This window comes from Colwellia sp. BRX10-3 (assembly GCF_014077505.1).
GTDB lineage: Bacteria > Pseudomonadota > Gammaproteobacteria > Enterobacterales > Alteromonadaceae > Cognaticolwellia.
Genome location: NZ_JACGWA010000001.1, coordinates 634386 through 692056, shown reverse-complemented (window position 1 = coordinate 692056; position 57671 = coordinate 634386). Strand labels below are relative to the sequence as shown.

The following is a 57671-nucleotide window of genomic DNA, read 5'->3' as shown; positions in this document are numbered from 1 at the left end:
TAACCCCGCATCAGAAGACGCTAGCGGCAATATATTTAAAAAGGCAGGGGAGCAATTCAATACGACAATTACAGCCAAGCAATGGCAGCAATCTGATGATACGAATAACGATGGAATTGCTGACTTAAACGATGTGTTAAGTGATAACAATACGGCGTTTAATTTTATTTCTAATGTGATTTTAGAGCATAAAAAGGTCGCTCCAAGTAACGGCGAATTAGGAACGATAACTGGCGAAAGTTTTAGTCTACCATCGACCAGTACAGACACTAACTCTTTGAGTTGGTCAGAAGTAGGTATTATCAGTTTCACTGCTAAATTATCTGATACGAGTGGCAGTAATAATTATTTAGGAGCAGGGCCCTTAAGTAGTAATGTTCCATACGTTGGTCGCTTTACACCAGCCTACTTTAAACAATCAGTAAAAGAAAACCATCAGGGTAATTTTGATGCTTATCCATACATTGATGGGTTAGGTGTTTGTGCATTTTCTGATTGGACCTATACCGGTCAACGAACCAGTGAAGATAAAGGCGCTATTGCTTATAGTCTTTTACCAAAAATAACCATTACAGCATACAATGCTAACGACGGAGTCACCAAGAACTATACTTTGGGTGAGCCTGAAGGTTTTATGAAATTGTTGGCAACGGGTGTTGATATTAAGCTACCAACACATGACGAAACACAACAAATAGTCGGCAGCCTTGCTGATAACCCTGTTGCTTTAACTGCGGTTATGTTGGCCGGTAATTTAAGTGCAAGCCTTGATGTTAACGGCAACTTTATCGCGGGTGAGTGGCTTTATACCTTTTCAAGTGATGACCATTTTAGTTATAACAAAAATGAAACAAGTTTTTTAGTGCCTTTTAATGCGCAAATACCTTTTGTTACTAACCAAATAGAAGATAGTGATGGTGTATTACTCAGTAGTAGTATCGATGCGACAGAAAAGCTATTGACAGATGGCGTAGAAATTCGCTTTGCTCGTATGGTGTTAGAAAACTCATATGGCTCAGAGAATACCAAGTTACGCGCGCCGTTAAATGTGCAAGTTTATGACGGGGCAAACTTTACCATAAATACCGATGAATCCTGCTTATCCACATTGATAGGTGATAAAAAAGCGGGTGCTAAATATTCAGGCAACATGAATCTTTGGGATTATCGTTTAATCGATATTGATACTGATGCAATACAGGTTAGTGATACCATAGCTAGTGTTTCAGGTGTTTTTAACCTCGGTATTCAGGCGCAGTTGTCATTCAGTACTCCAGGAAAGCAAGGTACACTTGAATGGGAATATGAAGTACCCAGTTGGTTGAAGTTTAAATGGGATAACGTCGATACAGATAATGATGGTAATTTTTACGATGACAACCCAAGTGCGATACTAAGCTTTGGTATTTATCGCGGTAACGACCGAATTATCTCATGGCGAGAAATCGCGAATTAAGCCTTAACTTTTAGTCGTATTGAGCTAACTGGTGGCTTTTATGCAATTTAACCCTAGCTTGGCTTAGTGAATGTCAAAATATCGTAATATTTCATGATATTTTTGTCATTGAAATAACAAAAGTACTATAGTCTGCGGTATGATAGCGTGCTAATAGTACAAAATATCATTTGTAAGCTGATCTGTAGCTTGCAAATTCAGCACAATAATATTCCGGCAGCTTGTTGCCTAGGTGATGTTTAAAGGACATTTCGACAATATGTTTAAGAAATTACGCGGCATGTTTTCTAACGATTTATCAATTGACTTAGGAACCGCAAATACCCTGATTTACGTAAAAGACCAAGGCATTGTATTGAATGAGCCTTCAGTTGTAGCTATTCGACAAGACCGTTCTGGTGGCTCTAAAAGTGTTGCCGCGGTTGGTACTGCAGCGAAGCAAATGTTAGGTCGTACTCCGGGAAATATTGAAGCGATTCGTCCAATGAAAGATGGCGTTATTGCTAACTTTTTTGTTACCGAAAAAATGTTGCAGTACTTTATAAAACAAGTACACAGTAATAATTTTTTACGACCAAGCCCACGAGTTTTAGTTTGTGTTCCTTGCGGTTCTACCCAAGTAGAGCGACGTGCTATTCGTGAATCAGCTTTGGGCGCAGGCGCACGTGAAGTGTATTTGATTGATGAGCCTATGGCTGCAGCAATTGGTGCTGGTATGCCAGTATCAGAAGCAACGGGTTCAATGGTGGTTGATATAGGTGGTGGTACTACTGAAGTCGGCATAATTTCATTAAACGGTGTAGTTTATTCTTCTTCTGTGCGTATTGGTGGTGATAAATTTGACGATGCTATTATCAACTATGTTCGACGTAACTTTGGTAGTTTAATTGGTGAAGCAACGGCAGAGCGCATCAAGCATGAAATTGGCTCAGCTTATCCAGGTGAAGAAGTATTAGAAATTGAAGTACGTGGCCGTAATTTAGCTGAAGGTGTTCCACGCAGCTTTACTTTAAACAGTAATGAAATATTAGAAGCATTACAAGAACCCTTAACCGGCATTGTTAGCGCCATTATGGTTGCTTTAGAACAAGCGCCACCAGAGTTAGCGTCTGATATTTCAGAGCGCGGTATGATTTTAACCGGTGGTGGTGCATTACTTAAAGGCCTTGACCGTTTACTAATGGAAGAAACCGGTATTCCGGTAGTAGTAGCTGACGACCCATTAACTTGTGTAGCTCGCGGCGGTGGTAAAGCCATTGAAATGATTGATATGCATGGTGGCGATCTTTTCTCTTACGAATAAATACTAAATTAGCATTTATACAAGTTTAATTTATGAATCCTATCTTTAAGCATGGACCTGCCCCACAGCACCGACTTATATTGGTGCTGTTTTGCTCAGCAGCGTTAATATTTTTTGATCATAAAATGAATAGCTTCGAGTCCGCTCGAGGCTTTTTGCAATCTATGGTAAGCCCTTTACAATATTTAGCCACTGCACCTAAACAAATGATGAATTGGGCGGCAGAAAATATTGTTACCCGTCGCCAACTCATCGATGACAACGAACAATACAAAATCAACGAATTAGTCTTTCATGAACAGGCATTACAATTAGATATTGTTAAGCGTGAAAATGGACGATTACGAGCACTTCTTTCTTCACCTCTGCGCAGTGATGCTAAAAAAATGGTCGCTGAAATTCTTGCGGTTGATAGTGACCCCTATACTCATCAAGTGGTGATAAACCGTGGTGCGAACGATGGCGTTTATGAAGGCCAAGCCGTTATTGATGATGAAGGTATTGTTGGTCAGATTTTACATGTAGGTACATCGACTAGCCGCGTATTGTTGATCACGGATGTTACGCACGCTGTGCCTGTGAGAATAAGCCGAAATGGTGTCCGTCTTATTGCTACCGGTTTAGGTGTTATTGATCGTTTAACGCATAATCATGTCCCTCATAGTCAGGATATTCGCGTTGGTGACTTATTAGTTACCTCAGGTTTGGGCAGTAAGTTTCCTGAGGGATATCCGGTTGCTAAAGTCACCGCTGTTATTCAAGATGAGTCACGCGCTTTTTCTCAAATTCAAAGTCAGCCGGTGGCTAAAATTGATCGCTTACGTTATGTATTATTACTCTGGCCAGAGCAGAACAAGGTTCAACAACCTGATGAGCCCCAAACATTGCCAGCTGAAAAGGCAGAAAGTCAATGACCCTCGCTAGTCGCTTAATTATTCTATTGACATTTTTAGTGGCACTAATGGCCAGTATAATGCCGTTGCCTTTAAGCGTTGATGCTTTTCGTCCTGACTGGGTATTAGTAGTTTTGCTTTACTGGTGTTTGGCATTACCGTCACGCGTTAATGTTATTTCAGCTTGGGTAATGGGCTTTATACTCGATGTGCTATTAGGCTCTACTTTGGGTGTGCATGCTGGCGCTATGGCAGTTGCCGTGTATATTGTTGCCAGTAATTTTAAAAAAATACGTAATTTTTCTATTTGGCAGCAAGCCCTAATTGTTGGTGTGTTGTCAGCGTTATATCACTTAATTGTTTTTTGGCTACAACGATTTTTAACCGATGCGGTGTTTTTACCTAGCTATTTATATCCTGTGGTTACCACCATTATACTTTGGCCCTGGGCTTTTTTACTGTTACGTAAAATAAGACGAAATTTTCGAATAAAATAACATGTCTATTACTTTGATTTTGGCGTCACAATCGCCACGCCGAAAAGAACTACTACAACAACTTGGTTACGACTTCATCTGTTTGCCTGCAGACATTGATGAAAGCGTATTACCGACAGAAACACCAGAGCAATATGTCGCTCGCTTAGCGTTAGAAAAAGCTCGCGCAATTGCTAAACAACATGGTGAAGATGTCGTGGTACTTGGCTCTGACACCAGTGTTGTATTTGGCCAACATATATTAGGTAAACCGGAATCACTTACCGATTGTCTTGCTACTCTTAAAATGTTGTCGGGTAATTCTCATCAGGTTATTACGGCTATTGCGGCAGTAAAAGGGGAACGTAGTTCTGTTGTTGTGGTCAGAACTGAAGTAGATTTTAAAGTACTTACCGAACAAGAAATAAAGCACTATTGGCAAACGGGCGAACCACAAGACAAAGCTGGTGCCTATGGTATTCAAGGTGTTGCAGGGCAATTTGTTAAACAAATTCGTGGTAGTTATTCTGCCGTTGTCGGGTTACCTTTATATGAAACAGCAGAGTTATTATCCGCATTTGGCGTAAAATCCTCAATGACACAAGCATAAACAGGAATCGATATGAGCGGTGAATTACTTATCAATGTTACGCCAAGTGAAACGCGAGTAGCATTAATCGAAAATGGTTCACTACAAGAAGTTCATGTTGAACGTGAAGCTCGTCGTGGCCTAGTCGGCAATATTTATCTTGGTAAAATTATTCGCGTATTACCCGGTATGCAAGCCGCTTTTGTTGATATTAATTTAGGCAAAGCGGCTTTTTTACATGCCTCTGATATTAACTCCAAACTTATCTTAAACGACGATAATAGCAGTGATCAGGTACCTGATATTCGTAACTTGGTGCATGAAGGACAGCATATTGTTGTACAAGTGGTTAAAGACCCTATGGGTACTAAAGGCGCACGGTTAACAACCGATATTACCATTGCAGCGCGTTATTTAGTGTTAATGCCTAACACGAGTCGCGCCGGCATATCACAGCGTATTGAAGAGCCTTCAGAGCGAAATCGCTTGAAATCAATTGTTACGCCTTATTGTGGTGAAGATCACGGTTTTATTGTTCGTACCGCAGCTGAGGGCGCAGGTATTGAAGAATTGCAACATGACGCTGAATTCCTGCGGCGTGTGTGGGCAAAAGTTATTGAGCGCAAAGAGCGCAAACAAACCAAAGACCCTATTTATCAAGATTTATCTTTAGCATTTCGTGTGTTACGCGATTTTGTTGGTGTTTCTCTTGAGCGTATTCGTGTTGATTCTAAATTGACTTATGAACAATTACTCGAGTTTACTACTGAGTTTGTACCCAATTTAGCGCCTGTTTTAGAATATTACCCGGGTGAACGGCCTATTTTTGATTTGTTTGATGTAGAAAACGAAATTCAACGCTCATTACATCGAAAAATCGAATTGAAATCGGGCGGGTCTCTGATCATAGATCAAACCGAAGCTATGACCACGATTGATATTAATACCGGTGCATTTGTTGGCCACCGTAATTTAGAAGAAACTATATTTAATACCAATATTGAGGCAACACAAGCCATTGCCCGCCAGCTAAGATTAAGAAACCTCGGCGGTATTATTATTGTCGATTTTATTGATATGAATGATAAAGAGCATCAACGCCGTGTGCTACATAGCTTAGATGTTGCAATGGCCAAAGATAATGTGAAATACAGTTTGTCAGGTTTTTCTGCACTTGGTCTGGTTGAAATGACCCGCAAGCGAACACGCGAAAGCTTAGAGCATATTCTATGTGGTGAGTGTGTGGTTTGTCATGGTCGTGGTTATGTAAAAACCGTTGAAACCGTTTGCTTTGAAATTCTTCGAGAAATTGTCCGTGTGAATCGAGCTTATGACGCGGATAAATTTATTGTTTATACATCATCATCGGTGAGTGAGTCATTAGAGAACGATGAGTATCATAACCTTGCTGAGCTGGAAGTATTCATCGGTAAGCAGATTAAAGTACAGACTGAAACCATGTATAATCAAGAGCAATTTGATGTTGTTATGATGTAGTTGTTGCTTGAATGTACGCAAAGTAATTAGGAAAATTTAAGGGTGAATAAAGGTTTGATTAAAACTTAATGAGTGTTTCCACGGTCTCAAATAGCTGGCTTAATCGCCTGTATAAACTATTAGCAATTTTGTTAGTAGCTTTTGCCGTGTTGATCAGTACATTGCGCTTATTTTTACCTTATGCCCATAATTATCGTCAAAATGTCGAAGATTATCTAAATACCAGCTATAACAGCAATATATCTATTGGCTCGTTAAGTATGGGCTGGCGCAAGTCTGGCCCAACATTGATCACGAAACAAGTTGAACTCCTCTCCAGTGATAACAGCAAAATATATATTGATAGCTTAGAAGTTGAATTAGATTTTTGGCGCAGTATTCGCTCTGGACAATTGGTGACTGAAGACTTTGTAATTTCAGGGGCAGAATTAGCGTTCGAGCAAGTTACGCTGGTTGACTCAGCAGAAGACATTGTCGATGAAACCGGTGATGATACTTTATTAGATTCACTCTCCTCGATATTACTTGAACAAATCTCTCGTTTTTCCATTCGTGACAGTCACGTGCTTTATCATACCGTTGCTGGGGTGCGAGCTTTTACCATTAATGAAATGTTTTGGGCAAACGAAAATAATCGCCATAGAGCGAACGGTACCGTAATGGTTGATGGCCTGAGTTCTAATAATTTAAAAGTATTATTAGACTTTCAAGGCCCGAGGTTTCATCAGTTAAGCGGCCAAGCTTACCTAGAAGCCAATGAAATAGATATTACCCCATGGCTAGGGCGCGCTTTAGCGATTAAAGACGCCAACACTCACTCAGCGATAAACTTTAATGCATGGCTGCAGTTGTCAGCTGGTAAGCCTGACTCTATTCAGTTTGCGTTGGGTGACAATGAAATTAGTTGGCAGCATCTTGATAAAACGCAAACATTTGAGATTGTTGGTGGTGATATTGAAGTAAAAATATTCGATGAATTAGTGTTTAATGTGGCGTCTTCGCCTTTAACCATAAAACGAAATGGCGCCGAAACGAATAAAATATCACTGCTGGCCAATGTTAACGGTACTAATATTAATGCTTATATTAATGCGATAGAGCTGGCCAGTTTTGAAGGTGTATCACCCTTATTATCTGACGATGTTGGCCTTGAAAAATTACTGCTAAATCTCGCTACGGTTGGCCGAGTTGAAGATATTCACTTTCGCAGTAATCCGGATGATTTCGCCTTAACGGCGACCTTTAATGATATTGATAGCCATTTCAGTCAAGGTATTCCTGGCATTGATAATGTTAGCGGTGAATTAGTCTATGCTAATAATCAGCTGCAAATATCCTTGAGTGCTATTGATGGCGCACTTAATTTTGATAAACATTTTAAATATTCTATTCCATATACGCGCTTGAGCAGCTTGATCAACGCAAAGTTTTTAGCAGATAGTTGGCAGCTTTCGGTTGAAAATATAGCGTTTAACTCGCCACAAATAAGTTTACATGCCGACCTTAAGGTTAATAGTATAGAAGGTAAGCCCGTTACTATGGCATTACTAGCCAGTGTGAGTGACGGCGATGCTAAATACGCTGAATATTTCTATCCTCATTTATTAATGGGCGACAATTTAGTCAACTACCTTAACGGCGCTATTGTTGATGGTGAGATTAATCAAGCATTAGTGTTATTTAATGGCCCGCTACAAAGTTTTCCATTTAATAACCATGAAGGCATTTTTGTTGTTGACGCAGAGCTATCTCAAAGCATATTTAAGTTTGACCCGCAGTGGCCAACAATAGAAAACTTTGCCGCAAATCTTAACTTTACTAATAATAGTATGCTAATTACGGGTCGAGAAGGGACATTAGCAGGCATTGACGTTACCGGCGTTGAAGCCGCAATTGCTGAACTAGCTGGCGAGGGAGTGTTGACGGTTGATGCAAGTTTTACAAAAACTCAGCCGCAATTAGTCACTCAATTAATGAACGCGAGTCCAATGCAAGATTCGGTTGGAATTACTCTAGAACAGGTCGTTGTTTCTGGCCCCATCAATGGTGATTTTTCGTTGATATTACCGTTAAATAACCCCGATGCAGTGATTGCTAAAGGCCATGTTGTTTTTAAAAATAATAACGTGGCTTTGCAAGCGCCAAGCATGGACTTTAAGCAAGTTAACGGTCGCTTAGATTATTATAATGACGTGATAACAGCTTCGAATATCAAGCTAGATTGGCGTGGTATGCCATTAACGCTAAATGTTGAAGCGAAAAAAAAACCTGAACTTTATAGCGTTAATATTGAAACACTTGGTCAGTGGAGTAATACTCAGTGGCAAACACAATTACCTAATGAATTAGTGAAATATGCCAATGGAAAATTAGCTTGGCAAGGGTTGCTGGCACTAGAGCTAATTGGCGATAAGTTTTTTTACGATTACAAAATAAATTCTGATTTAAATAACTTAGCTTTAGCCATACCAGCACCTTTTACTAAAGCGACGGAACAACAAATCGCGGTTAGTATTCATGCGTTTGGCGATGAGCTAAATAGCACCATAAAGGCCGAAATTGGCGATAATATTAACTTTTATGGTTTACTTGAACATCAACAAACGCGCTTTTCATTGGCGCATATAGTGTTAGGTAAGCCGCAGTCATGGTTACCAACTTCTGGGTTTCATATTACTGCGGACGTAGAAAAAGCCAATTACGCACAATGGCAGCCTTTAGTGTTAGATATTTTGGCCGCGGTTGAGTCAGCCCCACCTGAGTCAAATTTATCGACAAACCCATTAGACACTGAACAAGGTGAGCAAAGCTTATTATCAGCACCTGACAAAATACATGGCAAGGTGACCAACTTAATGGTTTATGGACAAAACTTTCAGCAAGTAAATTTTGACTTCACACCTAACTCCGATAGCTGGTTGCTCAATTTAAATGCAAAAGAGCTTAGAGGGTCAGCAAAATTTTATCCAAACTGGCACCAGCAAGGGATAGATATTAATGCCGACTTTGTCCACTTGAAAAGTGCTGAAAGTGAATTGGTGGCGCAAGCGGGTATTGAAACTGTTGTCGAAACTACACAAGTCACTGATGCAAAAAAATCTATCAGCGAAGAGCTAGCAAAACCAACCACAAATCTTGAAACTGATATAACTGCTAGCGAAGTAATCAAAACACAGCAAAGTAATGCTGCTGAACCTGAGTTAGTCAATGCGGCTGAGCAAAAGATACTACCGCTGATTGACCACGTCAGTAATGCCGAAATTTTTGCTGATATTCCGCCACTTAAAGTGACGTGTGCAAGTTGTAAATATGATAATTATGACTTTGGTGATGTAAACTTTACCATAACACGAGAGCATGAAAATTCGCTTCTACTGAAAAATTTCACCGCTAAACGTGGCAATAATAATGTCGCATTTGATGCTAAATGGCAATTAACCCATGATGGTTCAGATACCAGTGTAACTGGAACTTTAGCGACAGATAATGTTGCTCGTGAAGGAGAAAATATAGGTTTCGTCTCGGTGATAAAAGATAGTGGCGTTGAGATGGATTATGATATTACTTGGCAAGGCGGGCCACATGACTTTGCTATGGCGACCTTAAATGGTGAGTTATCAACAGCCTTTGATGATGGCTATTTGGCCGATATTGATGATAAAGGCGTACGTGTTTTTTCGTTTTTAAGTTTGCAGTCTTTAGTACGTAAATTAAGTTTCGATTTTCGAGATATTTTTAGTGACGGTATGTTTTATAGTGAATTAAAGGGCAGTTTTACCGTAAAAGATGGTGTGGCATATACTGATAATGTTCTAATGAAAGGCTCAGCAGGTGATTTAACCATAGTGGGTAATACCAATTTAAATAATGGTGAACTTGATTATCGCATGTCGTATAAACCCAATTTAACCTCTAGTTTACCGGTATTGGCTTGGATAGCGACACTAAACCCAGTAACATTTTTAGCCGGAGTGGCACTTGATGAAGTGATCACTTCTACGGTAATTGCTGAAATTAATTTTGAAGTAACGGGCAATTTAGACGAGCCGCAATTTAAGCAAGTGAGTAGAAAAAATCAAAACATTAGCGTTGGTCGCTCTTCACCACCGAAAATAATTGATAAAATGCCAGAAAATTCAGCAGATACTGATGCTTCGGAGCAACCTGGAAATCAACCTCTGTAGTGGTTAACTTAGATAGTTCATGAATATGACAAATAAAACGATGCAACTTTGTGCAATACAAATGTCTTCAAATACAAGCATTGAAGATAATATTGCTGATATTGAACAGCAATTAGCGACACTAGAAAAAAACCAGCAACAACTGGTTTTACTGCCTGAATGTTGTTTGTTTTTTGGCGGTAAAGATAAAGAACAATTGCTATTAGCACGTGCAAACGAAGCGCCCAATGAGCTAAAAACTCGGCTGGGTGAACTAGCGATAAAATATAATGTTTTCCTTGTGGCAGGTAGTATTCCTGTTCTATCAAATCAGCAGGAAAAATTTACCAATAGTTGTTTTGTATTCTCACCCCAGGGCAAAGAATTGGGTGATTATGATAAAATTCATCTGTTTGATGTTGCGGTACAAGATAGTGAAAAAAATTACTGTGAATCGCGTTATGCCAAAGCTGGTGATCGTGTTAGCGTGGTTAATGTGGCTGGGGTCAATGTTGGTTTATCTATTTGCTATGATCTACGTTTTCCAGAGTTATTTCGACAGTTGTGCCAGCAAGGTGCGAAAATTATTACTGTACCCAGTGCCTTTACGCGCGTAACAGGTGCAGCACATTGGCAAACATTATTGCAAGCACGTGCGATTGAAAATCAGGTTTATATTGTTGCCGCAGGGCAAGAAGGTGTGCATTTAAATGGTCGGGAAACTTGGGGCCACAGTATGATCATAAGTCCGTGGGGCGAAATACTGACTCAGCTTGATACCGGAAAAGGTATTATTTGTGCTGATTACCAAGAACAAGAATTAGACAAGGTGCGTAAAGCTATGCCTGTTGCTACTCATAATCGTTTTAAAAATAAGTTGATGTCGTATGAATAATGTTGAGAGAGAGCTCTTAGCCAATAGTGAAATTGATCAAAGCATGCTAATGGATACCTTGGATAATATTTTCCAACGCAAAGTCGATTTAGCTGATTTATATTTCCAATCTAGTAGCCATGAATCTTGGATGTTGGAAGACGGAATAGTCAAAGAAGGTTCTTACAACATTGAACGTGGTGTTGGCGTTCGAGCTATATCAGGTGAAAAAACGGGCTTTGCCTACTCTGATGATATTTCGCCAGTAGCGTTGAAGAAAGCGGCGGATGCGGCTAAAGGTATTGCTAATGCTGAAAAGTCTGCACGCGTGCAAGTTTTTGATGGCAAAGTAATGCAGCAAAACCCTGAGCAGTATCGGGCAATGGATCCGTTAGCAAGCTTGCCACAAGAGCAAAAAATTACTTTGTTACATGAAGTAGAAGCGCATGCTCGCAGTGTAGATAAACGTGTTAAACAAGTTATTGTTAACTTGTCAGGTGTTTATGAAAAAATATTAGTCGCTGCTAGTGACGGCACCTATGCCACAGACATACGCCCATTAGTACGCCTTAACTGTTCTGTTTTAGTAGAAGAAAACGGCAAGAGGGAACGTGCCAGTTCTGGTGGCGGCGCACGTACAGATTATAGTTACTTCTTTGAATTGGATAACAATAAGCCGCGCTATTTAGCTTATGCCGAAGAAGCGGTTCGCCAAGCGTTAGTTAACTTAGTTGCTATTGATTCACCTGCAGGATTATTACCGGTAGTGCTTGGTGCTGGTTGGCCGGGCGTATTATTGCATGAAGCTGTTGGACATGGCTTAGAAGGTGACTTTAACCGCAAAGGTTCTTCAGCATTTTCTGGCAAAGTGGGCCAAAAAGTTACGTCAGATTTATGTACTATTGTTGATGATGGCACCATGGCAAACCGCCGTGGTTCGGTCAGTATTGATGATGAAGGTACACCAGGTCAATATAACGTACTTATCGAAAAAGGCGTGCTAAAAGGTTACATGCAAGATAAGCACAATGCCGGTTTAATGGGCGTAAAGCCAACCGGTAATGGTCGACGCGAGTCTTATGCACATTTACCTATGCCGCGTATGACCAATACTTATATGTTAGCAGGTGAGCACAAACCTGAAGATATTATTAAGTCGGTAAAAAAAGGCATTTATGCACCGAACTTTGCCGGTGGACAAGTAGATATTACTTCGGGTAAATTTGTTTTCACTAGTTCAGAAGCCTATTTAATTGAAAATGGTGAAATTACTTCACCGATAAAAGGTGCTACCTTAATTGGCAGTGGTCCAGAGGCTATGCAGAACGTTAGTATGGTTGGAAATGACCTGAAACTTGATGCTGGTGTAGGTGTTTGTGGTAAAGACGGCCAAAGCTTACCTGTTGGGGTTGGTCAACCGACCTTGAAAATTGATGAAATGACGGTGGGTGGCACGCAATAAGACGGTTCTTAATGTTGTAAACACTTACAAATAAAAAAAGCCCGCAAGGGCTTTTTTTATAATACCAATTTGACTAATTCAGTGTGTTACTTTTCATGTGCAGATAACTAATCAACTTGCTATCTGCTAGTTGAAAATTTAAGATTCTTTTAAACGAATACCATTAGCTTCAATGGTGATTTTTCCGTTTTTCATTAAATTACCCACCGTTGCCTTAAAGGTTTTTTTACTCACGCCTAAAATGCGCTTTATCAATTCAGGATCACTTTTATCATGCAAAGGACTAAAACCGTCATGTTCTGCAATATGGGCTAATAATATATCACTGAAGTCGTTTACTTTACCTTCACCTGGGCGGGTTAGCGATAAATCTATACGGCCATCTTCACGCACTTGCTTGATATAACCAGTTATTTTTTTACCGGTACGTAGCGGCTTAAATATTTCATTGTCGTAAAGTAAACCCCAGTGCAGGTCATTAATAATAGCTTTAAAACCCAAGTCGGTTTTAGTGGCAATAGTTAATTCAACTTTATCCCATTTTTGATATTCGGCAGGCCAAATGTCAATAAACTTATCAAGCTTGCTTGAGGCGACTAAACGATCAGTTTTTAAATCGAGAAAAATTCTGACCAGATAATATTTACCGGCTTCCATTGGGCTATGTTGTTGGTTATAAGGCACCAGTAAATCTTTAGGTAAGCCCCAATCGAGGAATGCGCCCATTTTATTTACTTGGCTAACTTTCAACGAGGCAAATTGGTCAACTTCTGCTAATGGCTTTTCAGTAGTTGCTACAATTCGATCAGCAGTATCAGCATAGATAAAAACCTTAACTTCACTACCCACTTGGCAATTTTCAGGAACAAAGCGATTAGGTAATAATATTTCACCTAGCTCATTTGCATTTAAATATGCGCCATTATCAGTGATTGCTACTACAGGAAGGGTGTTGTATTTGCCGATGCTTGCCATGTGAATTCTTGAGGTCAGTTAACTTGCGGCTATAATAACCGATCTGGCGGCAAGTTAACTATAACTTTCAATGCGTGGAGTAATTTTTATTTAGTTGCACTTGCCTTTGATTGAATATTTAACTTAGTTTGAATATATTCGCTATGCCGTAAATTCAGTAAATCAGCAATTTTACGGATAATATGCTCTTCAATGCTCGCGAGTTCACCATCGGCATAAGCCACCTGCCATAAAAGTTCTAACATTTTTATACGTTGTTCAAGGCTGTAACTTTCATTGATTTTAGAGGTAAATTGATAAAAGTCAGTCGCGTTTTCACAAAGTTCGAGCGAGTGTTTTATTATCTCTGTTACTTCATCATTCGATAATCGAAACTGGCCAGAGATAATATCATTTAGTTTCTGTTGTTCAGCCTTATCAAGTTGGCCATCGGCAAGCATGACCTCACATAATAATACGCTGCAGGCAATTTCTAAGCTTAACTCGTTGGTTTGCTGCTGACCGGTTTCGCCTAACGATTGAAAAAATGCACTAATTTTTGATAACATAAATTACCTCCTACTATAGATGATGACTCATCTTAATGTATTTACCTTTTGGTTCAAACGCTTAAAAAATTAATTCAATAAAAAACTATAACGGTAAGTATGTAAATATTAACTCACATGCACTAACTGATACCTATTGAGCAATAGACAAGTGATTTATCAGGAGATAGCTGTGCTAATACATTCTGTTATTAGTGATCTAATTTTACTTTTTTGATGTATTAAATTAAACCATTATTGTTCTATTTTTTAGTTACAGCTTTAAATATCAGAGCTAATTACTTAGTGAACTTATGATTAAGTTAATGTAGAGCAATAAAAAATTAGACATGAGTTATATCGACTAAATACTTTTACAAAAGTTTAATTATTAGTGAAAAAAACCAACATGTTATTAAATTTACAATGATGTTAACAGTAGATTTATTTTAATAGATAAATTAACAACGTCCAACTTGTTGTTATATATGGTTATTTTATTATAATTTATGGGCTATTAAAAAACGGCGCGGATTTTGTAACAAGCATTTACAACTTTGTTAGTTTTTGTAGGCAGTATTTTCTGTATCCTGTAGGCAATTAAACTAATAACTACAAATATTTAGACTTTATGAGGACGTCACAGTGACACGGAAAAAACAAATAATTATACCTATTGTCATTCTAATTGCCGGTTTTTTAGTATTTTTTCTATTTTCAAGTATGAAAAAGCCACCGCAAGAAAAAGCAGAAGTTGATAATACCCCTATTGTTGCTGTCGAGGCGATTACGCTTGCACCAATGACCCTAAAAGTTGATTCCTATGGGGTGGTTAAACCAAAATATGAAACTGAACTAGTTGCACAGGTTAGCGGACAGATTGTCGAGTTATCAGCAGCATTTGTTCGTGGTGGTTTTGTAAAAGAAGGTCAACTACTGGCGCGCATAGACCCTAATGATTACGAAGCGGCACTTATTGAAGCTGAAGCACAAATGGCATCAGCACGTGCATCTTTAGAGACGGAACGAGCACAAGGGCAAGTTGCTGAGCAAGAATGGAAGCAAATTACCGATGCCTCACCTACACAATTAAGTTTACGTAAACCTCAACTGGCCCAAGAAATAGCGCGAGTAAAATCTGCACAAGCAACTATATTGCGCGCGAAACGTAATTTAGAGCGCACAGAAATTAGAGCGCCCTACGATGCGATGATCGACAGCAGAAATGTAGGTTTAGGTTCTTTTGTTGGCACCGGCAGTATGGTTGGGAAATTGCTAGGTACTGCAATTGCTGAAGTACGCTTACCTGTGGCGGATAATCAATTACAGTTTTTGATTGATCAAGGTAAAGACGCAACGGTTAATTTGACCGGTACATTTGCTGGCATTGAAACAATATGGACAGCGAAAATTGCTCGTGACGAAGGTGTTATCGATAGTAAAAGTCGTATGAGTTATTTGGTTGCTGTAATTTTTGACCCATATGCTTTATCAGATAACAATCAAAAAACACCACTACGTTTTGGCTCGTATGTTAAGGCAAAAGTTTTAGGGGTAGAAATAACACAAGCGGCAAGTATTCCTCGTTATTTAGTTGAAAATAGCCGTGTTGCGATTTTGGATAATGAATCAAGATTACATTATTCAACTGTGAAGATTGTCCGTCAAGATGGTGAAAACATCATTATTTCAAGCGGTTTAGGCGATGGTGATAAATTAATAGTTTCTGCACTTGATTATCCTATTGATGGGATGAAATTGGCTTTGATTAGTGATAAAAAACCACAAGTTAGTGATAAAGACCCAGACGAAAATACTAGCGAGTCGCAAGTTGCACAAAATGACAGTGGTTCAGGGGAATAATCATGACAACTGTCACGCCTAAAAAAACGCCAGAAATTGACCACAGTATTGATACTAATACCGGAATAATAGCTTGGTTTGCTCGCAATAGCGTTGCAGCCAACTTATTGATGATTTTCATTTTAGTGGGTGGTTTGTTAACCATTCAAACCATCAATAAACAAATGTTTCCGCAACTTCAGATTAATTGGATTTCTTATACTGCACCCTACCCTGGAGCCGCGCCACAAGAAGTTGAAGAAGGTATAACCATTAAAATCGAAGAGGCACTTGAAACGGTTCAAGGCCTTAAACGAGTGATTACTTATTCAAACCGAAACTTTTCTAACGGTTGGTTTGAAGTTGAGCTAGATTACGATCCTCAAGTTGTGCTTGAAGAAGTAAAATCTGCAATAGATTCAATTTCTAGCTTCCCAGATGGTATGGAACGGATAAAAGTAGAGCGTCAAAAGTTTCGTCAAGAAGTCATGTACCTTAGCTTATATGGTGATCTAACTAACGGTGAACTCAAAGAGCTTGGTCGTAAAATTCATAATGAAATTCAACAACTGCCAATGATCAATATATCTGATTTATTCAGCGGTTTAGACTATGAAATCTCTATTGAGGTGAGTAAAGATAAGCTGAGAGAATACGGCTTGAGTTTTAATGATATTGCTAAATCAGTACGCAGTTATTCTCGGAACATGTCAGCAGGGCAAATTCGTGCAGAAAATGGTTATATCAACCTTCGTGTAGAAAATCAGGCGTATCGAGGGCATGAATTCGAGCAAATTCCCGTAGTAACTTTAGCTGATGGTACTCGCATTGTGTTAGGCGAAATCGCCACCATTATTGATGGCTTTGAAGAAGGCCTGCAATACTCGAAATTTAATGGAGAAAACTCAGTAACCTTATTTATTGGTGCGGCTGATAATCAAAGTATTACCGATATTGCCGATGTAGTTAAAAAATATGTGGAAGAAAAGTCAGCGGTATTACCTCCAGGTGTTAAGTTAGAAACTTGGGTTGATATGACTTACTACCTCGAAGGTCGCTTAAACATGATGGTCGACAACATGAAAAGTGGCGCTGTGCTGGTATTTTTAATGTTGGCGCTATTTTTACGTGTTCGTTTAGCTTTTTGGGTAATGATGGGTCTACCGGTATGTTTCCTTGGAACATTACTGGTAATGCCACTTGAGTTTGTCAATGTCACCATTAATGTTATTAGCCTATTCGCCTTCATATTAGTGCTGGGTATCGTGGTTGATGACGCCATAGTGATGGGCGAAAGTGCCCATGATGAAATTGAAGAACACGGCCATAGCACCGAAAATGTTATTCGAGGCGTTAAACGTGTTGCCATGCCAGCTACCTTCGGTGTATTAACCACTATTGCGGTATTTCTCCCTTTCCTTTTTGGTGAGGGGCCGTCTTCAGCGTTTGGTAAAGCCATTGGCTCTGTGGTTATTCTTTGCTTAATTTTTTCTTTAGTTGAATCTAAACTTATTTTACCAGCACATTTGGTGAAAATGAAAATGAAAGCCTTTAACCCTAAAAATCCAATTGATAGGTTGCGTGCATGGATTGATAGAAAGTTGAAGGCCTTTATTGAAAACGTTTATAGCCCAGCTTTAGCGGTATTTATTCAATATCGTTATGCGGTATTAATGTTTTTTATTAGCTTAATGCTCATTAGTGCCGGTTTGTTCAGCGGTGGTTTTGTACGTTTTGTTGGTCAACCTAAAATTCCACATGATTTTCCTCGAGTTACGGTAGAAATGAATGTCGATGCTTCAGAAAAAGCCACGCTGGAAACCTTGTTAAATATTCAAGGAGTTATTAACCGTATTGATAAAGAAATTGAAGCTGAATATGGCAATTCAATGATCTCTGATATGCAGGTTGATTTACGCAGCAGAACAAGTGGCCAACTTATGGTCAAGCTTGTTATACCTGAATTACGTCCGATGAATACTTTTGAGCTTGCCGATTTATGGCGTGCAGCCATTCCTAATTATCCAGGTGTAAAATCATTCACCATTGGTGATAATTTATTTGGTGGTGGCCGCGATGACGGTGATATTGCCTTTAGATTAGAAAGTAAAAATGATGCAGAATTACTGGCAGCGGCAAGAGAATTAAAAGTTAAACTTAATTTACTTAAAGGGCTTGGTGATGTTAACGATAGTCGCCAAACAAGTGCTAAAGAAGTACAGTTTGAATTGAAGCCACTAGCTTACAGTTTGAACTTAACCCTAGCAGACATTGCCTCGCAAGTAAGTTATAGCTTCTACGGCTTAGAAGCCCAGCGTATTTTACGTGACAGTGAAGAAGTGAAAGTGATGGTGCGTTACCCGCTTGATCAACGAAGCTCTGTTGGCCATGTTGATGATGTGATGATACAAGCGCCTAATGGTGCCGAGCTGCCACTATCTGAACTTGCTGTGATTACTCTACAAGAAGGTGTAACACGTATTCGTCGTGAAAATGGTAATCGTACGATTAATGTTTGGGCGAGTGTCGATGCTGAACAGGTTGAACCTTTTAAAGTGGCTAATGATATTAGAGATAATTTTATTCCAGAGCTATTAAAAAAATACCCGCAAGTTAAAAGTGAAGTAACGGGAAGTATTCAAGAAGAAATGGATGGTGCTGACAGCCAGTTGCGCGATTTCGTTATCTCATCAATGATCATATTTTCATTGCTAGCGATACCGCTGAAGTCTTATTCACAGGCGATGATGATTATGGTGGTTATTCCTTTTGGTATTATTGGTGCTGTTCTTGGTCACTTTATTTTAGGTATGGATTTAAGTGCCTTGTCAGTGATGGGGATATTAGCCGCTGCTGGGGTGGTGGTGAATGACTCCTTGGTCATGGTTGATTATGTTAACAACGCAAGAAAACGCGGTATAAGACTAAAAGATGCGGTAATGCATGCCGGTAATAAACGTTTTAGAGCCATCATGTTAACGTCAATAACAACGTTTATTGGTTTAGTACCTATCATCTTCTTTGAAGTAAGTGCACAAGCACAAATTGTTATACCTATGGCAGTCTCACTAGCTTTTGGGGTGTTATTTGCCACCATTGTTACCTTGGTACTGATACCTTGCCTTTATCTTATAATTGAAGATCTTAAAGCATTGTTTAAGCGTAAGAAAAAAGTGCCACAAGCTGAGTCGCCTGCGTTAGACAGCCTTAAAGGTGAAACCTCATAGGGACAATATTTAAATAGTTACTATTTAAATTAAAAGTAAATATAAAGCAGTCCCGTCCATGTATGGGTCAAGCTAAAACTAAAAAGCCATCACAATGTGATGGCTTTTTTATTAACTAATTTAGTGGAATTACTTAACACCTAACTCTTTTAGCCTTTCCAATAAATAACTGGCATGGGTGTGTTTTTCTGACAAGACCACTTCGTTCCTAGGGTGTAAAAATAAGGGTAAAGAGATGCGTGATTTAGCGGCGTTTTCACCCGTTGGATTAATTACCCTATGACTTGTTGATGGGAAATACCCTTGCGAGGCTTCTTGTAGCATATCACCAATATTAACAATCAAATGACCAAAGTCAGCTGGAACATCTAGCCATTCGCCATCTTGTGCTTGCACTTGTAAACCTGGTTCGTTGGCAGCGGGTAAAATTGTTAGTAGATTAATATCTTCGTGAGCTGCTGCGCGAATAGCGCCAGGTTCTTCTGTACCTTTGAGTGGTGGGTAATGCAGTATTCTTAACAAGGTATTAGGTGTGTCCATTATCATATTAGACAAGGGCTCAGAATAAAGTTTTGTGACTTCTGGTGGGCTATACTTTTCTACCCAATCAAGCAATTCGCTGGCAAGATCTGAAGCCATTTTATAATAATTAAGAATATCTGTTTTCAGTTGTTCAGGAATGCGTCCCCAAGGATAAACATGATAGTATTCTTTAATATCTTTTTTGTTATGACCTTTGGCGGTTTCTGAAATTTCAGGAGCAAAATAACCGTCTTGTTTTTCAGGATCAAATGCAAACTCTTGCTTTTCTTCTTGTGTAAAAAACACATACCAATCGTGATATATTTTATCTACTAAAGCCTGTTGAATCGGGTGATTAGTTAACACCCCAAATCCAGTGTTGCGCAGACTTTCAACAAATTTTTGTGCGGCGTCATCAGCCCTATAATCAACAACTTGTACTTGCATACTTTTCCCCTAATACAATAATCTTAATGCTAAATCTTTATTTTTACGTATTATATACCAAACTAAAAGGAAGTGAATGAATTCAATCATCGTAGGTGATGAAGACAACAATAACTCACCTTACTGTATATGATATGACTTGATGGGTATTGAGTTTGTAGTGACTTTACCTCACACAATCATTTTCGTTTTAATATAGCCATAATAATATGATGAATGGTAACGGCCAAATTATGCTAACCCTTTCATTATCGGCTATTAAATAATTTTTTTTAAAATAAAAGAGAAGTAGCATGATAAAAAATCTGGTTATAGTCGTTTCCTCAGTAGTGTTTTTTTCAGCATGTAGTTCCAACAATAATACCTGTGAGGATGTAACGTTAGCTTCAGAGCAAGTGCAACAATGTCAGGCATTACATAAACAAATTATCAATACCAAAAATAAACCTATATTGCGCACAGAGTTAGAACGCAGATACCAACAAGATTGTATTGATATTCGTTACTATCGAGACGACAAGCAGACTGGCGTTTGTGGTAACAAAGCTGAAGTAGCGGAATCGAAAAAACTTAATAAATAAAACAATGGCTTAGGGTAGATAAGTCGCTTGTTTTTTGTTACTTTGGCTTGTGTTTTAAAGGATTGGGGGCAGATAACTGACTCCATCATAAAAATTAACCGTGTAATATGGTGAAAAAGTTGACAGATTCATTAGACCCATTAAAGCCATTAGCTAATTCAAATACAGATTTGGCAAAAGAATCTATTGTCTTGCTGAATAAGTATCAAAAGCTTCAAGATCGCTACACAGCTCTATTAAAGCTCAATCAATTATCGATTGATTGTGCCGACCTTAATGCTCTCTTTGAACAAGTTCATCAATCTATTGCTGCTGTAATGAGCGCCAATAATTTCTATATCGTGTTATATGATCAAACATTATCAACTTTAGAGTTGGTATACCATGTTGATGAGAAAGACGAATTAGAGCTGCGTGTTTATCCACTCCATCACTTTGAAGGTTCAATGACAAATTTCGTCATTGAAAGCGGAAAAGCTTTATTGGCAACACCAGAAGTTGTTGCGCAATTAGAGCAAGATAAAAAGATTAAATCTGTCGGCGCAGAGAGTATAGATTGGCTTGGTGTGCCTTTGATACATGATGGTTTTGTTATCGGACTTATGGCCGTACAAAGTTATTCGGCCGAAACTCGCTATCAAGAATCTGAGCTAGATTTACTGGAGTTTACCGCTCAACATATCGTCACAGCATTGATACGCTTACAGGACAGAGGACGATTAAAAGCCGCCGTAGACGCACGAACACGAGAATTAATGCAACAAATCCGCGATCGTGAGAAAGCCGAGCTATTACAAGAGTCGTTATACCGCATTTCAGAGTTAACCAATGATCCTGATTTAGATATCGACATCTTTTACAGTATGGTTCATAACATAGTTGGTCAGTTGATCAATGCTGAAAACTTTTATATTGCTAAATATAATGCGGTAGATGAAGAGTTGTTTTTTGCCTATTTTCTTGATCAAAAACTTAATACTAACGATGAGCATTATCAGCCGCGTAAACTGTCAAATCGCTTCACTGAATTAGTATTAAGAAGTGGCGAAACTGTGTTGCTTGATCAGCAAGCTATGCTAGCTTTACATCAACAAGGTAAAACCATTAAACCAGGCGCTAATGTAGTATCGTGGCTTGGCGTACCATTAATTCATTCAGGTGAAATGCTGGGTGCTATGGTTTTACAAAGTTATCAGCAATCAATAAATTTTTCTGAGCAAGACGCTGAGCTTTTACGTTTTGTATCACGGCATGTGGCATCAGCGATGAATCGCCGCACAATTGCCAACGATGAACGCAAAGCTCATGAACTTTTAGAATATCAAGTAAAACTGCGCACCGCCGCCTTAGAAGATGAGATAAAACAGCGGAAAATAGCCGAAGAAAAACTTCAACATGCTGCATCACACGACATTCTAACGGGCTTACCTAATCGAGCGGTATTTATAAACTTATTAAACCATGCCATAGCATGCAATAAACGCCGTCCCGAATTTAAATTTGCCGTTTTGTTTCTTGATTTAGACCGCTTTAAAGTGGTGAATGACAGTTTTGGACATCATGCCGGTGATAGTCTCCTTAAAGAAATTTCTACCGCGTTAATTGACGTAGTGCGAGACAAAGATACCGTAGCGCGTTTAGGTGGCGACGAATTTGTTATTTTGGTAGAAGATATCGAGAGCAATGAAGGTACATACGAAATAGCTCAACGAATAACAGCATTAATGTCTTTACCGTTTACTATTGAAAATCAGTCAGTTTTTATTGGCACCAGCATAGGTGTATTATTTAATAATGAGCGTTATAAAAGTGCAGATACCATGCTCAGAGATGCCGATATTGCAATGTATCACGCAAAAGATAAAGGTAAAGGGCGCTTTGAAGTATTTGATTCAAGCATGCATAAAAAAGTGCAAAATGCCATGCTACTGGAAAATGACATTAGAGAAGGCATTGATAATAAAGAGTTTATTCCGTACTTTCAACCGATAGTAGAAATGAGTGGTGGTAAAATAATTGGCTTTGAAGCCTTGGCGCGATGGCAGAGTGATAAACGTGGTTTTGTTTTCCCAAATGACTTTATTCCGTTAGCAGAAGAAACCAATTTAGTGATAGCGATTGATTTACAAATTTTAGAAAAATCATGCCAACAGCTTAAACTTTGGCAACAACGTTTAGGGTTAGACCACCTTTATGTTAGCTGTAATTTGTATTGTAATCACTTTTTCAGTTTAAGTTTACCGCAAGACATTCAAACTATAATTGATAAAACTGGCGTGCAATCGCATCAAGTTCGTGTCGAATTAACCGAGCGAGCGTTGTTAGAAAATAGTGATATTGTGCTCGACAATATGCGGGCATTGAAAAAAATGGGAGTGAAAATATTGCTCGATGACTTCGGTACCGGGTATTCAAGTTTAAGTTATTTACATCGTTTCCCTATGGATGTTTTAAAGATTGACCGCTCCTTTATTAATAATGTGCACGAAAGTGGGAATCATCAAGCGATAATTAAAACCATTATTGATTTAGCCGCTAATTTAAATATGTCAACGGTTGGAGAAGGTATTGAAAACGAAGCCGATGCTGAACTATTAAGAAACATGGGCTGTGTTTATGGTCAAGGGTATTATTATTATAAGCCTTTACCAGGCGATGAAATTGAAACTTTTTTACTCAATAAAAGTTAATCAACAGCTTTTACGATTTAATACCATAAAAACCCGCTAATAATTTTTTATTAGCGGGTTTTTTAGATCCCATTGAAAATAAAACCTTTTAAACGTGACTCATGTTTTCGCTGTGTTTCAAATGAACTAACAACAGAATGTGTTGGCGCTTTTACAATTTTTACGGTAATTTATTCTGTATATTAAGTTATTAACCATAAAATTGACTGATAATGACAAGTAGTAAGCCCAAAACCTTAGATCGTATTGATTTAACTATTTTAGATGCGTTACAAAAAAATGGTCGAATTTCAAATAGCACATTGGCACAACACGTAAATTTAAGTGCTAGTCCCTGCTTGGAGCGTGTAAAAAGATTAGAGCAAGAAGGCTATATCGAACGTTATGGTGCTTTTTTAAATGCCAGCAAATTAAACTGTGGTATGACTGCTTTTATCCAAGTGACGCTTGATCGCACCACCGCCGATATTTTTAATAAGTTTCGTGCACAAGTCATTGAGATTAAAGAAGTGGCAGAGTGTCATATGGTGGTAGGGGGCTTTGATTACCTACTTAAATTACGTTTTGAAAATATGGACGCCTATCGATTGTTATTAGGTAATATTGTGGAGTTGCCAGGAGTATCTCAAACACATACTTATGTGGTTATGGAGCATGTAAAAAGATACTCGGGCGTGCCCATTTTCGATTAACTATTACAATAATGCAAAGTTATATTAACACCCTCTGATTGTTGCACTGTCTGCTTTTCGTATGACGAACTAGTTTTTTAACATAACAGTCGATATAGTGTCTTGAGATGTTTTTATTAGCTGCTTTTAGTTATCTATATTTCTAAACAGACTGATATGTAATTATAAAAATAACCAAGCCAAACGGTTCTATTAATTGCCCAATTAGCGAGTAATTAACCAGAGTAATTGGTACAAGTTAATGAGAAACCATGAATATACTCCCATCAAAAACAATCAAAAAATTTAGTCTATTTACCTTTGCCACTATTGCCTTAATAGCCTGTAATAAGCAGCTACCTGCGCCCGAACAAATGGCGCTTGAAGAAGTGCCTAGCAAAGTGAATGCCGAAAATATTAAAGCGCATATTGAGTTTCTTGCTGATGACACCCTACAAGGGAGAGATACCGGCAGTAATGGTTATCAAATTGCGGCCAATTATGTAAAGTCATATTTTATGCAACTGGGTTTGACACCAAAAGGTACCAATATCGGTAGTGACGAGCGAGGATTTGAACAAGAAGTTCGTTTTCGTAAAAGCTACCTTATTGACGGCTCTGCCAGTGCCATAATTCATGGCTTAGCAGGCGATATTGAACTTGATTATGTAACCGAATTTTTAATGTCTGGTTCAAGCTTCCAAAATGAAACCGCTATTACCGCCCCTACAGTGTTTGTTGGTTACGGCGTAATATCTGAAGAGTTTGGTTATAACGACTATGAAAACATTGATGTTAAAGGCAAAGTTGTTGTTGCGTTATCGGGCAGACCAGACGATTTACCTTCTGAAGAAGGCGCGCATATTGGCTCAGGCGCAGAGAAAAGTCGACATGCAGCAGAGCATGGTGCTATTGGTTTTATTACTATTCATACCCCAAAACGTGAAAAAGTGCGAAGTTTTGAAAAGTCAGCACAATATGCAAATACTCCACGCTTAAGTTGGCTTACCAAAGACGATATTCCGTTCGGTAAACAACCTGAAATTATTGCTGGCGCTTATATTGCGCAAGATGCCGCGCAGGCTTTATTTGAGGGCGCAGCAATGACTTTAGCGGATGTTTTTACCGCTGATACTAATAATAACGCCATTAACAGCTTTGCCCTGCCTTATCAGGTAACCTTGAAAAATCGATCGCGTTATGAACAAATCACTAGCCCCAATATTATCGCAGCCGTTGCCGGTAGCGATGAGCAATTAAAAAATGAATATGTGGTATTTAGTGCCCACCTTGACCACATAGGCATAAGCTCTCATGGCGACGATGAAGACACTATCAATAATGGTGCATTAGATAATGCATCTGGTGTTGCCATTCTACTTGAAACAGCTCGTTTATTAGCACAAATGCCAATAAAACCAAAACGGTCAGTATTGTTTGTTGTTGTTACTGGTGAAGAAAAAGGTTTGCTAGGCTCAAGCTATTTTGCCAATAACCCAACGATACCTGTGACGCAATTAGTCGCCAATGTGAATTTGGATATGCCGTTAATTTTATATCCATTCGCCGATGTTATCGCTTTTGGCTCTACCCACTCAACTTTGGGACAAATTGTTACAACTGCGGCAAAGAAAATCGATATAGAACTGAGTGATGACCCTATGCCAGAACAGGCACTTTTTACCCGTAGCGACCATTACAGTTTTGTTAAAGCTGGCATACCATCGGTATTTTTGATGACAGGCTTTAAATCAACAGATGAAAATATTGATGGTGGCGCAGTATTCGGGGACTTTTTGAAAAATCATTATCACCAACACAGTGACGAAATAACGTTACCGATAAACTACCAAGCGGCGGCAAATTTTGCCTTGGTTAATATGATGATAGGTTTGGAAATTGCCAATCAAGCGGAGCGTCCAAAGTGGCATAGTGGTGACTTTTTTGGTTTAACCTTTGCGCAATAATGAATGCTAATAATTTTGACTAGGAATCGTTAATCCAGTAGTTAAGTACTTAAATAAGGAAGTATTAATTGATGAATGCTCTTGAATATGCCCAGCAGGCAAATGGTTCTTTTGCCTTACCCGACGCGTGTTTTAAAATAAAAGCTTTGATGGAAGACGATGACTCGACCATAGAAGACTTTGCCAATGTTATCAGTGTTGACCCTTCGATGACATCGCGATTATTACAAATTGCCAATAGCGCTATTTACAGTTTTCCCGGTGAAATAAGTACCATTTCACGTGCGATTACTATCATAGGTACGCAAGCCATTTATAACATGATGTTAGTTGATGTTGCGGCGACAGCTTTTAAGCACTTTTCAAATCAATCTATCGATTTAAAACGTTTTTGGCAGATGAGTGTTTTCTGTGGTTTAGCAACGAAAAACTTAGCCATTACCGCTGGCATACGAGATATAGAACGCTTATTTGTTGCGGGCTTACTCCAAAATTTTGGCGAGCTTATTGTTGCGAAAATTTCACCTGAATTAGCAAAGCAATGTGAAGCGTATAATGCAGATATATTGCCTTGGGAATTACAACAACAGTTATTGGGCTTTACCTACACTGAAGTTTCTGCTGAGTTATTAAAAATTTGGCAGATCCCAGAAAAAATAATCTTACCTATTCGCCACTATAATAATGCCCATAACATTCAAATCAATAAAGATGTCAAAGTACTCTACTTAGCATCAAGATTAGCCTTAGTAGAATGTCATCCTGAGGTCTTTAGTTATGATGATAGTATTGATGCCGCACTTTGTGAGACCTTGAAAGTATCAACAGGTGATCTAGAAAACGCCGCAAATTTCGCGAAAATAGAAACGGAAAATATTCTCAATATTATGAACGCAAAGTTTTATTGATAATACGACTTAACAGGTGCAATAAATATTATACACTTGGCTAACTATTGGCTGTCTGCTAAAACAAGACTTTACTAATAAAGCCTGCTAGCATCGGTCAGTTAATCGAACAAGTTACCTCAATAAAAACGGGCGCTATGTATATAATTATTAGCCCTAATAAATTACAAAGAAGGCACTTATGAGTACAGAAAGAGAGCATTTTAGTTCCCGCTTAGGGTTCATTTTAGCCGCTGCAGGTTCAGCAGTTGGTATTGGTAATTTGGTCGGCTTTCCTGTGAATGCGGCTAAAAATGGTGGCGGTGCATTTTTATTAATGTATGCACTTTTTGTTTTCTTTATTTGTTTACCCGTGATGGTTGCCGAAATGGCGGTTGGTCGGAAAACGGCAAAAGAACCTGTCGGGGCTTATAAAACCTTAAGTGGCGGTAGTAGAGCTTGGGGCGCTGCTGGTTTTCTTGGCGTGTTAACCCCCTTTATGATCGCTGTTTTTTATATGGTACTAACGGTATGGATTTTTGGGTATATCGTTTTAACATTAAGTGGTAATTTAGATTACTTAGCCAGCAGTAATGGTTTTGGTGAGTTTGTTAATAGTCCATATTTATTCGTGGGTATGGTGGTAGTCGCCGCCATTGTTAACTTTATACTGGTTGCCGGTGTTAAAGACGGTATCGAAAGGGCGTCAAAAATATTGATGCCCACCTTGTTTATTATGCTACTGATTATGGTGGGCTATGTTTTAACTTTAGATAACGCACTTTTAGGTGTTAAGTTCTTCTTAATTCCTGATGTATCTAAAATTACGCCTGCGGTGATTAATGGCGCGTTATCACAAGCGTTTTTCTCCTTGTCTTTAGGCATGGGTATACTTATTACTTATGGCTCTTATATTGACCGTAAAACCGATATTGTTGGTTCAGCAAAGCTTGTCGCTTTAACAGATACCGCGGTTGCATTCACTGCCGGTTTAATGATTTTACCAGCGGTATTTTCATTCAATCCTAATGTTAACCCAGCGGAATTGAGCGATAGTTCAGTATCGTTAATCTTTACCTTTTTACCAAAAATATTTTTAGCGTTGCAAACATCAATTGGCTATATCGGAGCAAGTTCGGTAGCGGCGTTCTTCTTTATTCTAGTGTTTTTTGCTGCTATTACCTCGTTAGTTTCTATTTTAGAGGTGCCAGTATCTTATTTAGTAACAGAGAAAAAACACAGTCGTAAGAAAGCCTTATCGATATTATTGATGACTGCCGGGGTATTAACTATTTTTGCAACGTTATCATTTGGTATGGTGTCATATTTTACAGAGTTTACCTCTTATGCTGGTGGAACTCGCTCATTTTTTGATGTGATTTATGATGTTTTCTACGATACTATTTTACCGTTAAATGGCTTTTTATTATGTGTGTTTGTTAGTTACCGCTGGAAAAGATTGCAGTTATCTGAAGAACTAGCGTTAGGCAATGCAAACTATAAAGGTTCATGGGTTGAGAAGTATATTAACTTCTCGTTAGGAACGTTTATTCCGGTGATAGTATTTGGTATTTTTATCAATACCGTTATGCAGAAATTCTTTGGTTATAGTATTTTTGGCTTTTAAATTGTTTTCTTAAAAGACCTACTTATAACCAATAAAGTAAGTTAATTGATACTTAAGGCCGGATAATTTGTTATTATCCGGCCTTATTTTTTTGTAGCTAGAGTTTCTTATAATGATTGAATTTATCCAGCCATGTGACTTCAGTGAAAGCCAGCGACTATTTCATGGTCGTGGTCATGCATACCCAGAACTGTCTCATGTTAATGTTGACTGGTTTGAACCCGTTATTTTGATCAGTTTATATCAGGAAGTTGAACCTAGCTGGCTAGCAGAGCAAGTTTCTCATTTACAGGATTTGACCGATAAATGCCAATCGATTCAGGTACAATATCGTTGTCGTAAGTTTGCCCCGTGCGAATTACTTTGGGGGCAAGAAGTCACCCATTTATCTGCTGTAGAGCATGGTTTAAAATACCATCTTAGTTTAGGTAAAGCGCAAAACTCTGGCTTGTTTTTGGATATGAGAAATGGTCGAGAGTGGGTTAAAAATCACAGTTTTAATAAGCGTGTATTAAACTTATTCTCATACACTTGTGCTTTTTCTGTCGCGGCATTAGCGGGTAATGCGAGTAAAGTGATTAATGTTGATATGAGCAAAAGCTCATTGGCTAAGGGACGAGAAAATCATCGATTAAACCAGCAAGATCTCAGTAAAGTGATCTTTGAAGGTGTCGATATTTTTAAGTCTTATGGCCGTTTGAAAAAACATGGGCCTTATCAACTGTTAGTTTCAGATCCGCCATCTTTTCAAAAAGGTAGCGTTGATATTGAAAGAGATTATAAGAAAATTATTCGTCGCCTGCCCGAACTTATGTCAGATAATGGTGATGTGTTGTTGTGTTTAAACTCTCCAGACCTTAATGTCGAATTTTTAATGGCAGAAGTCGCTAGAGAATGTCCTGAGTGCGTATTTCAATATCAATTGAATGCCCCTGAAGTGTTCAAAGAAGCTTATGAAGGTAAAGGTTTAAAGTGTTTATATTTTATATATAAACCAAGCTTATAATCGCTAATGTTCGCTTGAATTATTTTGTTATTCAAGCAAACAACATAACTATAATTTTTACTTGCAACTAATTCAGCACTACACGTGCGGCTAACAAAATCAAAAAGCACCCGGTAATTCTATCGACAATATGACTATTGCTTTTTAATTTTTCTAAAATCGGCCCACGTGACATGGTAAAAGCAATAATGACATACCACAGCATATCAATGATGCCGACGGTTGCTGTCATCACGCCTTTTTGTAGCCAACCTGCATCAGGTTCAACAAACTGACTGAATAAGGCTATAAAGAAAATGGCTAATTTAGGGTTTAAAAAAGCAATGAAAAAACCATCTCGCCAGCCATTTATACTTGGATCTAATGCGCCACCTTGCTGAGCAAATTGGATGTTTTGTTGTTTGCTCATTAACGCTTTAATACCTAGGTATAAAAGAAAAGCTGCGCCAGTATATTTTATGGACGCGAACAACATAGGTGATTGTACTATTAATATCCCAATACCGGTTGCGGTTATCGCTGCATATAATGTAACACCTAAGCCGTGACTGATGGCGGTGGCATAACCTTGGCGTGCACCACCATTTAAGGTGTTTTTAATCACTAAGGCGAGGCTAGGGCCGGGAGACAAGGCACCAAGAATACAAATAACAACCAGTGATAACCATAAATGAAATTCCATAATTTGATGTGCCTTAGACTGCTCTATCTATTAGTCTGCATGTTATCACTAATGTTGAGTTTTAATACGAAGAAAACTGGCAAATCTTGGCACACCTCGTTGTGTTTTACCAATGTATTTATAAGTTATTACGCTACCTACTTTAGGTGGGTACTGGCGCTGTTGATCAGAAAAACCAGTACCTATTTTAAAGATAATACCTTCAGGGGTTTGTACTTTAATTGCACCCAGTAAACCATGATATTTACCTTTTCCTGGCATATGCGCTATGACTAACGCTTCAGCGTCCTGATGTTTTTTTAGTTTTAACAAGTTCTTGCTACGACCACTTTGATAGTGAGCAGAAGTAAGGTGCAGCATTAAACCCTCGCCGTTATTATGGATAACGTTATCTAAGAGCGCATATAAATCAGCATTGTTTGTTAATTTTATTTGTTGAATCATCGTTAGGTGAGCAGAATTACTTTCTTGCATCAATTGCTTCATGGTGGTAATTCTCCTGGTAAAATTATCTGTTTGTTGAGGTAAGTCAAAGATCATCAGTTTAAGGTCTTTCCAACATTTACCGTCTGAATGCTTGCGCCGAACACAGGCGCTGATTTGTTCAAATTGCCCACGTCCACTCCATAGCTCACCTCCCATAGCAATTTTAGGCCAGTTTGCAACAAACCATGAGGGAGGTGATAACACATTACCGTTGCGTGTTAAAAGTTGTTGTCCGTTCCAGTATCCGCGAACACCGTCTAGCTTTTCACTTACCCAGTAATCTTCAACAGCAGCACCTTGATGATATTTAGTGGCAAGTTGTAATTGAGGCTTTTGCGGTTTTAATTGAGATGTGGTTGCTTGCTGGGCAAATGCGCATGGCAATAGGAAGAGTACAAAGCTAAAGCAAAAAAATTGTTGAGGTGTGGTTATTTGAAACATCCTTGTTCCTTTTCAGTGTTTAATCCCAAGCCATCTATAGGAGTATCTTGAGGTGGGTTGAATATAGTATAGAAGCATTTTAGCGAGACGAGTTATTCGTTTGGTTAGATGTTTAATACCTGTTGTTAGAAAAACGACTATTTAAAGTCGAAATTTTCTCAATGTTGACTACACTTTTGCATGAAATGGTATTCAATGGATGATGATAGATGAAACGGATAATTCTTTTTAGCCTCATGTTAATGACTTTATTATCTGCGTTTTTAGCGACAGCAGGTAAAAAACAATGCCAAGGCTATCGCAATAAACTCGATAATATTCAAGCACAGCAACGTCAAGCAAACTCACATAAACGTAGTAATAGCTTGGCAACTAAGGAAACTAAAGCACGCGATACATGGTGGCAATGTGAAACGGGTAAACTTAAGCCCAAGTCTAAGAAAAAGAAAAAATCAAAACCCAAAAAATCCCATAAGAAAAAACCAAAAAAAATTAGTAGTCCACCTAGTGATCACAAGCCATATAAAAAAATTAAACCCTTAGTACCTTTTGCCAGCAATAATCCTGTGGTAATGCGTTCAAAATATCAAGGTGAAAAATTACAGGCTTGGCTGACATTCTATCAACCAGCGAAAATGTGCGCTCGCCCTAAATCAACGCAACAGTTTGCCGCATGTGTTGAAGACAAACGTCTCCAGCAAACGGAATTTGACAAAAGCTATTAGCCTTGTGTTTGTAATAGTGGCTAATATGTTGTCTTTTACACTACTTTATTATCATGTTTTTAAAGTGAAGAAACTTTATCTCTTTGATAAATAGTTATAATTTTTTTGGAACGACTTTTGCTTTATCGTTAGCTAAACAGATAATTTAATAGCTTATAGGCTTTTATATGCAAAATAATATAGCAGAAAAAATAATGCGAACAGCACGCACTATGTTAGGTTTTTTATGTTTATTGATTGGCATGATATTTATATTATTGCCCGGTCCTGCAGTGCTATTTATACCGCTCGGGTTAGCCTTGTTAAGTTTGGAATACGATTGGGCAAAAGTGTGGCTAAAAAGAAGCCAACGTTATTTTCGTCAGGCGGCAGTCAAAGCTGATCAAGGTATACATTGGTTGGGAAGGAAATTACGCCGATAATCGCACAGCTTGCTGAAAGGTGCATTACTGACAATTTAAGTTACTAGTTTAAGTTCAAGTAACGATTTTAATGAGTAATTGGCTTTATCAGCATTACTCATTTTTATCACATCCCAGTAGCGGCTAATTTCGGGTTTAATTATTTTTGCGCGATATACTGCGCTTTAGAATTATTATAATGCGCAACAATATTATCTATTGTCTCTTGGCAATAGTCTCTTAAGCCACTTAGTAACATGAACTTTTTACCATGCCCAATCACCTTTTCTTCTGATACTAAATCAAATGCTAAACAGGCGTTACCGCGTTTGCCTTCGATGGCTAAAGTGGTTGATGATAAACGTAATGTGATGTCTTTAAAATCAAGATTATCAAGATGAATAGACATACTTTCATACATAACCATAGGGCGAGTTGGGTTGATCATAACCTTATTTTCTTTCATTAATTCGACAAGAATATGTGGAAAAGTATGGCCTGAAAATTCAACATAAGCACGGGTTAAAGCTTCAATTGATTGGCTGTTTTTGGTGCAATTACCAGCAACCGACATATTCAAATATTCTTTTTGCTTATCGTCGATAATACTCGCAGATGTTTTTATTTCTGTTGGAATATTTAACGCTGTTGAGTCTGTTACCATGCCAGAAAATTTAAAGCTCATTTCTTGGTGCAATCCTGCACGCTCTAATATCAATGAAAACAGCAAGTCACCAGGAACACAAAAACGTTTGGCGTCAATATCATGTAAGGGATTAAAATCATCAGCAATTTGTTTAGCAAAATCACTCGCCTGTTGACGTGTGAAACTAATTTTATCATCCGTAATTCGGCAATAATTCTCTAAAAACATGGATACTTGTCATCACTTTAAGCTATTAAAATCGGCGCTATTCTATCAGTTAGCCTTGCTGAAATCGAAGGTTATTAATATTTAAATCACTAAGCAGACCAGTAATAATAAGGCCTTTAGAGGAATATACGGTTAAATATCTGTTTTATTAGTTAATGAATAATTATTAACGAGTTGTTCCTTGTTTTGCTTGCTCAGTTGTTTAAGTTGATATTCTCGACGACTTGCTTGCTGGCGATTAATCTGAGATTCAGCATAAGCTAGAGATACTGGGCGGCGCATTCGGGTATATTTTGATCCCTTTTTGTTGCATTCGTTATGCTCAAGAACACGTCGCTCAAGCGAGGTGGTAATGCCAGCATAAAGGCTATTGTCGGCACAACGAAGAAAATAAACATACCACATAGTAATAAAGTCTGATCAAAGAGCTAATAAATCATTTTCGCAATTTTTTTGTCGATATTCGAGATAAAAATGAATTAATACTGGCTGCTAGTTAGCGATTTTTATACTATATAGGGTCTTAAGAAATAATAGGTTGAACTATGTTACAAACAGGAATAGGTGCGCTGCGTAAAATGCGTGCGGATTTAGCGGCAGATGGTACGGTAAATTATCGTATGGTGGTTGGCGAAGAAGAAGTTGAGCTAAATTCACTTATAGGCAAGCACCTGACACTGAATTTTAGTGGTCATATCGATTGTCAGCATTGTGGCAGAAAAGTTAAAAAAAGTTACTCTCAAGGCTATTGTTATCCTTGTATGCAAAAACTTGCGCAATGTGACATGTGTATTATGAAGCCAGAAACTTGCCATTTTGAGCAAGGTACCTGTCGAGAGCCAGAATGGGGCGAAAGCAATTGTATGATCCCTCATTATGTTTATCTCGCAAATACTTCGGGCTTAAAGGTTGGTATTACTCGACATACCCAAATTCCAACGCGCTGGATTGACCAAGGGGCCACCCAAGCATTGCCTATTTTTAAAGTGAGCACTCGCTTACAATCAGGGTTAGTAGAAATTGCCTTAGCTGAATTTATTGCCGATAAAACTAATTGGCGGGCGATGCTTAAAGGTAGCGCTGAAACACTAGATTTAAAAGCTGTTGCTGAAGAGTTGAAGCCTAAAATTGCAGAAAAATTGGCAAGTGTTAGTCTTAAATATGGTAGTGATGCTGTAACTGAATTGGATGAAGATGTTGTTGACCTGCATTTCCCTGTTAAGCAATATTTAACAAAAATTTCATCTTTTAACTTTGATAAAACGCCTGAGGTTTCAGGTGTTTTAATGGGTATAAAAGGGCAATATTTAATTTTTGAAACTGGGGTGATTAACTTACGTAAATTTACTTCGTATCATGTCAGTTTGCAGGTAAGTTAATTATTTTTAAAGGATAATTAATTTATATAGGCTAAACTGAATTTACTACACGAAGGTTTACTTTTAGCTGAGTTATTTATAGCGATAAAAGAGATTTTAGGATCATTATGATGAATGTGAACGACTATGCACAACAAGCCAGTGAAATATTTGTACTTTCAGATTCTTTTGTCCGCATAAAAGAGTTGATCGATAATGAAGATTCGACGATTGACGACATTGCCGATGTTATTATTCTGGACCCTGCATTAACTGTAACCATTTTAAAGCTCGCGAATAGCACATTTTTTAATTATCCTGGAAAAATTGATACCATTTCGAAAGCCGTACTCGTGCTAGGGATCACTGAAGTTTATAACTTAGTGATCGCTTTTTTTACTAGTCGTGCGTTTAAAGAGCTAAATGTAGCGCAAGACTACTTAGATGATTTTTGGTGTAAAAGTGTTGATTGTGCACTGATTGTTAAATATGTTGGGGTTTCACTTAAGATCCCAAATGCGGAACGTTTGTTTATAATAGGGTTACTTCATCACTTGGGCGAGCTTGTTGTTCAGCAACTGTCTCCAGAAAAAGCATCAGCCGCTAACAAATTTACATCCACCGAGTTACCCTGGGATAAGCAACGACAAACACTGGGTTTTTCTTATGGAGAATGCGCTGCAGAGCTTTTAAAGCAATGGCAATTACCTTATAGCATTATTGAACCTATTCGTAATCAAGATAATAGCGACTTTGCCTATAGCACAGATGAAACTAAACTACTGTATCTATCGAAACGCATTATGTTGAGCCAATTTGATTGTAGCTCGCATGCTATTGAGTTGCTATTAACCGAAGATGCTTTACAGCAGTTACCTATAGATGAAAATATTTTGCAAGGTGCCATTAATTTTTGTGATCTTGAGCGATTAAGTATTTTATCCGTTATCAATCCAGGTGCTGCGACAATTTTTTAATGTTGAGTCGTTAACCACTTTATACCACCTACATTAATTCAAATATTTATTGATACCGGATTAGTTTTAATCGCTAATCTATAAGTAAAGTGAACCTAAACACTTTGTTTTATTGGCACTTTTGATCCCGCTCATATTTAAGAACGTTTCTTTGTCACATTCTTATAGCATTCCTTGAAGTAGAGGATGTTAGATAAACATAGCTTTAATTCAGTGTGTTTAATCATTGAACACTGCTCTAGCCTATTGAAGTTACCCCTACATATCACACCACCTATATTGTAATCACTTTTTTGCTAAAAACATTGCACCAGTAGCTTACAAATCAATTTCATCTGCACTGCCATGGTGCGGTTGTACTACTTGTGAAATATTTATGTAATTGTTTTATAAGACATATTCAGCTTGGCATAAAGCTTGATATGTATTAGATAATAATAATTAGGGATATAAAACATGAAACTAGTAAGTGCAATCATAAAGCCATTCAAGCTTGATAATGTCAGAGAGGCAATTTCTGAAATAGGTATTGAAGGGCTAACAGTTAGTGAAGTAAAAGGCTTTGGTCGCCAGAAAGGACATACCGAGTTATATCGTGGTGCTGAATATCAAGTAGATTTTCTCCCGAAAGTCAAACTTGAAATTGCGGTAAACGATGAGGTTGTGCAACGGTTAGTTGATGCGATAGCAGAAGCTGCACATACCGGTAAAATTGGTGATGGCAAAATATTTGTTTATGACCTTGAGCATGCCGTACGAATTCGTACTGGTGAACAAGACGTAGAAGCGATATAGGAGCAAAATCATGGAACAAAATATTTTTCAACTTCAGTACGCAATGGACACCTTTTATTTTCTAATTTGTGGTGCGCTAGTAATGTGGATGGCCGCTGGCTTTTCAATGTTAGAAGCGGGTTTAGTTCGCGCTAAAAACACCACAGAAATTTTGACGAAAAACGTCGCACTCTATGCTATTTCTTGCATGATGTACTTATTTGTTGGTTACGACATTATGTATGGTGGCGGGATGTTTTTATCAGGAATAGAAACGGTTGACCCTGCTAAAGTTTTAGCTGACTTTACTACTCGTGAAGATGGTTTTACCGGTGCAGCCATTTATTCAGCGGCATCTGATTTCTTTTTCCAAGTGGTTTTTGTCGCAACTGCAATGTCAATTGTTTCTGGCGCAGTAGCTGAACGTATGAAATTATGGGCGTTTTTAGCCTTTGCCGTAGTGTTAACGGGTGTTATCTACCCGATGGAAGGAAGCTGGACTTGGGGCGGTAATGCTGTGTTTGGCATGTATACCTTATCTGAACTTGGTTTCTCTGACTTTGCTGGCTCAGGTATTGTACATATGGCTGGAGCAGCAGCGGCATTAGCAGGTGTTTTACTGTTAGGTGCACGTAAAGGTAAATACGGTAAAAATGGTCAAATAAATGCAATACCGGGTTCAAATCTACCTATGGCAACCTTAGGTACATTCATTCTATGGATGGGCTGGTTCGGCTTTAATGGTGGTTCAGTATTGAAACTTGGCGATATTGCTAGTTCACACTCAGTTGCTATGGTTTTCCTTAATACTAACGCCGCCGCAGCTGCAGGTGCAATAGGTGCTTTAGTGTTTGCTAAAATACTATTTAAAAAAGCAGATTTAACCATGGCGTTAAATGGTGCATTAGCTGGTTTAGTGGTTATTACTGCTGAACCTTCTACACCAACGCCTATTCAGGCAACTTTGTTCGGCGCTATTGCGGGTATCGTTGTTGTGTTGTCAATTATCAGCTTAGATAAAATAAAAATTGATGATCCCGTTGGTGCTATTTCAGTACACGGTGTAGTTGGTTTACTCGGCCTATTACTAGTACCTATTACCAACAGTGGTTCAAGTTTTAGTGGTCAGTTAATTGGTGCTGCAACAATTTTTGTTTGGGTGTTTGTTACGAGTTTTGTTGTCTGGTTCGTACTGAAAAAAGTAATGGGCATTAGAGTCAGCGAAGACGAAGAATATGAGGGTTGTGATCAAGCTGATTGTGGCATGGAAGCTTACCCTGAGTTTACCCGTGGCTAAATCATTTAAGTGAATTAAGTTGCTATAAAACTGTAAAACCTGTGTATTAACCTACACAGGTTTTTTATTTTTATCTGATTGATAGCTCCATAAGCGTGCTGGAAAATAGCGAAGGTTATAAATATTTTTCAAAGTTTACTGCCATTAGTCATAAACTGTGTAAAATTAAGCTATTAATCGATATATTTATTAGTGGATTGTTAGATGGCAAGAGAGCAGTTTGGCGTTTGTGCGGAGCCTAGTCTTCACGGTTATTATTTATTATTTAATGCTTTAGATGATAAAAATTTATTTTTACGTAAAGCGCTATCTCGTTTGCCGGCCTTATTTGATAAATATGCTGATCGTTTTTCAGAAGCTAATTTAGCGGGCGTTATTGCTATAGGTACCAACTTTTGGGATGAATTATACCCACAAGGCCGGCCAAAGCACTTACGACAATTTCCAGAAATGGCGGTTGAAGATCGTACCGCGCCAGCGAATAATTATGATCTTTATATTGAAATTCGTGGTGATCGAGCCGATGTAAATCACATTGTTGCGACAAAAGTGTGTCAACTATTGGCCGATAGCGTTGAATTGGTCGAGCAAGTACGAGCGTTTCGCTTTTTAGATGGTCGAGACTTAAGTGGCTTTGTTGATGGCACTGAAAACCCTCAAGGGCATCATCGTCGCCGTGTTGCACTGATTAATGCAGAACAAGATGCCGAGTTTGCTGCGGGCAGTTACTTACATATTCAGCGTTATCGTCATAATCTAAATTTGTGGAATTCATTGGAAGTAAAAGATCAAGAAGATGTTTTCTCACGGACTAAAGTTAATAATGATGAGTACTCAGAAGAGAATAAAGCGCCAACATCACATATTAAGCGAGTGAACCTAAAAGATAGTGAAGGCAATAGCATTGAAATATTACGACAAAGCATGCCTTATGGTGATATGAAACTACAGGGGTTGTTCTTTGTTGCCTATTGTCACTCACCTGAACCATTCGAATTAATGCTTAAAAGTATGATTGGTGGTGATGCTCATGGACATAGTGACCATCTGCTTAAATACACCCAAGCTGAAACCGGTGCAGCCTTTTTTGTGCCGAGCTTAAATGTTTTGGCGCAGCTTGGTGAGTAATGCCGCGCTTTAGTTTCAACGCTATAGTACTTAAAAGATAAACATTATAGCGTTGAGTAATACAAAATTTTCAAGCCAATGCTTACGTTAAATTTTTCAAAAATAACGCTTCAAGTCTAGAAATGGTTTGTTTAATGGTTTTGACATCAGTTGGGGCAATAAAAATAGTATCATCACCCGCAATCGTACCGAGTACACCATCACTTTTACTTAAGCTATCAAGCAAGCGGGCTATTAATTGAGCCGCTCCAGGACTAGTTCTAATAATGATCATCACGTCATTGTGCTCTATATCGAGTACAAGTTGTTTAAGTGGGCTTTTAGCGGTGGGCATACCTAGTTCTGCAGGCAAGCAATAAACCATTTCCTGGCGGGCATTACGCGTTCGTACTGCGCCAAACTTGCTTAACATGCGTGATACTTTAGATTGGCTAATATTCTCAAAACCTTGAGACTTTAAAGCTTCGGCAATATCACCTTGCGAACTAAATTGTTCCTGATTTAATAAATCTTTGAATGCTTGTACTAACGCTTCTTGTTTTTGTTGTCCGCTCATATAGGTCCATGAAGTAATAAATTATGGTCGACTATTATTGATTTATAATACCTATTTTATACCTAAGTATTATTTCATAATTTTTATTATACGTTATCCTTATAAGTCAATACAGATGAATAATCATTGTTTTTTGGCCATTTATGCTATATCTTTTGGCCGACAAATTTTACGTAATTACTCAAATCTTCGGAGACATCGAATGAAAGTTGCTGTGCTAGGCGCTGCTGGCGGAATCGGCCAAGCGTTATCTTTACTATTAAAAACTCAATTACCTGCAGGTTCTGAGCTATCTTTATATGACGTTGCACCAGTGGTTCCAGGTGTTGCCGTTGATTTATCACACATCCCAACAGCGGTAAAAGTTGCTGGTTTTGGTGCTGACAATCTAGCTGGCGCGCTAACAGGTGCTGATATTGTAATTATTCCCGCGGGCATGCCACGTAAACCAGGTATGGACCGCGCAGATTTATTTGCTGTTAATGCTGGTATTATTAAAACCTTAGCAGAAGGCATTGTTGCAAGTTGTCCTAAAGCGTTAGTGGGTATTATTACTAACCCAGTAAACGGTACAGTGCCAATTGTTGCTGAAGTTTTCAAAAAAGCGGGTACTTACGATAAAAACCGTGTTTTTGGCGTAACAACTCTTGATGTTATTCGTTCTGAAGCTTTCATTGCTGAATTAAAAGGCTTGAACGTAAGCGAAGTGAAAATACCGGTAATTGGTGGCCATTCAGGTACCACAATTTTACCACTTCTTTCACAAGTTGAAGGTGTTACTTTCTCTGATGAAGAAGTTGCAGCGTTGACGCCACGCATTCAAAATGCGGGTACTGAAGTTGTAAATGCTAAAGCTGGTGGTGGTTCTGCTACGCTTTCAATGGGCGCAGCTGCTGCTCGTTTTTGTTTATCTTTAGTTAAAGGTTTACAAGGTGAAGACGTTGTTGATTACGCTTACGTAGAAGTTGAAGGTGGTGATGCGCCATTTTTTGCTCACCCAGTACGTTTAGGTGTTAATGGTATTACTGAAATATTACCATACGGCGAGCTAAGTGCTTTTGAAGAAAAAGCAAAAAATGACATGCTTGCAACACTAAAAGCAGATATCAAAGAAGGTGTTGATTTTATCAACGGCTAAGCTTTATAAGTTTTACTTTAAAAACCGCGTTAATCGCGGTTTTTTATTGTCTAAATTTTCTTAAAGTCAGCGTTATCTTAATGAAGGGAATATTCATAAAGGTCATCATAAGCCATAAATAATGGATAACAGTAAAGTTTGAAATGACAAAATAGTAATTAACTCAAGATATAGGTAAAATGTGGCTAACTTTATTGATTATGACGGTATTATGACCAGCTCTTTTAGTTACCAAACAAACTTTATTTTAGACAAATCTCATTTTAGTGAATGCTTTGACGAATCTGTTCAAGCACAAACATTTATCTCTTTATATCAAAAAGGAGCGTTATTGGTACTGGTTGGTGCAGCATTGGTGATGTTCTCAGAACTAAATCCTTATGCGGCGTGGTTTATTTTTTCTTTGGGTATATTGGAGATTGTTAGTAGCCACTATAAAAAATCGTGGTGGGTTGCACGTCAGATGTTAAGTAAAGTAGCCAAAGCTGAGGTCAGTTTACAAATCAACGAAGAAAGTATTCACATATCGTCATTCTATAATGATAACAATATGCAATTTAGTGATATAGAGCGATTAACTCCCACAGATAATGGCTGGCTAATAAGCCATAAAGGCAATAGGCACTATATTTCTAACCGTTGCCTTGATGAACCCAGCAAGGCTTTTTTAGAAGCTAAAATTAGTCACTAGCCTAAAGATAGCGCTTATTGCTTGTTTTTATCAATTTATATCAACTGTTTTTATAGAAACTTTATAAAAGTTGAATGAGAATAGTTCGCAAAAACCTTGACAGAGTTCGGTATCTTCATTAGTCTTGCGGCATATATAAATTCATCAATTTTATAATTTTTCAGGCGGGCTTCATGTTGCATAAAATCTGGTTTTCTTCTTTTGTTTTCGTCGCACTTTTAGGTGCAAGTATTCATGTAGCAGCAAATGACGATGTGAATGTTTACTCTTACCGTCAACCGTTTTTGGTTGAACCTTTATTTAATGAGTTCACTAAAGAAACTGGCATTAAGGTTAATGTAGTTTTTGCAAAACAAGGTATGGCTGAACGACTGGCACGTGAAGGTGAATATAGCCCCGCTGATATTTTATTAACCACTGATATTAGTCGTTTAATTGAATTAAAAGAAAAAGACTTACTGCAAGCAGCTGAATCTACTGAGCTGACTGAAGCAATTCCAGCGCAATATAAAGCATTGGACAATACTTGGTATGCGCTGACGACACGCGTTCGTAATATTTACTCAGCAAAAAGATTAGGTGAAATTGATTTTAATTATGAAGACCTTGCTGATGAAAAGTATCAAGGTAAAATTTGTACTCGCAGTGGTAAGCATCCTTACAATGTTGCATTAGTCGCGTCTATGATCGCAGAACACGGTGAAGCATACACGCTAACCTGGCTACAAAAAGTTAAAGCTAATTTAGCGCGTAAACCCCAAGGTAGTGATCGCGCACAAGTGCAAGCTATTCACCAAAACTTATGTGACATATCATTAGGCAACAGTTATTACTTTGGCAATATGCTAAAAGATGAAAAACAAAAGGTCTGGGCTGACGCTGTTTATATTAATTTCCCTAATCAAAGTAATCGTGGTGCCCATGTCAATATTTCTGGAATGGCTATGGCCAAATATGCGCCTAATAAAGCTAATGCATTGGCTTTAATGAACTTTTTAGTGTCAGCGCCTGCACAAAAAATGTATGCAGAAACCAATATGGAATATCCAGTGCGTCCAGGAGTCGAACCTTCTAAATTAGTGGCTTCTTGGGGGCAATTTAAAGCCGATAATTTATCACTTGAAACTATCGCTAAACAAAGAAAAACCGCTTTGATTTTGCTAGATAAAGCACAATTTGATTTATAACCATTATCATTAAGATCGCAACTCGTGCTTACCGGTAACAAAAATACCAGTTGGAAGTTTTTCAGCTGGTTTTTTGCCTTAGCATTAATGTCGCCAATTGTGGTGATGTTATGGGGGAGCATTAATACCTCTAGCGATCTTTTTACGCATTTATGGGCTACGGTATTACCTGAGTATATTCGTAATACGTTAGTGCTTGGTGTATTGGTGGCTTTGCTGTCATTTTGCTTTGGTGTACCGGCTGCCGCCCTTATTAGTCAAACTAATATTGTTATGGGCAAGCAGTTAAGATGGTTACTGATGTTACCTTTGGCAATGCCTGCCTATCTGGTGGCTTATTTATATACCGATTTATTTGATTATGCCGGCCCTGTGCAACGTTTATTACGTGCTTGGTTTGATTGGCAATCTCCCAATGATTATTACTTCTTTGATATTAGAACCATAGGCGGTGCGGCGGTTGTTATTGCACTGGTATTGTTTCCTTACGTCTACATGCTGACACGTACTGCTTTTGAGCAACAAGACCGAAACCTGTTAAGAGCAAGTCGGTTATTGGGCTGCACGGAGCGACAAAGTTTTTACCAAGTGGCCTTACCTTTAGCTCGCCCAGCCATTGCGGTGTCATTAGCACTCGTCACCATGGAAACATTGGCCGACTTTGCCACCGTGCAATACTTTGCTGTTAATACCTTAACGACGGCTATTTACGATACTTGGCTGGGTTACAGCGATTTTGCCGCGGCAAATGCCATAGCCAGTGTGCTGATGCTGTTTATTTTATTTATCGTGGTTGCCGAGCAACGGGCTAGAGCAGGACAACGCCATCAATCTAGCCGACCCAATACAGAACATGAGCGCAAGCAACTCTCTTTTGCTCAGCAAATAATTGCCAGTATATTTTGTTGGTTTTTAGTTTTTTCTGGTTTTTTGTTACCGGTTATTTTATTGCTAGCAATGGCTGTCGATTATGCCGACTACAATCAGCTTGTTGCCTTAATAGCTACGGGCAAAAACAGTATCAAAATTGCGACTTATAGTGCCACCATCGCCACATTAATTGCACTAATGCTGGCTTTATTTCAACGTTTACATCAAAGTCGCGCTCGTATGATACCACTGCAAATTTCTGGTTTTGGTTATGCCATTCCAGGTACAGTGCTTGCTATGGCGATGTTAGCCACTTTTGGCCCATTAGATCATGCTATTAACGACGTTGCCAAAGCGTTTGATTTTAAAGCCCCTGGGTTAATTCTATCAGGTACGATATTTGCCATCGTTTTTGCCTTTGTGGTGCGCTTTTCAGCCATCGCTAATGGCACAATTAACGCAGGTATTGGTCAAATCCCTAAGTCACTTGATTTAGCGCCAGGAAGTTTAGGTGTAAAAACCCTATCGACTATTTTTCGTGTACATTTACCGCTATTAAAATCATCTATTCTAGTGGCTTGGTTGTTAGTGTTTGTTGAAGCCATGAAAGAGTTACCTGCGGTATTGTTATTAAGACCTTTTAACTTTGAAACATTAAGTACCCAGATATATCAGCTTATTTCTGATGAACGCTTAGAACAAGGCGCGTTAGGCGCTATCTTAATTGTGTTGTTTGGTTTATTACCTATTATTTTTCTTAACCGCCAGAAGGACAGCAAGTGAAGCCACTTATTAATATTGAAAATTTAGCGGTTGAATTACAATCAAAAGTAATTTTATCGCAAGTTGATTTATCACTGCAAAAAGGTGAAATAATAGGGCTTGTTGGCCCCAGCGGTTGTGGTAAAACAACCTTGCTTAATACCTTAGCTGGTTTTATTGCACAAAGTGCTGGCACCATCGAAATTAACACCAGTGAAAATCAGCAAATCAAAATAAGTATTGCTAACATGCTGCCGGCTGAAGAACGTAATATCGGTATGATATTTCAAGATTATGCGTTGTTCCCTCATCTAAGTGTTAATGAAAATATTTGCTTTGGCCTGAAAAAACTAACCAAAGCAGAACAAGGTAAGCGCTGTGAAGAATTACTGGCTTTACTCGAATTAGCAGAGTTTGGGCAACGTTACCCACATCAATTATCTGGTGGACAGCAGCAGCGAGTCGCTATTGCTCGTGCATTGGCACCACAGCCTAGCTTACTGTTACTCGACGAGCCTTTTTCAAATATCGATGCCAGATTACGTAACGAGTTAATGATTGAAATTAGGCAGTTATTAAAGCGTTTAGGTATGACCGCCATTTTTGTTACTCACAACAAAGATGAAGTTTTTACTTTTGCTGATAAAATTGCGGTTATGCACCAAGGTAAAGTATTACAAATAGGTGCACCTGCACAGGTTTGCCAACATCCTAATAGTTGGCAAGTGGCTGATTTTTTACAGCTGGGGAGTTGGCTGCCGGTCGTATTAAAGGCGTATAAAAATGATTTACCTATTTCTAGCTTAATAGGCCAATTAGCCAACTGTGCTCTCGTTAACACTTTAGTAGATAAAAGTAGTAACACGACACTTAATTACCAATTACTTGTTAAGCCTAATGATATTGAGTTATGTCAGCAACAGCCTGATAATGTCATCGTCGAACATATTGGTGTTACCGAGCAAGGCTATCATTATTTATTGAGCAGTATTGAGCAACATACTGCCTTAGCCTTTTCACACTTGAGCTTTTATAGCCAAGAACTTTATGTATTAGGGGATAAGTTAGCGATTAGGTTAAAGGGAGAGCGTTTTAACCTATATGCCGTTCATAAACACCACTGATAGCGCAACTTCACCGTTATTGTCGCTAATTTGTGACACTAAAATTACTTTTTTAGCTAAAAATAATTAATTTCTCAGGCTAAATTGGGTAACAGATCCACAAAAGCCCACAATTTCATTCACTTCCCTCAAAGCCTTTATTTTATAGGCACTCAGCGTGATCGATTTACGAAAACTTTGCTTGACATAAGTTCGCTTTACTCACTAAACTGTATCAATGTGGGAAAAAGTGGGAATTAGTGGATCACAGGTGATCCCAAAACAATAAAGTGGATTATGTTCAGAGGCACTAGCGCAATAACGCTCGACAGCAAAAATAGAATTACGATGCCCACGCGGTATCGCGAGGAGCTCTTTGCCGATTGCCAAGGAAAAATGGTCTGTACCGTGGATATTCAGCATCCATGTTTATTGTTATACCCGCTACCCGAATGGGAAGAAATAGAATTAAAACTTTGTGGATTGTCGAGTATGAATCCACAAGAGCGATTATTACAACAAGTGATATTAGGTAATGCCTCAGATTGCGAAATTGATAAAAGTGGCCGCTTATTAATTAATGGACCACTGCGACAACATGCGGGCTTGGAAAAGAACTTGATGTTGGTCGGTCAGTTGAGAAAGTTTGAAATCTGGAATGATAGCGCTTGGCAAAACCAAATGCAGCAAGGCATTGCGAAAATTCAGTCAGGTGAAATAGAGCTCACTGACCGTTTACTTGATTTATCTTTATGATAAATCGTTGAATAAAATAATGATAACTAGATGGCGTCGATAAACTCATAATGCAACACGATAATGCACATATTTCAGTTCTGCTTGCCGAGTCGATTACAGGACTCGCTATAAAACCAGAAGGTACTTATATCGACTGTACTTTTGGTCGTGGCGGTCACTCAGGTTTAATTCTTGAAAATCTAGGGCCAAACGGGCGCTTGATTGCGATAGACAGAGATTTAACAGCAATAGCCGCGGCAGAAAAGTATGCCGATGATCCGCGCTTTATTATCGAACATCATGGTTTTGCTGATTTACAAATGATTGTTGATAAGCATGAGTTAACTGAAAAAATAGACGGTATTTTATTAGACCTTGGCGTTTCATCTCCACAGCTTGATGAAGCAGAACGCGGCTTTAGTTTTATGAAAGATGGCCCGCTTGATATGCGTATGGATACTACGCGTGGCCAAACAGCAGCCGAATGGATAGCGGTTGCTGATGTTGAAGATATTACATGGGTGCTACGTACGTTTGGCGAAGAAAAACATGCTTGGCGCATTGCTAACGCCATTGTTGATGAACGTGAAGTAACACCGTTGACACGCACTGGGCAATTAGCGCAATTAATTAAGAAAACTGCACCACAAAGAGAGATGAAAAAGCATCCTGCAACACGCAGTTTTCAAGCAATTCGTATCTACATCAATAGCGAGTTAGAGCAAATTGAGAAAGTATTGGCGGCATCTTTGTCAGTTCTCGCCACTGATGGTCGCTTGGTCGTCATAAGCTTTCACTCACTCGAAGACAGATTAGTAAAACAGTTTATGAAAAAGCACTCGCAAGGTAAAAAAGTACCACGCGGTATGCCCATCAGTGAAGAAGAATTAAATAAAGGTAAAAACTTGAGCTTAATTGGCCGCAAGTTAAAGCCAACAAAAGATGAAGTGGAAGAAAATGTGCGCTCTCGCAGCTCAGTACTTAGAGTGGCACAGAGGCTAGCGCGCTAATTATGGCGCTTTAGTATGGCAACCCAAAAAGTTGTGTTAACACTTGATATTTGGCATGACATTCAACGCCATTTAGTTATCTACGGCATTTTATTATTGGTTTTGCTCTCAGCGTTTTCGGTAATTTACTTTACCCATTTAAATCGACAGACAACCAGTAAAATTGAAGTGTTATTAACCGAGCGCGATGCCTTAGAAATTGAATGGCGTAACTTGTTACTAGAACAGAATAGCTTAGCCGAGCATAGCGCCATCGAAAGCAGCGCAGAAAAGCAACTGAATATGACAAGGCCAGATGCAAGCTCGGAAATTATTATTAAATTACAATGATTTATTACCACGAGTAGGGCAATGAAAAAACCAGCACAATATAATCCTAAAACAGTAGCATGGCGTTTTTACGTTGTGATAGCTGCTGTTGTGCTGATTTATGCTGGTTTGATGGCGCGTACTGCTTATATTCAAGTGTTTGAACCTGACATGTTAAAAAAGCAGGGCGACAATCGTTCACTGCGTACCAATACTAAAACTGTACAACGTGGCTCAATTGTAGACCGCAATGGTCATGAATTAGCCATAAGTGTGCCGGTAGAAACCGTGTGGGCAGATCCAAAAATAATTTTTGATACTAATGCTCTGTCAATGACAAAGCATTGGCAGGCGTTGGCTGATGTATTGGGTCAAGACGTTAATAAGCTAAAAGTTAGGGTCACTAAAAATCCAGGTAAACGTTTCGTTTACATTGAACGCAAAGTCGCACCGGCAATGGCCAAGTATATTCAAGAATTGAAAATCCCTGGTATTCATTTACGTAAAGAATCTAAGCGTTTTTATCCTGCGGGTGAAATAAGTGCCCATCTTGTTGGTTTCACCAATGTTGATGACAAAGGTATTGAAGGGGTTGAGCGAGTTTATGATCAATTGCTAACCGGTGAAGACGGTGAGAAAAAATATCGTAAAGACGCCAAAGGTCGCAAGATAGAAATTTTATCAGTAAAAGCGTCAACACAACCTAAAACAATCACTTTGAGTATCGACCAACGTATTCAAGCACTGGCTTATCGTGAGTTAAAAGGCGCGGTTAAAGCATTTAAAGCTACATCAGGCTCAGCAGTGGTTACTAATGTTAATACAGGTGAAGTATTAGCACTGGTTAACAGCCCTTCTTATAACCCAAATAATCGCTCTGGTGTTGCTATACATCGCTTTCGTAACCGCGCTATTACTGATATTTATGAGCCGGGTTCGACCATGAAACCGCTAACAGTATTAACGGCCTTGGAATTTGGCAGCGTAAAAAAAGACAGTATTATTGATACCTACCCTGGTTGGATGCGCTTAGGTGGCAGTCGTGTTTCTGATCCTCGTTATCTTGGCAAAATTACCTTATCAGAATTATTGGTTCATTCTTCTAATATGGGTACCACTAAGTTGGCTTTATCAGTCCCAAAAAATTACCTGATTGATAAATTTTTTGACGCGGGATTTTCTGAAGAAACCGGTACCGGTCTTGTCGGTGAAAGTTCAGGCATGATGCATGACCGAGCGCGTTGGTCAAAATTTGAATTAGCGACATTATCATGGGGTCACGGGGTGGCAATTACCCCGATTCAGTTGGCGCGTTTTTACACAACACTAGCGAATGGCGGTATTAAAACACCCTTAACAATTTTAAAACAAGACGCGCAATCGCTAGCTAAGCAAAAACATGAACGTATTTTTTCTGCTAAAAATAGTCAAAATGTCGTGGAAATGCTAGAAAATGTTGTTAATCAACATTATACGGTAGCAAAAGTTGATGGTTACCGCGTAGGCGGTAAAAGCGGTACAGCGATTAAAGCGTTTGCCGGTGGTTATGGTAATGACTATGTTGGTTTATTTGCTGGGGTAGCACCGATTTCAGATCCCGAAATTGCGGTGGTGGTGGTGATTGATGATCCTGGTGGCGATTTATATCATGGCGGTGAAGTGGCCGCGCCAGTTTTTTCCCGAATTATGAAGGGCACGCTGCGGCTGCTCAATGTACCGCCCGATGCGAACACGCGAGTGACCTCTGTGAAAACAGAGCAAAAAGTTGAAAGTATACCTAAGGAGCGTGACCATGTTTGATCACGCTTTAGACGTTTCTAACGCACCAAGAAACTTTGCCGCTATTGAAGCGGTTTTAAGCTTTGGTAAAATTACGCTTTCATCGAGTGATACCTCACAATTAGAAGCGCAATTCAAAGCAAATTTTAGTCAGCAATCAGTCTCTGAGAAAGCTAACTTAGTTAACGACACACGAGCATTAAGTGCCGGTGATGTATTCTGCGCGGTTATTGGTAGCTTACGCGACGGACGTGAATATGTTGCACAAGCAATATCTGCAAATTGCGCGATGATATTGCAAGAAACCACTGCACTATCAGAGCATGGACAATTGACATGGTTTGAACAGGCGTCTGGTTCTCAAACACCGGTATTAAGTTATTTCCAGCTTAACGATAATTTATTTAATGTTGCAAAAGCGTTTTATGGTGAACCACAAAAGTCATTAAATATTATTGGCATTACTGGCACCAATGGAAAAACTAGCACTAGCCAAATTATTGCTAACTTACTCGATTATTGTCAGAAAGATTGTGCTGTTATTGGCACCAATGGCGCAGGCAAACTAGCGCAATTGCAAACCATTGAAAACACTACGCCCGGTGCGACAGAGTTGCATCAATTATTGGCGTTGTTTATTGAACAAAATATCACTGATGTTGCGATGGAAGTGTCATCACACGCCTTGGCGCAAAAACGCGTTAGTGCGACATTATTCAATACCGCCGTGTTTACAAATTTAAGCCGCGATCATTTAGATTATCATCAGACCATGTCTGCATATGCCGCGGCGAAACAGGAAATATTTACTGGCGATAATAAGCAAGTTGCCGTAATTAACGGCGATGATAAGCAAGCGCAAAGCTGGCTAGAAAATTGGCCAAAAGCACAAGCGGTTGTGGTTTATGGTCGAGATAAACATATTGCTGAATATACCTACTTCGTACAAGCTTTGAATGTCAAACATCATGCCAACGGGGTTAGTTTTCAGCTGGTTACCGAGCAGGGTGAATGTGAAATTAAAAGCCAGCTGTTAGGTGACTTTAATGTTGAAAATCTTCTGGCCGCCATTGCTGTGTTAATGGTCGAAAACATTGACCTTGCTACTATTGCCAAAGCAATCACGCAACTTGTACCCATTATTGGCCGCATGGAAGCATTTTCGTCATCAGGAAAACCTACGGCTGTAGTCGATTACGCTCATACCCCTGATGCATTGGCTAGCGCGTTAGATGCTTGTCGCTTACATTGTCACGGCAAATTATGGCTAGTATTTGGCTGCGGTGGCGATCGTGATGTGGGCAAACGAGCACTAATGGCTAAAGTGGCTGAAAGTAAAGCTGACAGAATTATCATTACTAACGACAATCCTCGCAGCGAAGACCCTGATGCCATAGCCGCAGATATTATTGCAGGCTTAGGAAAAACAACCCGCTTTGATAAAATATTAGATAGAAAAACCGCCGTTTTAACAGCATTAACACAAGCCGCTGCCGATGATGTCGTGCTTTGTGCCGGAAAAGGTCATGAAGACACCATTATTTTTGGCAATGAAAAACGCCATTATGATGAACGCGCTGTAGTGAAAGAATTTTATACATCAAAAAAAGAGGTAACGGTATGATCTCGTTAACCTTAAACGAACTATCAAAAGCTATTAATGGCCAATTAATAGGTGAAAATTTAACAATTAACGCCATTAGTACTGATAGCCGTGCATTAAAAGCCGGTGATGTTTTCTTAGCATTGCAAGGGCCAAACTTTGATGGCCATAAGTTTTTAACGCAAGCCAGTGAACTCGGCTGTAGCGCTGTTATTGTCCAAAAAGCACAAGATGATCTTACTATTTCGCAAATCGTCGTTGAAGATACGCATAGGGCATTAGGCGAAATTGGCGCTTATGTAAAAGCAAAAGTAGCGCCTAAAACGGTTGCGATAACCGGTAGCAGTGGTAAAACCACCGTAAAAGAAATGGTTGCTGCGATTTTAAATCGCTTAGGCAATGTACTGGCGACAAAAGGAAATTTTAATAACGATATTGGTGTGCCACTGACTTTATTACGATTAGAAGAAAAACATGACTTTGCAGTGGTGGAATTAGGCGCTAATCACATTGGTGAAATTGCTTATACCTCAGCACTGGTTAAACCTGATGTCGCCATTATTAATAATATTGCTGCTGCTCACTTAGAAGGTTTCGGCGATTTATGTGGCGTGGCGCGCGCAAAAGGTGAAATTTTTTCTGGCTTAAATGCTGGTGGTGTTGCGATATATAACCAAGACACACAGTGGGCTGATAAATGGCAATGGCGCTTAACGGATAAAAAAGTGCTGCGATTTTCCTGTAAAGACATCGCAGATTGTTACAGTCATCAAGAAGTTTTAGATGACAATGGCTGTGCGAATTTTACCTTAACGACCCCAATTGGCAGCGTTGAGATCGCACTAACTGTGCCAGGACATCATAACGTCTGCAATGCAGTGGCGGCAGCGACTATCGCATTAGAGTTTGGTGCGAGTTTAGGAGATATTCGTTTAGGCTTAGCTGAAATGGCTGAGGTTAAAGGGCGCTTGAATTTACATCAACTTGATAGCAACACTAAATTAATTGACGATACCTATAATGCTAACGTCGAATCAATCAATGCAGCGTCAGACTTATTGGCAAGTTATTCAGGTCGTAGAATTCTTATTCTAGGCGATATGGGTGAATTAGGCGGAGAAGCTCGTCGTTATCATCAACAAGTTGGCGAACATGCTAAAAATAAGAATATTGACGATTTGTTGACCTTAGGCGTATTAAGTCAAAATGCTTCTGATGCCTTTTATCAAGGACAAGAGACACTGGCTCAACATTTTAGTAGTAAAGATAAATTATTGTCACGATTACAGCAGTTACTTCAGGGTGAAGAACAGCAAGTGACTATTTTAGTAAAAGGTTCGCGCAGTGCTCATATGGAATACGTAGTAGCTGACATTATTCAATGGCATAACAGTCAGACTATGCAGGAGCAGGCATAATGTTACTTTGGTTAGGTGAGTATCTCACCCAGTTTTATTCATTCTTCAATGTTTTTTCTTATTTAACATTTCGAGCCATTATATCAACGTTAACCGCGTTGATTATCTCGTTATATTTTGGACCTAAATTGATCCGCGCTTTGCAAAATATGCAAATAGGCCAAACGGTTCGTGATGACGGTCCAGAAAGTCACTTAGTAAAATCTGGAACGCCAACCATGGGCGGAATATTAATACTGGCCTCCATCGTAGTCAGCGTTTTATTGTGGGCTGACTTAACTAACACCTATGTTTGGGTCGTATTGTTTGTTTTAGTCAGCTTCGGCTTAATTGGTTTTGTTGATGATTACCGTAAAGTTATTCGCAAAGACGCTAATGGCTTAATTGCCCGTTGGAAGTATTTTTGGCAAACCGTTATTGGTTTAGCCACGGCAATTTTTTTATATCAATTTTCTCAAAGCCCTGAAGAAACCACATTACTTATTCCATTTATTAAGGACGTGTTGCCACAGTTAGGCTTGCTTTATATCGGCTTAGTATATTTCGTTATTGTTGGTACTAGTAATGCAGTTAACTTGACCGATGGTCTTGATGGCCTTGCCATTGTGCCGACCATTATGGTCGCAGGAGCTTTCGCCGTTTTTGCTTACATGACCGGCCATGCTAATTTTTCTGAATATTTACATATTCCCCATATCGCTTTAGCGAGTGAACTTGTTGTTGTTTGTACCGCCATTGTCGGTGCTGGCTTAGGATTTTTGTGGTTTAACACTTACCCTGCGCAAGTATTTATGGGCGATGTTGGCTCGCTTGCCTTAGGTGCTGCATTAGGTGTTATCGCTGTATTGGTTAGACAAGAATTAGTGTTATTTATTATGGGCGGTGTTTTTGTTATCGAAACGCTGTCGGTAATTTTACAGGTAGGCTCATACAAATTACGTGGTCAACGAATATTTCGTATGGCGCCAATTCATCATCATTATGAGTTAAAAGGTTGGCCCGAACCAAGAGTGATAGTGCGCTTTTGGATAATTTCTTTAGTGTTAGTTTTGATTGGCTTAGCCACTCTGAAATTAAGGTAAAAATAAACGCGTGAATAAACAATTGCAACAGTCGGTAACGACGCAATTAGCAAATAAGCGAATCGTGATCTTAGGTATTGGGATCACGGGATTGTCGTGCGCGCGTTTTTTACATCGTCATCAAATTGAATTTGCGGTAAATGATAGCCGAGCAATGCCTATTTCTCCGGGTGATTTTAAACATCAATTTGCTGAGAACACTTTAGTGTTAGGGCAATGGGACAACGCACTGATCGCCCAAGCAGATGTTTTAATTGTGAGTCCAGGTATTGATATTACAGCACCTGCGATTAGTGCTGCCATTAGCAAAAATTGTGATGTTATTGGTGATATCGAACTGTTTTGCCGATTAAGTGATACGCCGATACTAGCGGTTACTGGCTCGAACGGTAAATCGACGGTTGTTTCAATGTTAAATTATGTCGGTAACGCCTTAGGGTATCGCGTGCAGTTAGGCGGTAATATTGGTTTACCTGTATTAGACCAAATTGACCAAGAAAAAGTAGACTTTATTGTTTTAGAGCTATCAAGTTTTCAGCTTGAAACCGTAAAAAGTATGAAGGCACTTGCAGCAACCGTATTGAATTTGAGTGATGATCATTTAGATCGTCATAAAACCATTGAAAATTATGGCGCTATTAAACAAAGCATTTATAAAAATTGCACATATGCACTCTATAACCGCAATGATAATGCCACTAAACCCAATGAATGTTATATCAACAGTCAACAGTTAAGTTTTGGCAGCGAGCCAGCACAAATTGGTAGCTTTGGTCTTGCTGAACTCGATGGCGAAAGCCATTTAATGTTAGGCGACAAAGCATTATGCACCTTGGCTGAATTACCATTGCAAGGTGTTCATAATGCCTTAAATTATTTAGCGGTATTAGCTTTAGGTAAGTGCGCAGGTTGGGACTTAACCGCGATGCTAGCAAGCTTGACGACTTTTAAAGGCTTAGCACATCGCTGTGAAGTAATTGAAACAAACGACGGCATTCGTTGGATTAACGATTCAAAAGCCACCAATGTCGGTGCAACCTTGGCCGCGATTGAAGGTTTATCTCCAACTTTGCACGGCAATAAATTGATTTTAATTGCTGGCGGTGATGGTAAAGGTGCCGATTTTTCGCCGTTGACCCAAGCATTAACAAAACACGTCGAGCATTTAATTACGCTAGGTAAAGACGGGCGCGCTATTGCTTCGTTGCGATTAGCAAGCCAAGCAGATAAAACTTCGCACGTTGATTCATTATCAGCAGCAGTATCACTTGCCAGAACACAGGCGAGAGTTGGCGATATGGTTTTACTTTCACCGGCTTGTGCCAGTTTAGACATGTTTTCAAACTATGTTGAACGTGGTGTGGTGTTCATAAAGTCAGTGTTAGTCAATAAGGAGAGAGTTTAATGTCAGTCTCCTTTGCTAATTTGTCACAGTGGACTTTGCCACAATGGTTGCAAGTTGAGTCACGTTCGGTTGCTACCTTTGATCGTAGTTATGTATTGCTTGCACTTAGCATGTATATGATCGGATTGATTATGGTGGCCAGCTCTTCAATGCCGATTGCTGAACGCTTATTTGCTAATCCATTTCATTTTATTGTCCGTCATATGATTTATATCGTGTTAAGTCTGGGCGTTGCTGCCGTTACTTTGCAAATTTCGATGCATCGTTGGCATCAATACAGCAGTAACTTATTGTTACTCGGTATTATTTTACTTGTTGTAGTTTTAATTGTAGGTCGAAATGTTAATGGTTCTACTCGTTGGATTGGCATTGGACCGATAACGATACAAGCGGCAGAGCCAGCGAAACTATTTTTCTTTTGTTATTTATCGGCTTACCTCGTTAGGCGACGTGATGAAGTGATGGAAAACGTTAAAGGCTTTGCCAAACCTTTACTTGTTTTTGGTGTGTTAAGCGGTTTGTTATTAATGCAGCCTGATTTAGGCACCATTATCGTCATGTTTGTTACTACCTTTGGTTTGTTGTTTTTAGCGGGTGCTAAGTTGTGGCAATTTATTGCTATTTCAGGGGTTGGTATCACTTTATTGTCAATGTTAGCGTATTTTTCTCCTTATCGTTGGGCGCGAGTAACCGGCTTTCTTGACCCATGGAAAGATCCATTTGGCAGTGGCTATCAGTTAACACAATCATTGATGGCTTATGGCCGCGGAGAAACATTTGGTCAAGGCTTAGGTAACAGCGTACAAAAATTAGAATATTTGCCAGAGGCACATACCGATTTTGTAATGGCTGTGCTAGCTGAGGAATTTGGCTTTATCGGTATTAGCGTTATATTGCTGTTAAGCATGACTTTAGTTTTTAAAGCCCTATTGCTCGGTAGAAAAGCGGTTAATCAGGAAAAGTATTTTGAGGGCTTTTTTGCCTACGCTATTGGCATTTGGTTTTGTTTCCAAGCCGCGGTTAATATCGGCGCAAGTGCAGGCATAGTACCAACCAAAGGTTTAACCATGCCTTTGATTAGCTATGGTGGTAGTTCAATGATTATCATGACTATGGCGGTGGTGATTTTAATCCGTATTGACCACGAAATTAGAATACAAAGTATTCAAGCAACTAGTCGCACGACTGGTACTCATAAAGGCACTAAGAAGAAACCAAGTAAATTGAAGAAAACAAAACTTATCGAGGGCGACAATGACTGAACAAACAAGTCATGAAATAAAGCGCCCAACGCTGCTAGTAATGGCAGGCGGAACCGGCGGGCATATATTTCCAGGTATTGCGGTTGCTGATGCATTAGTGAAACAAGGTTGGAACATTCATTGGCTTGGTACTGCTGAGCGTATGGAAGCGGAACTGGTGCCGAAAAATGGCTATCCGATATCATTTATTAATATGGCCGGTGTACGAAACAAAAGCTGGCAAACGTGGTTGAAAACACCATTCAAAATTATGCAATCTGTACTGCAGTCTATTCAAATAATGCGCAAGGTTAAGCCTGATGTGGTTTTGGGGATGGGCGGTTATGCTAGTGCTCCTGGTGGTGTAGCGGCATGGTTGCTGAGTATTCCGTTAGTGTTGCATGAGCAAAATGCTGTTGCAGGCATGAGTAACCGTTTTCTGTCCTATATAGCAACCAGAACGTTAAGCGCGTTTCCTGGTGCATTTAGCAAAAGAGTCACCTCAAAAGTGGTCGGGAATCCATTACGTAGCAATATTATCGCCATTAAAAATGTGATGCCTGAACAACCGGCAACAAGTAAAAAAGTATTAATCGTTGGTGGCAGTTTGGGGGCGAAAATACTTAATGATGTTGTGCCGCAAGCAATGAACCAGATAAAAGTACAAAGTATTGATGTTTGGCATCAAACCGGCGGTGGTAACGAGCAAACAGTGTTAAAAAGTTATCAAAATTACGGCCTGCCAGAAGAAAAGGTCAAAGTAACAGAGTTTATTGATGATATGGCCGCAGCCTACAAATGGGCTGACGTGGTAATTTGTCGAGCGGGTGCATTAACCGTGTCTGAATTAGCAATGGCAGCAAAGCCGGCTATATTCGTGCCCTTGCCGCATGCGGTTGATGATCATCAAACCAAGAATGCTATGTATCTAGTTAATTGTGGTGCGGCCAAACTAATCGCGCAAAAAGAATTTAACGGTACAACACTTGGGCAAATGCTGAACAGTCTGTTCATATCTGACAAAGTTGTGCAGCAGATGTCGAAGGCTGCACACAATGCTGCCCATGCTGAAGCAACTAACCTTGTTGCATCAGCATGTATTGAGGTGGCTAAAACATGAGTAAAGTAATGACCACAGAAATAAACAGCAATACGGCATTAAACCATGCCAACAACAGAGCACCAGAAATGCGCCGTGTTAAAACTATCCACTTTGTTGGTATTGGTGGTGCAGGTATGGGCGGTATTGCTGAAGTATTACTAAATGAAGGTTATCAAATTACTGGCTCTGATATTGGTGAAAACCAAGTGGTTAAACGACTAACAGCCTTAGGTGCAAAAATTACTATCGGTCATCACGAAGATAATGTTAGTGGCGCCAGTGTTATTGTGGTTTCAACTGCGATTAATGCTGAAAACCCTGAGTTAGTCGCTGCACATCAACAGCGCATACCTGTAGTGCGAAGAGCTGAAATGTTAGCCGAATTAATGCGTTTTCGCCATGGTATTGCCATTGCAGGCACCCATGGTAAAACAACCACAACCAGTTTAATTGCCAGTATTTTCGCTCAGGCAAATTTAGATCCGACATTTGTGATTGGCGGATTACTTAACAGTGCCGGCACGAATGCACGTTTAGGTAGCAGCCGTTATTTAATTGCAGAGGCTGATGAAAGTGATGCGTCATTCCTACATCTTCAACCTATGGTTTCGGTGATCACTAATATCGATGAAGATCATATGGAAACTTATGAAGGTGACTTTGAAAAACTTAAAGATACCTATATCGAGTTTCTACACAATCTACCTTTCTATGGCTTAGCCGTTGTTTGTTTAGATAATCCGGTAGTGCGAGAAATATTACCGCGCATCGGTCGACAAGTTATTACCTATGGCTTCTGCGAAGATGCCGACGTTCGAGCAACGCAATATCAACAATCTGCCGGTATGAGCT

49 protein-coding genes (2 of these 49 cut by a window edge) are annotated in these 57671 nt (G+C 39.1%); 41 read left to right on the top strand and 8 right to left on the bottom strand.

Annotated elements, in window-relative coordinates; all coding sequences use genetic code 11:
- The 9 genes from H4J38_RS02970 to tldD all read left to right on the top strand — a co-directional run.
- A protein-coding gene (locus tag H4J38_RS02970) for a LamG domain-containing protein (RefSeq protein WP_182129289.1) crosses the window boundary here: on the top strand, positions 1 to 1456 show its end. The gene continues 4997 nt to the left of window position 1, outside the view; only the last 1456 of its 6453 coding nucleotides appear in the window; the start codon falls outside the window, past its left edge; its stop codon occupies positions 1454 to 1456.
- Positions 1457 to 1715: 259 nt separating this feature from the next.
- On the top strand, positions 1716 to 2759 hold the full coding sequence (locus tag H4J38_RS02965; protein ID WP_182129287.1) for a rod shape-determining protein: 1044 nt from the start codon (positions 1716 to 1718) through the stop codon (positions 2757 to 2759).
- A gap of 32 nt (positions 2760 to 2791) precedes the next feature.
- On the top strand, positions 2792 to 3673 hold the full coding sequence (gene mreC, locus H4J38_RS02960) for a rod shape-determining protein MreC (protein WP_182129285.1): 882 nt from the start codon (positions 2792 to 2794) through the stop codon (positions 3671 to 3673).
- Positions 3670 to 4149 (top strand): rod shape-determining protein MreD, encoded by a 480-nt coding sequence (gene mreD / locus H4J38_RS02955; RefSeq protein WP_182129283.1) that lies wholly within the window; start codon positions 3670 to 3672, stop codon positions 4147 to 4149. The genes mreC and mreD overlap by 4 nt, the downstream gene beginning before the upstream one ends.
- A gap of 1 nt (position 4150) precedes the next feature.
- Positions 4151 to 4738 (top strand): nucleoside triphosphate pyrophosphatase, encoded by a 588-nt coding sequence (locus tag H4J38_RS02950; protein ID WP_182129281.1) that lies wholly within the window; start codon positions 4151 to 4153, stop codon positions 4736 to 4738.
- Positions 4739 to 4750: 12 nt separating this feature from the next.
- Positions 4751 to 6214, top strand: coding sequence for a ribonuclease G (rng, locus tag H4J38_RS02945; RefSeq protein ID WP_182129279.1), 1464 nt, complete (start codon positions 4751 to 4753; stop codon positions 6212 to 6214).
- A gap of 68 nt (positions 6215 to 6282) precedes the next feature.
- Positions 6283 to 10398 (top strand): YhdP family protein, encoded by a 4116-nt coding sequence (locus H4J38_RS02940; protein ID WP_182129277.1) that lies wholly within the window; start codon positions 6283 to 6285, stop codon positions 10396 to 10398.
- Positions 10399 to 10459: 61 nt separating this feature from the next.
- Positions 10460 to 11272 carry a carbon-nitrogen hydrolase family protein gene (locus tag H4J38_RS02935; protein WP_259365367.1) on the top strand — a complete coding sequence of 271 codons (813 nt, stop codon included), beginning with the start codon at positions 10460 to 10462 and terminating at the stop codon, positions 11270 to 11272.
- Positions 11265 to 12713: a metalloprotease TldD gene (gene tldD / locus H4J38_RS02930; RefSeq protein WP_182129275.1), complete on the top strand. Its 1449-nt coding sequence runs from the start codon at positions 11265 to 11267 to the stop codon at positions 12711 to 12713. The genes H4J38_RS02935 and tldD overlap by 8 nt, the downstream gene beginning before the upstream one ends.
- 138 nt (positions 12714 to 12851) lie before the next feature.
- Here the strand turns inward: tldD and H4J38_RS02925 are convergent, their stop codons facing one another.
- Both H4J38_RS02925 and H4J38_RS02920 read right to left on the bottom strand, forming a co-directional pair.
- Positions 12852 to 13688, bottom strand: a complete 837-nt coding sequence (locus tag H4J38_RS02925; RefSeq protein WP_182129273.1) for a S1 RNA-binding domain-containing protein — start codon at positions 13686 to 13688, stop codon at positions 12852 to 12854.
- An 86-nt stretch (positions 13689 to 13774) separates the two neighbouring features.
- Positions 13775 to 14236 (bottom strand): TerB family tellurite resistance protein, encoded by a 462-nt coding sequence (locus H4J38_RS02920; protein ID WP_182129271.1) that lies wholly within the window; start codon positions 14234 to 14236, stop codon positions 13775 to 13777.
- A 624-nt stretch (positions 14237 to 14860) separates the two neighbouring features.
- On the opposite strand from H4J38_RS02920, the gene H4J38_RS02915 reads away from it, so the two are divergent.
- Together H4J38_RS02915 and H4J38_RS02910 are read left to right on the top strand one after the other, a co-directional pair.
- Positions 14861 to 16078, top strand: coding sequence for an efflux RND transporter periplasmic adaptor subunit (locus H4J38_RS02915; protein WP_182129269.1), 1218 nt, complete (start codon positions 14861 to 14863; stop codon positions 16076 to 16078).
- A gap of 2 nt (positions 16079 to 16080) precedes the next feature.
- The gene (locus tag H4J38_RS02910) at positions 16081 to 19284 is read left to right on the top strand and encodes an efflux RND transporter permease subunit (protein WP_182129267.1); all 3204 of its coding nucleotides are present in this window, start codon (positions 16081 to 16083) and stop codon (positions 19282 to 19284) included.
- 129 nt (positions 19285 to 19413) lie between these two features.
- On the opposite strand, the gene H4J38_RS02905 is transcribed toward H4J38_RS02910, so the two are convergent.
- Entirely contained in the window at positions 19414 to 20253 is an 840-nt protein-coding gene (locus tag H4J38_RS02905) for an isopenicillin N synthase family oxygenase (RefSeq protein ID WP_182129265.1), read from the bottom strand.
- Between the two features lie 293 nt (positions 20254 to 20546).
- Here H4J38_RS02905 and H4J38_RS02900 point away from each other — a divergent pair, with 293 nt between their 5' ends.
- The 7 genes from H4J38_RS02900 to H4J38_RS02870 all read left to right on the top strand — a co-directional run bounded on the left by H4J38_RS02900 (position 20547) and on the right by H4J38_RS02870 (position 29682).
- Positions 20547 to 20834 (top strand): hypothetical protein, encoded by a 288-nt coding sequence (locus H4J38_RS02900; protein WP_182129263.1) that lies wholly within the window; start codon positions 20547 to 20549, stop codon positions 20832 to 20834.
- A gap of 119 nt (positions 20835 to 20953) precedes the next feature.
- Positions 20954 to 23524, top strand: a complete 2571-nt coding sequence (locus H4J38_RS02895) for an EAL domain-containing protein (protein ID WP_259365366.1) — start codon at positions 20954 to 20956, stop codon at positions 23522 to 23524.
- A 209-nt stretch (positions 23525 to 23733) separates the two neighbouring features.
- The gene (locus tag H4J38_RS02890; RefSeq protein WP_310733445.1) at positions 23734 to 24216 is read left to right on the top strand and encodes a winged helix-turn-helix transcriptional regulator; all 483 of its coding nucleotides are present in this window, start codon (positions 23734 to 23736) and stop codon (positions 24214 to 24216) included.
- A 251-nt stretch (positions 24217 to 24467) separates the two neighbouring features.
- Positions 24468 to 26162, top strand: a complete 1695-nt coding sequence (locus tag H4J38_RS02885) for a M28 family metallopeptidase (protein WP_182129258.1) — start codon at positions 24468 to 24470, stop codon at positions 26160 to 26162.
- A 71-nt stretch (positions 26163 to 26233) separates the two neighbouring features.
- Positions 26234 to 27070 (top strand): HDOD domain-containing protein, encoded by an 837-nt coding sequence (locus H4J38_RS02880; protein WP_182130112.1) that lies wholly within the window; start codon positions 26234 to 26236, stop codon positions 27068 to 27070.
- Positions 27071 to 27251: 181 nt separating this feature from the next.
- On the top strand, positions 27252 to 28676 hold the full coding sequence (locus H4J38_RS02875) for a sodium-dependent transporter (RefSeq protein WP_182129256.1): 1425 nt from the start codon (positions 27252 to 27254) through the stop codon (positions 28674 to 28676).
- Between the two features lie 112 nt (positions 28677 to 28788).
- A complete protein-coding gene (locus H4J38_RS02870) occupies positions 28789 to 29682 on the top strand; it encodes a class I SAM-dependent methyltransferase (RefSeq protein ID WP_182129254.1) in 894 nt (297 codons plus the stop codon).
- Positions 29683 to 29749: 67 nt separating this feature from the next.
- Here H4J38_RS02870 and H4J38_RS02865 read toward each other — a convergent pair whose 3' ends face one another.
- Positions 29750 to 30364 (bottom strand): LysE family translocator, encoded by a 615-nt coding sequence (locus H4J38_RS02865; protein ID WP_182129252.1) that lies wholly within the window; start codon positions 30362 to 30364, stop codon positions 29750 to 29752.
- Positions 30365 to 30412: 48 nt separating this feature from the next.
- On the bottom strand, positions 30413 to 31291 hold the full coding sequence (locus H4J38_RS02860) for a DNA ligase (RefSeq protein WP_182129250.1): 879 nt from the start codon (positions 31289 to 31291) through the stop codon (positions 30413 to 30415).
- A gap of 209 nt (positions 31292 to 31500) precedes the next feature.
- On the opposite strand from H4J38_RS02860, the gene H4J38_RS02855 reads away from it, so the two are divergent.
- Together H4J38_RS02855 and H4J38_RS02850 are read left to right on the top strand one after the other, a co-directional pair.
- Entirely contained in the window at positions 31501 to 32016 is a 516-nt protein-coding gene (locus H4J38_RS02855) for a hypothetical protein (RefSeq protein WP_182129248.1), read from the top strand.
- A gap of 167 nt (positions 32017 to 32183) precedes the next feature.
- Complete coding sequence (locus H4J38_RS02850; RefSeq protein ID WP_182129246.1) at positions 32184 to 32438, top strand: PGPGW domain-containing protein; 255 nt, start codon at positions 32184 to 32186, stop codon at positions 32436 to 32438.
- 139 nt (positions 32439 to 32577) lie between these two features.
- On the opposite strand, the gene H4J38_RS02845 is transcribed toward H4J38_RS02850, so the two are convergent.
- Together H4J38_RS02845 and H4J38_RS02840 are read right to left on the bottom strand one after the other, a co-directional pair.
- Positions 32578 to 33291: a DUF3581 family protein gene (locus H4J38_RS02845; protein ID WP_182129244.1), complete on the bottom strand. Its 714-nt coding sequence runs from the start codon at positions 33289 to 33291 to the stop codon at positions 32578 to 32580.
- Positions 33292 to 33423: 132 nt separating this feature from the next.
- The gene (locus H4J38_RS02840; protein WP_182129242.1) at positions 33424 to 33696 is read right to left on the bottom strand and encodes a GIY-YIG nuclease family protein; all 273 of its coding nucleotides are present in this window, start codon (positions 33694 to 33696) and stop codon (positions 33424 to 33426) included.
- A 215-nt stretch (positions 33697 to 33911) separates the two neighbouring features.
- Between H4J38_RS02840 and H4J38_RS02835 the strand changes: the two genes are divergently transcribed.
- From H4J38_RS02835 to H4J38_RS02815, 5 genes are all read left to right on the top strand, one after another.
- Entirely contained in the window at positions 33912 to 34670 is a 759-nt protein-coding gene (locus H4J38_RS02835) for a DUF2797 domain-containing protein (protein ID WP_404842586.1), read from the top strand.
- A gap of 107 nt (positions 34671 to 34777) precedes the next feature.
- Entirely contained in the window at positions 34778 to 35626 is an 849-nt protein-coding gene (locus H4J38_RS02830) for an HDOD domain-containing protein (RefSeq protein ID WP_259365365.1), read from the top strand.
- Between the two features lie 456 nt (positions 35627 to 36082).
- The gene (locus H4J38_RS02825) at positions 36083 to 36421 is read left to right on the top strand and encodes a P-II family nitrogen regulator (RefSeq protein WP_081148267.1); all 339 of its coding nucleotides are present in this window, start codon (positions 36083 to 36085) and stop codon (positions 36419 to 36421) included.
- Positions 36422 to 36431: 10 nt separating this feature from the next.
- Positions 36432 to 37697: an ammonium transporter gene (locus tag H4J38_RS02820; RefSeq protein ID WP_182129238.1), complete on the top strand. Its 1266-nt coding sequence runs from the start codon at positions 36432 to 36434 to the stop codon at positions 37695 to 37697.
- A 204-nt stretch (positions 37698 to 37901) separates the two neighbouring features.
- Positions 37902 to 38825 (top strand): Dyp-type peroxidase, encoded by a 924-nt coding sequence (locus tag H4J38_RS02815; RefSeq protein ID WP_182129236.1) that lies wholly within the window; start codon positions 37902 to 37904, stop codon positions 38823 to 38825.
- 82 nt (positions 38826 to 38907) lie between these two features.
- On the opposite strand, the gene argR is transcribed toward H4J38_RS02815, so the two are convergent.
- Positions 38908 to 39381: a transcriptional regulator ArgR gene (gene argR, locus H4J38_RS02810; protein WP_182129234.1), complete on the bottom strand. Its 474-nt coding sequence runs from the start codon at positions 39379 to 39381 to the stop codon at positions 38908 to 38910.
- Between the two features lie 202 nt (positions 39382 to 39583).
- Here argR and mdh point away from each other — a divergent pair, with 202 nt between their 5' ends.
- The 16 genes from mdh to murC all read left to right on the top strand — a co-directional run.
- Complete coding sequence (mdh, locus tag H4J38_RS02805) at positions 39584 to 40519, top strand: malate dehydrogenase (protein ID WP_182129232.1); 936 nt, start codon at positions 39584 to 39586, stop codon at positions 40517 to 40519.
- A gap of 181 nt (positions 40520 to 40700) precedes the next feature.
- Positions 40701 to 41210: a YcxB family protein gene (locus tag H4J38_RS02800; RefSeq protein WP_182129231.1), complete on the top strand. Its 510-nt coding sequence runs from the start codon at positions 40701 to 40703 to the stop codon at positions 41208 to 41210.
- 173 nt (positions 41211 to 41383) lie between these two features.
- The gene (locus tag H4J38_RS02795) at positions 41384 to 42397 is read left to right on the top strand and encodes an extracellular solute-binding protein (protein WP_182129229.1); all 1014 of its coding nucleotides are present in this window, start codon (positions 41384 to 41386) and stop codon (positions 42395 to 42397) included.
- Between the two features lie 24 nt (positions 42398 to 42421).
- The gene (locus tag H4J38_RS02790; RefSeq protein ID WP_310733434.1) at positions 42422 to 44050 is read left to right on the top strand and encodes an iron ABC transporter permease; all 1629 of its coding nucleotides are present in this window, start codon (positions 42422 to 42424) and stop codon (positions 44048 to 44050) included.
- Entirely contained in the window at positions 44047 to 45153 is a 1107-nt protein-coding gene (locus H4J38_RS02785; RefSeq protein ID WP_182129227.1) for an ABC transporter ATP-binding protein, read from the top strand. Before H4J38_RS02790 ends, H4J38_RS02785 begins: the two co-directional genes overlap by 4 nt.
- Before the next feature lie 276 nt (positions 45154 to 45429).
- Positions 45430 to 45888 (top strand): division/cell wall cluster transcriptional repressor MraZ, encoded by a 459-nt coding sequence (gene mraZ / locus H4J38_RS02780; protein WP_182129225.1) that lies wholly within the window; start codon positions 45430 to 45432, stop codon positions 45886 to 45888.
- A 50-nt stretch (positions 45889 to 45938) separates the two neighbouring features.
- A complete protein-coding gene (rsmH, locus tag H4J38_RS02775) occupies positions 45939 to 46880 on the top strand; it encodes a 16S rRNA (cytosine(1402)-N(4))-methyltransferase RsmH (RefSeq protein WP_182129223.1) in 942 nt (313 codons plus the stop codon).
- A gap of 15 nt (positions 46881 to 46895) precedes the next feature.
- Positions 46896 to 47210: a cell division protein FtsL gene (gene ftsL, locus H4J38_RS02770; protein WP_182129221.1), complete on the top strand. Its 315-nt coding sequence runs from the start codon at positions 46896 to 46898 to the stop codon at positions 47208 to 47210.
- Between the two features lie 21 nt (positions 47211 to 47231).
- Positions 47232 to 48989, top strand: a complete 1758-nt coding sequence (locus H4J38_RS02765) for a penicillin-binding protein 2 (protein WP_182129219.1) — start codon at positions 47232 to 47234, stop codon at positions 48987 to 48989.
- Positions 48982 to 50592, top strand: a complete 1611-nt coding sequence (locus H4J38_RS02760) for a UDP-N-acetylmuramoyl-L-alanyl-D-glutamate--2,6-diaminopimelate ligase (RefSeq protein ID WP_182129217.1) — start codon at positions 48982 to 48984, stop codon at positions 50590 to 50592. The genes H4J38_RS02765 and H4J38_RS02760 overlap by 8 nt, the downstream gene beginning before the upstream one ends.
- Positions 50589 to 51989, top strand: coding sequence for a UDP-N-acetylmuramoyl-tripeptide--D-alanyl-D-alanine ligase (murF, locus tag H4J38_RS02755; protein ID WP_182129215.1), 1401 nt, complete (start codon positions 50589 to 50591; stop codon positions 51987 to 51989). The genes H4J38_RS02760 and murF overlap by 4 nt, the downstream gene beginning before the upstream one ends.
- Positions 51989 to 53071 (top strand): phospho-N-acetylmuramoyl-pentapeptide-transferase, encoded by a 1083-nt coding sequence (gene mraY / locus H4J38_RS02750; protein WP_182129213.1) that lies wholly within the window; start codon positions 51989 to 51991, stop codon positions 53069 to 53071. Before murF ends, mraY begins: the two co-directional genes overlap by 1 nt.
- Positions 53072 to 53081: 10 nt before the next feature.
- Entirely contained in the window at positions 53082 to 54476 is a 1395-nt protein-coding gene (gene murD / locus H4J38_RS02745; protein ID WP_310733433.1) for a UDP-N-acetylmuramoyl-L-alanine--D-glutamate ligase, read from the top strand.
- Positions 54476 to 55738 (top strand): cell division protein FtsW, encoded by a 1263-nt coding sequence (ftsW, locus tag H4J38_RS02740; RefSeq protein ID WP_182129211.1) that lies wholly within the window; start codon positions 54476 to 54478, stop codon positions 55736 to 55738. Before murD ends, ftsW begins: the two co-directional genes overlap by 1 nt.
- Positions 55731 to 56837 carry an undecaprenyldiphospho-muramoylpentapeptide beta-N-acetylglucosaminyltransferase gene (gene murG / locus H4J38_RS02735; RefSeq protein WP_182129209.1) on the top strand — a complete coding sequence of 369 codons (1107 nt, stop codon included), beginning with the start codon at positions 55731 to 55733 and terminating at the stop codon, positions 56835 to 56837. The genes ftsW and murG overlap by 8 nt, the downstream gene beginning before the upstream one ends.
- A gap of 8 nt (positions 56838 to 56845) precedes the next feature.
- Positions 56846 to 57671 carry the 5' portion of a UDP-N-acetylmuramate--L-alanine ligase gene (murC, locus tag H4J38_RS02730; RefSeq protein WP_182130102.1) on the top strand. Its footprint extends 635 nt past the window's final position, so the window shows 826 of its 1461 coding nt (coding positions 1–826); its start codon is at positions 56846 to 56848; its stop codon lies beyond the right edge, outside the window.

Excerpts from the sequence above, each read along its gene's own strand:
- mraZ (WP_182129225.1), top strand. The coding sequence starts at position 45,430 with ATGTTCAGAGGCACTAGCGCAATAACGCTCGACAGCAAAAATAGAATT.
- H4J38_RS02910 (WP_182129267.1), top strand. The coding sequence starts at position 16,081 with ATGACAACTGTCACGCCTAAAAAAACGCCAGAAATTGACCACAGTATT.
- H4J38_RS02795 (WP_182129229.1), top strand. The coding sequence starts at position 41,384 with ATGTTGCATAAAATCTGGTTTTCTTCTTTTGTTTTCGTCGCACTTTTA.
- H4J38_RS02900 (WP_182129263.1), top strand. The coding sequence starts at position 20,547 with ATGATAAAAAATCTGGTTATAGTCGTTTCCTCAGTAGTGTTTTTTTCA.
- mraY (WP_182129213.1), top strand. The coding sequence starts at position 51,989 with ATGTTACTTTGGTTAGGTGAGTATCTCACCCAGTTTTATTCATTCTTC.
- murF (WP_182129215.1), top strand. The coding sequence starts at position 50,589 with ATGATCTCGTTAACCTTAAACGAACTATCAAAAGCTATTAATGGCCAA.
- H4J38_RS02840 (WP_182129242.1), bottom strand. The coding sequence starts at position 33,696 with ATGTGGTATGTTTATTTTCTTCGTTGTGCCGACAATAGCCTTTATGCT.
- H4J38_RS02845 (WP_182129244.1), bottom strand. The coding sequence starts at position 33,291 with ATGTTTTTAGAGAATTATTGCCGAATTACGGATGATAAAATTAGTTTC.
- H4J38_RS02765 (WP_182129219.1), top strand. The coding sequence starts at position 47,232 with ATGAAAAAACCAGCACAATATAATCCTAAAACAGTAGCATGGCGTTTT.
- H4J38_RS02920 (WP_182129271.1), bottom strand. The coding sequence starts at position 14,236 with ATGTTATCAAAAATTAGTGCATTTTTTCAATCGTTAGGCGAAACCGGT.
- H4J38_RS02880 (WP_182130112.1), top strand. The coding sequence starts at position 26,234 with ATGAATGCTCTTGAATATGCCCAGCAGGCAAATGGTTCTTTTGCCTTA.
- H4J38_RS02885 (WP_182129258.1), top strand. The coding sequence starts at position 24,468 with ATGAATATACTCCCATCAAAAACAATCAAAAAATTTAGTCTATTTACC.
- H4J38_RS02935 (WP_259365367.1), top strand. The coding sequence starts at position 10,460 with ATGTCTTCAAATACAAGCATTGAAGATAATATTGCTGATATTGAACAG.
- H4J38_RS02835 (WP_404842586.1), top strand. The coding sequence starts at position 33,912 with ATGGTGGTTGGCGAAGAAGAAGTTGAGCTAAATTCACTTATAGGCAAG.
- murG (WP_182129209.1), top strand. The coding sequence starts at position 55,731 with ATGACTGAACAAACAAGTCATGAAATAAAGCGCCCAACGCTGCTAGTA.
- H4J38_RS02855 (WP_182129248.1), top strand. The coding sequence starts at position 31,501 with ATGAAACGGATAATTCTTTTTAGCCTCATGTTAATGACTTTATTATCT.
- H4J38_RS02760 (WP_182129217.1), top strand. The coding sequence starts at position 48,982 with ATGTTTGATCACGCTTTAGACGTTTCTAACGCACCAAGAAACTTTGCC.
- H4J38_RS02905 (WP_182129265.1), bottom strand. The coding sequence starts at position 20,253 with ATGCAAGTACAAGTTGTTGATTATAGGGCTGATGACGCCGCACAAAAA.
- H4J38_RS02860 (WP_182129250.1), bottom strand. The coding sequence starts at position 31,291 with ATGTTTCAAATAACCACACCTCAACAATTTTTTTGCTTTAGCTTTGTA.
- mreC (WP_182129285.1), top strand. The coding sequence starts at position 2,792 with ATGAATCCTATCTTTAAGCATGGACCTGCCCCACAGCACCGACTTATA.
- rng (WP_182129279.1), top strand. The coding sequence starts at position 4,751 with ATGAGCGGTGAATTACTTATCAATGTTACGCCAAGTGAAACGCGAGTA.
- tldD (WP_182129275.1), top strand. The coding sequence starts at position 11,265 with ATGAATAATGTTGAGAGAGAGCTCTTAGCCAATAGTGAAATTGATCAA.
- H4J38_RS02950 (WP_182129281.1), top strand. The coding sequence starts at position 4,151 with ATGTCTATTACTTTGATTTTGGCGTCACAATCGCCACGCCGAAAAGAA.
- H4J38_RS02865 (WP_182129252.1), bottom strand. The coding sequence starts at position 30,364 with ATGGAATTTCATTTATGGTTATCACTGGTTGTTATTTGTATTCTTGGT.
- ftsW (WP_182129211.1), top strand. The coding sequence starts at position 54,476 with ATGTCAGTCTCCTTTGCTAATTTGTCACAGTGGACTTTGCCACAATGG.
- H4J38_RS02870 (WP_182129254.1), top strand. The coding sequence starts at position 28,789 with ATGATTGAATTTATCCAGCCATGTGACTTCAGTGAAAGCCAGCGACTA.
- rsmH (WP_182129223.1), top strand. The coding sequence starts at position 45,939 with ATGCAACACGATAATGCACATATTTCAGTTCTGCTTGCCGAGTCGATT.
- argR (WP_182129234.1), bottom strand. The coding sequence starts at position 39,381 with ATGAGCGGACAACAAAAACAAGAAGCGTTAGTACAAGCATTCAAAGAT.
- H4J38_RS02825 (WP_081148267.1), top strand. The coding sequence starts at position 36,083 with ATGAAACTAGTAAGTGCAATCATAAAGCCATTCAAGCTTGATAATGTC.
- H4J38_RS02875 (WP_182129256.1), top strand. The coding sequence starts at position 27,252 with ATGAGTACAGAAAGAGAGCATTTTAGTTCCCGCTTAGGGTTCATTTTA.
- ftsL (WP_182129221.1), top strand. The coding sequence starts at position 46,896 with ATGGCAACCCAAAAAGTTGTGTTAACACTTGATATTTGGCATGACATT.
- mreD (WP_182129283.1), top strand. The coding sequence starts at position 3,670 with ATGACCCTCGCTAGTCGCTTAATTATTCTATTGACATTTTTAGTGGCA.
- mdh (WP_182129232.1), top strand. The coding sequence starts at position 39,584 with ATGAAAGTTGCTGTGCTAGGCGCTGCTGGCGGAATCGGCCAAGCGTTA.
- H4J38_RS02820 (WP_182129238.1), top strand. The coding sequence starts at position 36,432 with ATGGAACAAAATATTTTTCAACTTCAGTACGCAATGGACACCTTTTAT.
- H4J38_RS02830 (WP_259365365.1), top strand. The coding sequence starts at position 34,778 with ATGATGAATGTGAACGACTATGCACAACAAGCCAGTGAAATATTTGTA.
- H4J38_RS02965 (WP_182129287.1), top strand. The coding sequence starts at position 1,716 with ATGTTTAAGAAATTACGCGGCATGTTTTCTAACGATTTATCAATTGAC.
- H4J38_RS02940 (WP_182129277.1), top strand. The coding sequence starts at position 6,283 with ATGAGTGTTTCCACGGTCTCAAATAGCTGGCTTAATCGCCTGTATAAA.
- H4J38_RS02925 (WP_182129273.1), bottom strand. The coding sequence starts at position 13,688 with ATGGCAAGCATCGGCAAATACAACACCCTTCCTGTAGTAGCAATCACT.
- H4J38_RS02815 (WP_182129236.1), top strand. The coding sequence starts at position 37,902 with ATGGCAAGAGAGCAGTTTGGCGTTTGTGCGGAGCCTAGTCTTCACGGT.
- H4J38_RS02850 (WP_182129246.1), top strand. The coding sequence starts at position 32,184 with ATGCAAAATAATATAGCAGAAAAAATAATGCGAACAGCACGCACTATG.